The sequence below is a fragment of the Rhizobium sp. PAMB 3182 genome (assembly GCF_052908355.1).
In genome coordinates this window covers 2,792,458-2,848,948 of the sequence record NZ_CM128607.1, presented here as the reverse complement: position 1 = coordinate 2,848,948, position 56,491 = coordinate 2,792,458, and the positions used below count along the sequence as shown (strand labels likewise).

The following is a 56,491-nucleotide window of genomic DNA, read 5'->3' as shown; positions in this document are numbered from 1 at the left end:
CGCTGGTTCTGGAACCGAAGATCCTGCTGCTCGACGAACCCTTCGCCAGTCTCGACCAGCATCTGCGCGAACGCCTGCGCGAGGAAGTTCGCGACATCCAGCAACGGCTCGGCATCACCACCCTGTTCGTTACTCACGGACAGGACGAGGCGCTGGCGCTGGCCGACCGCATCGTCGTCATGCGGGACGGTGTCAGCGAACAGGCCGCCGCCCCCGACGCCATCTATCGTCGACCGGAAACCGAATTCGTCGCCGGCTTCATCGGCTCGATGAACTTCATCAAGGGTCAGGTCCGCTCAGGCTATTTCGATCATCCGCTCTTCCCGGTCGCCGTTCATGCACCGGACGGCCCCGCGACACTCGCCGTCCGCCCGGAAGCGATCCGGCTCGACCCCGCGCGCAATGGAACGGCGGCATCGATCCATCGCGCGACCGACTTCGGCACCCACCTGATCGCCGACGTCGATCTGACCGATGGCACGCGGCTGAAGGCGATGACCGCGCCCGGCCGGCAGATGACGCAGGGCATGTTCGTCACGCCGACGATCAGCGCCTATAGCCTGTTTAGGGACAACCGGATAATCTTCCGCTCAGACGCTCCCGCCGAAACCCAAGCTCCGGAATTTCTCGCCCATGCCTGACGGTATCTTTCTTGAAAGAGACGGCCACAAGACGTGGCTGAAATGGCATCGCGGCCACAAGCAGGCCGGCGACATTTCCTTCACCTGGGAGAGGATCGCCGAGGGCATGCGCCTTGGCGCCAGCCTCGAGATCGACCTGCTCTGCCATGCCGGCGGCGGCTTTGTCGTCCTGCACGACAAGACGCTCGACCGCGCCACGACCGGAACCGGACCGGTGGCGACCGCCACACCCGAGCATCTGGCCACACTGAAGTTGCGCGACGCGGCGGGCAATCCGACAGATCACCCGGTCATGCTGTTCGACACGCTCTGCCAGCGTCTCGCCGGCCAACAATGCGGCGACGGCGCACTCCTGCAGCTCGACATGAAGGAAGGTGCTGCAGCGCTTGGCGATCAACAGGTTGCGGCCTTTGCGCAGGCGGTGGAACCGGTGAAGCACCTCGTCATCCTCTCCGGAGGCGACGCCGAAGCTGTCTCCCGCCTCTCCGCCGCCGTTCCTGGCATGCGGATCGGCTATGACCCCTGCCACTTCGGCGTTGCGGAAGAGACGGCACGAACCGGGGAATACGAACGCTTCGTCGCAACGGCCCTCGCCGATTCCCCGAATGCGGAAATGATCTATCTGGAATACGAACTGGTGCTGACCGCCGAGCGCGCCGGCTTCGATCTGGTCGCCGCCTTTCATGCCGCCGGCCGCCGCATCGACGCCTATACCATCACCGGCGCCACCGCCGACAACCATCCGGCCGTCGGCAGGCTTCTCGCCGCCAAAGTCGACCAGATCACCACCGACGACCCGGTCGGCCTCGAACTGCTGATGGCCGGCTGATCAGCCGGTGAAACCCTGGACCAGCCAGCCGTGCAGCGCCGGTGTTGCGGCGAGCACGTCGCCATTGGCCCCGACCGGACCACCCGTGAAACCGGTGACGATGCCGCCAGCCTCCCGCACGAGAAGGGCCGCAGCGCCATAGTCATGCAGCGACAGGCCATCCTCGAAGAAACCGTCGAGACGGCCCGCGGCGACATAGGCCGTCGACAGTGCCGCAGATCCGAGGCGGCGCACGCCGGCGGTGTTGTCCATCAGTCGCCTCAGAGCGGAATGATACTGGTCCACACCGACGGACTTCACCTGTCCCGGCACCGGGAGCCCGGCCCCGACGATCACGTTCTCGACGGCACTCTCCTGGCCGCAGACCAGCCGCTCGCCGTTGAGATAGGCGCCGCCGCCCTTCTCCGCGCTGAAAAGCTCGTCGAGCATCGGATCGTAGACCGCCCCGGCAATCAATTCACCGCCCTCCTCGATCAGCACCGTCATGCCGAAATGGGGAAGTCCCCAGGCGAAATTCGTCGTGCCGTCGATTGGGTCGATGTGGATGACCGGCGCGCCATCACGGCCCGTCCGATCACTCATCTGCTCCTCGCCGTGAATGGTGTAGTCCGGGAAGGCCTCGGCGAGCCGCCCGGCGATCTCCGCTTCGACGGCGCGGTCGACCTCCGTCTGATAATCGCGCGGCCCCTTGGACACCATCTGGCTGGAATACCGCCGCTTCAGCGAGCCCCGCGCCAGGACGCCGGCGTGAAGCACGGTTTCGGCAAGGGTCGCGAGGCGGGAGGAAGCCTGCGGCGAGAGGCGGGCGAGAACGGAACTGTCTGTCATGGGAAGAACTGCCAAGAGGGCTGGAGAGATGGAACAAGCAGGACCTCTATGCCGGCCCGGCGTGATCCTTTTATGAAGAAGGGCGGCGCGAATGACACCGCGCCGCCCTTCGGGGGCCTTACTTCGATGCGCCGGCCGTCAGGCCTTCGATGAACTTGCGCTGGAAGATCAGATAGACGACGACGATCGGCAAGATGACGAGCACGGCTCCGGCCGTCAGCACCGGCGTGTTGACCGTGTAGCGGCCCTGGAAGAACAGCATGCCGAGCGGCATCGTCCTGTAGACGTCATCGTTGACGAGGATCAACGGGATCAGGAACTCGTTCCAGGTCCAGATGAACAGGAACAGGCCAAGCGTCGAGACGGCAGGTTTCAGAAGCGGAATGACCACGCGGCGCAAAATCAGCGTCCGTGAGGCCCCATCCAGCATCGCCGCCTCGAGAATGTCCTTCGGCAACTGCTCCATGGCACTCGCCATGAAGATCGTCGCAAACGGCACCGACATCGCGATCTGCGGCAGGATCATCGCCCAGTAGGAGTTGATCAACCCCAGATAGCGCATCTCGTAATACAGCGGGATGATGAAGGCTTCCGTCGGCACCATCATGCCGATCGTCAGCAGGACGAAGGTGAACTTCTTGAACGGAAACGACAGGAAGGCGAAGGCAAAGCCCGTCAGCACGCCGAGCACGATGCTGACGGCCACCACCGGAATGACGACGATGATCGAGTTCCAGAAATAGATCCCGAAATGCCCGTCGACCCAGGCGCTGACATAGTTCTCGAAATGCGGATAGGCCGGCAGCACGAAGGCCCCCTTGAACAGGTCCTCCTTGCTCTTGATCGAGGTCAGCAGCAGCAGTCCAAACGGAAACACCGTAATCAGCGAGAACATCCACATGATGACGCGGAACGAAAACGTCTTGGCGGTGCTGTTTGGTGAGTAACCCGCCATCAGCGTGCCCTCCCGTCGGCAGGCCGCACAAAGCGGTGGACGATGTAGTTGACGACGAAGATCAGGATCGCGCCGATGATGGCGACCGACGCCGCATAGCCGAAACGGTTCAGGTGGAAGCCCAGTTCATACATGTAGATGTTCGGAACCAGCGTCGCATTGGCGGGTCCCCCTCGGGTCATGGTGAAGATGAGGTCGAAGCTCTTGATCGAAGCAATGATCGTCAGAAGCAGGACGACGCGGATTTCCGGCAAGAGCAGCGGCAGGGTGATGCGGTAGAAGATGTACCAGGGCTTGGCGCCGTCGACGCGGGCCGCTTCGAACAGCGACGGGTCGATGCGCTGCAGGCCGGTCAGGAAGATCACCATGCAGAAACCGAAATAATACCAGGCAGCCACCATGCCGACGGCCGGCAGCGCAAAGGTGAAATCACCGAGCCAGGGCAGCGCGATCGAGCCGAGCCCCAGCAGCTTCAGACCCTGGTTGATCGGTCCGAAGGCGGGATTGTAGAGCCAGTGCCAGATGATGCCGAGCACCGCCGACGGCATGATATAGGGCATGAACAGCAGTGTCCTGATCGCCAGCTGCTCCTTGGCGCGAATGGAGCTTACGATCGCGGCAAGCACGATTCCGATCGCGAGCGGCACGACGCAGTAGAAGATCATCAGCACGGCGTTGTTGCGCAGCGCGACGAAGAAGCGGCTGTCGCTGAAAAGCTCGACATAGTTGCCGAGGCCGACGAAATCGGGCGCGCTGATACCGTTCCATTTCGTCAGGCTGAGATAGATCGCCGCCAGGATCGGCAAGAGCACGAAGGCGGCATAGACGATCAGTCCCGGCAGGACGAAGATGAGGTTCTTGCGCACGGGAGCGTCAAGGACGGAGGCTTTCATTCTAATTCCTCGTAAGGGCGGCCGCACGAATGCGGCCGCGAGAATTTTCGACCTGTCGAAGCTTACTTCTTGCTCGCCAGGTAGGCCTGATAATCCTTGTCGAGAGCCTCGACGAACTGCTCCGGCGTCTCGGTGTCGGCGAGAAGCAGCGGGGTGTTGTCGTCATAGGTCTTCAGCATGGTCGGGCTTGCCCAGTCCGGATAATGACCGATCGCGTCCGCAGCGTTCAGCGTCTTCCACATGGAGATGCCTTCGCTGAGCAGCGGCGACATGTCGATGCTCGTGCCTTCCGGCAGCGCGGTCGACGGGAAGTAGCCGCCCTTCGCCCATTCGACGGCGGCTTCAGGCGAAACCATGTAGTCGATATAGGCACCGGCCAAGTCCTGCTCTTCCTTGGTCTTGGCAATGCTGGTGATCGCCCAGGCAAGATCGACGCCGCCGACGGTCAGCGGATGCTCGACGCCTTCCGGAGCCGGGATCGGCATGAAGTGGATGTCCGGATTGGCCTTCATGTCGCCGAAGTACCACGTACCCGACACGAGGAAGGCGGACTGGCCGGCGATGAAGAGCTGTACGGCGTCGTCACCGGAAATGCCCTGGTAACCGTCGGTGAAGTAGCCGTCCTTGGCCCAATGCTGGACGAGCTTGGCGGCTTCGACGTTGCCGGGCGTGTTGAAGCTGCCGCCCCGGCCGTAGATCAGGTCATCGAGTTCCTTGCGGTTCTTCGAGTCGATCTGTGCCTGGCTGATGGCGGCGATCAGGTGCAGGGCGAGGTGCTGCTTGGCAGTGCCCATGGTGATCGGCGTCGTGCCCTTGGCCTTCAGCTTGTCGAGAGCGGCTTCGAAATCCGCGAAGTTCTTCAGCGGCAGCTCGACGCCGGCGTCCTTCAGAAGCTTCTCGTTGTAGAACAGGCCGACCATTTCGCCGAGGCCGGAAATGCCGTAGGTCTTGCCTTCGCCGAACTGTCCGGTGTCGGACCAGCGGTCACGGGCCAGAAGGCTGTCCGACTGGCGCTTGTCCCAGCCGTATTTGGAAATGTAGTCGTCGACCGGCTGCAGAAGGCCTTCCTTGACCATCGCGCCCATGTCGCCGGCGCCCTGGTTGACCTTGGTCACCATCGGGCCGTCGCCGGCCGAAACGGCGAGCTTCAGCGTCAGCGCCAGATCGTCGAAGGTACGCTGCGTGCGGATGACCTTGACGTCCGGATGAGCTGCCTCGAAATTCTTGTTGAGCGTTTCCATGACGACGCTCTGGCCCTCATAGGTGTAGTCGTCCCACACCGGCAGGTCGGCTGCAACGGCAGCGTGCGAAGCCGAGAGGATCATGACCGCGGCAGCCGTCGTGGACACCGTGGACATGCGTGAATGAAGCTTCATGCGCATGAGGAGTTTGTCAAACATTTCCTAGCCCTTCTGGATTTGAACCCTTGTTTGTCATTGCCGTTTCACCCTGCGCAAACCTCCTGTTTACGCATGGCGTTTTCCGCCCGGATACGTGTCCGGCGAACTTTGCCCGCCTTTTGCAGCGGGATAAATTTTGCGATTCCGGCCCCTGTTATTGCGACCTGCTTTGATCTAGCTTCCCGCCAATCAGCCCGCCGCTCCGCTTCGCCTGAAGGGCGAGAGTGCCGTCCGCCAGTCACAAGAGGATGACAGACATGACCGACAAGACCGAAGCGCTTTCCATCCGCCGCGCGACGGAAGCAGACATGGATGTGCTTTACGAGATCTGCCTGAAAACCGCCGACAGCGGATCGGACGCGAGCACGCTCTACAGCAATCCGAAACTGCCGGGTTACATATGGGCGGCGCCCTACGGCAAGTTCGAACCGGACTTCACCTTCCTGCTGGACGACGGCGAAAAGGCGATCGGCTACGTCATCGGCACCCCCGACACGACCGCTTTCGGTGCGCGTCTGGAGGCTGAGTGGTGGCCGGAGGTCAGAAAGAAAATCGCCGGCATGGTCCCGTCCGCGCCGATGGACGCCGGCGCGCTGGAGCGCATCGCAAGCCCTGAGCGGCCTTTTGCCGATCTTCGCACGGTCTACCCCGCCCATCTGCACATCAACATCCTGCCCGGCGCGCAATCGTCGGGCTGGGGCCGGCGGCTGATCGAAACCCAGCTGGAAGCGCTGAAGGCACATGGCGCCGCCGGCGTCCATCTCGGCGTCAGTCCCACCAACGAAAAGGCAAAGGGCTTTTACCGCCATCTCGGCTTCGAGGACATCAGCCGCGATGGACACGTCATCTTCGGCATGAAGTTCCGCAGTTGAGGAGGCGAACCGGGAAACGAAACCGGGTCGGTCAAGCAGTCGCGGCGCCGTCGCGGAGAACGCATCATGCCTCTGGCAGATCAATCCTCGTTCGGCGCGCGCTTGGCTCATGAAGAGACGGCTTCCTGGCGGCAAACCCGCCTCTTGAGACGGGATGCCACGATCGCCGGGCGGGCGATGAGCCTGCTCCAATGCGATGCCGTATCCACAATCACCATCAGCATATGCTGCCCTTTCTCTCCAAGGATGAGTGAGCGTACAAACTCGGATCATTATTTGTCAAGGAGGTAGACAAATGAATCGAAATTTGCCAATTGATGGGCCACGGCATTGCCGAAAACCGCCGATTGGCGCAGAGAATATTGCAACTCTGGCGCACTGCGGCGGCAAGTTGGACTGCGTCCCTGACTAACTGGAGTGCCTATGGTGCCAAATGCCGCTGAACGGCCCGTCGCCCGCAAGATTTCCATCAACGCGGTGATGCGCACCATCCTTGAGCACGGCCCGCAATCCAGGACAAGTATCGCCAAACTCACCGGCCTTTCGAAGCAGACCATATCCGATGTGGTGCGCGATCTCGAAGACGATGGGTGGCTGACCCCCGTCGGCCATATCGAGGCAAAGGCCGGCCGCAATGCACTGAGCTACGAGATCAACCACCGCGCCGCATTCGCCGTCGGCATGGACATCGGCGGCACGAAGATCGCAGCCGCCATCACGGATCTCTCCGGCAACATTCTAGCCGAAACCGTTGTTCCCACCGACAAGCGTGGGGGCGAACACCTCGTCGCCCAGCTGGAAAATGTGGTCACCGACCTCATGGCAGAGGCGGATGCCCCGCGCTCGAAGCTCAGCATCGCGGTTCTCGGCACGCCCGGTTTCCAGCAGCCGGGAACCGGCCACATCGAGATAGCCCCCAATATCCCAGGCCTCGACGCCATCGACCTGCGCGGCCTCCTGTCCGCGCGTCTGGGCATTCCGGTCGAGATCGAAAACGACGTCAATCTTGCGGCCTGTGGCGAGCAGTGGCGCGGCCACGGCATGCAGGTCGACAACTTCGCCTTCGTCGCCTTCGGCACCGGCATAGGCATGGGCCTGATCGCCAATGGCAAGCTGGTGCGCGGGGCGCGCGGAGGAGCCGGAGAAATCGCCTATCTGCCCATCGGGGCGGACCCCTATGATTCACGCGGCTTCCTTCTTGGAACACTGGAAACCTCGATCGGCAGCGTCGCCATAGCCGAGCGTTACCACGGCTTTGGCGGCAAGGAAGGACACACCGTCCGTGACATCTTCTCGGCGCTGCAAGACGGCGAACAGGCCGCTATCGCCACGTTGGAAGAAACCGCGCGCATCGCCGCGTCGGCACTTGCCGCGATCGGCGCTATCCTGGATCCGCAACTGATCGTGCTTGGCGGCAGCATCGGGTCACGCCAGGAGCTTTTGGACGCAATACGTCGCCATCTTCCGCGCTGCACGCCATTGCCGCTGCGCCTGGAGCTCAGCCAGTTCGGCAGCCGCGCGGCGTTGATGGGGGCCGTCGGCGTCGCCACCAATCGCATGCACGAAACACTCTTCGGAGTGGAAATCCAGCTTCCGGGCTGACATTCTGCTATCATCGCAAATCAGCAGGACGGATAACACGCCCAAGCGGCGCACCCGGCCCTGGGACTTCGTATCCCCGGCTTGGCGCGGAAAACTATCAACATTCGTACCATAATTTTGATTTCCTCGTATATTTTGCTATTTGCCATATACTGGGATTGCCATAAATGATGGATACGAGGCGCGCTGGCCGGAAGCCACCGCCTGACGTGGTCTTGAGCGCGTGGCACAGAGAGGAAATGGACCCATGAAGACTTCCATTGCAACCGTCTCGATCAGCGGCACGCTAGGCGAAAAGCTCGATGCGATCGCCGCCGCCGGTTTCGACGGTGTCGAAATCTTCGAGAACGACTTCCTGACCTTCGATGCATCGCCGCGCGATATTGGCAACATGGTCCGGGATGCCGGACTGGAGATCACCCTCTTCCAGCCGTTCCGTGATTTCGAGGGCATGCCGGAACCACAGCGGACCCGTGCATTCGACCGCGCCGAACGCAAGTTCGACATCATGCAGGAGCTCGGCACCGACCTCATGCTGGTCTGCTCCAACATTTCCCCGATCTCGCTGGGCGGCATCGATCGCGCGGCCGACGATTTTCGCGAACTCGGCGAGCGCGCCGCAAAGCGCGGATTGCGGGTCGGTTATGAGGCACTTGCCTGGGGCCGGCACATCAATGATCACCGCGACGCCTGGGAAATCGTCCGCCGGGCCGACCATCCGAACATCGGCCTTATCCTCGATTCCTTCCACACGCTGTCGCGCAAGATCGACGTCAATTCGATCCGCTCCATCCCCGGCGACCGTATTTTCATCGTCCAGCTCGCCGATGCACCGCTGATCGACATGGATCTGCTCTACTGGAGCCGCCATTTCCGCAACATGCCCGGCGAAGGCGACCTGCCGGTCGTCGATTTCATGCGGGCCGTCGCCGCCACGGGCTACAGCGGCCCCCTGTCCCTTGAAATCTTCAACGACCAGTTCCGCGGCGGCGCTCCCAAACTGGTCTCCAATGACGGCCACCGGTCCCTGATCCATCTGATGGACCGGGTGCAGCGAGAGGAGCCGGGCATTGCCATCTCGTCGAAAGCAATGCCCGACAGGGCGGCGGTCAGCGGGGTCGAGTTTATCGAATTCGCAACCAGCCAGCGGGAAGCGCAGACGCTTTCGAAGCTGCTGCGGATGATGGGCTTCCGCGCCTTCGCCCGCCACAAGTCGAAGGCCGTCACCCTGTATCGCCAGGGTGCCATCAATCTCGTCGTCAACACCGAGCACGAGGGATTCGCGCATTCCACCTTCGCCGTCCACGGCACATCGGCTTACGCCATGGGCCTCAAGGTCGGCGACGCAACTGCTGCACTGGAGCGCGCCGAGGCGCTCGATGCCGTTCCCTTCGAGCAGGCCGTCGGGCCGGGTGAACTGAACATCCCCGCCATCCGCGGCACGGGTGAAGGGCTGATCTACTTCATCGACGACAAGAGCGAACTCGGCCAGGTCTGGGACATCGAGTTCGAACCGATGGAGGACGAAAACCCGCCGGTCGACGCCTCCCTCACCCGGATCGATCACGTGGCGCAGACGATGCGCTCGGACGAGCTGCCCTCGGCGCTGCTGTTCTACACCTCGATCTTCAACCTCTCCAAGACGCCGCAGGTCGACATCACCGATCCGAGCGGCCTCGTGCGCAGCCAGGTCGTCGAGAGCAGCGACGGCAGCCTGCGCATTACGCTCAACGGCGCGGAGAACCGCAAGACACTTGCGGGGCACTTCATGGCCGAAAGCTTCGGCTCGGCCATCCAGCATCTGGCATTTGCGACCGATGACATTTTCGCAACCGCCAAGGCGCTTGCAGCCAACGGCCTGCAGCCGCTGCAGATCCCGCGCAACTACTACGACGACGTGGAGGCCCGCTTCGGCCTGGAGCCCGCGCTTGCCGACCGCCTGCGCGCTCACAACATCCTCTATGACCAGGATGCCGGTGGCGAGTATTTCCAGCTCTACAGCCAGGTCTTCGGAGAGGGCTTCTTCTTCGAGATCGTCGAGCGGCGCGGCAACTACCACGGCTACGGCGGGCCGAACGCACCATTCCGCATCGCCGCCCAGAAGCGCCACATGAAGCCTGAAGGCATGCCGGCCCGCTGAGACCGCGGAAGGGCTTGGCAGGTCAGCGCGGCAGGACGATCGAATTCGCCACTTCCATCAGTTGCGGCGCGATTTCCTTGTGGACACGATCGAGCGACCATTTGAGGCTGGAGACCGAGCACTGCACGGTGCCTCCGACCTCACCCCCCTTGGTGAACACGGGCGCGGCGATGCCGATCTCGTTGATGATGTTCTGGTTGACCGCAATGCCGTAGCCGAGCGCTGCGGCCTCCTCGACCTCCCTGGCGATCTGCGACCTGTCGGTCACGGTCTTCGAAGTGATCTGATCGATCGGCCAGGTCTCAAGCGCTTCCTTGCGCCGGGCCTCGTCGAAATGCGCCAGCATGATGCGTCCCGAAGAGGAGCTCAGCGCCTGCACGCGCCGTCCCACCACCATCGCGGCGAAGCTGGTCAGTTGCGTTGGAATCCGAACCACATAGATGATATCCGAGCCCATCGGTCGCGCCGCATTGACGCGCTCGCCCAGGCTCCGGCTGAGTTCGATCAGTTTCGGCATGGCCAGCTGCACGAACGGATCGGACGACAGATAGCTCGCCGCAAGTTCGAGAAACTTCAACGAGGGCCGGAAACGACGGCTGTCCGGATCCTTCTCCAGATAGCCGATCTTGTGCAGCGTGTTGGCCAGCCGCTGGGCCGCGCTCTTGTCGAGCCCCGTCAGTTCCGCGAGCTCCGTCAGGCCGAGTTCGGCATGATGCAGCCCGAAGGCCGCCATGATCCGCATGCCCTTTTCAAGCGACCCGACAAACAGCGTGTCCTGCTTCTTCTTCTCCCCCTCCAGCACTTTGCTCATTCCTTGTGCGCGCCCCCAATTTAAGCAATCCGTCTTGACAATCAGCGATCGCAAAATACACTGAATGAATATACAGTTCAATGTATCATATAATAATACAAAGAAGAGTCAACAGAGGGGCGGCGCAAGCCGTTGAAAATCAGATGAAGCCATTTCTATCCGTAAGTGCATTCACTCTGGCCGCTTTGCTTTCCTGCAGCCAGGCATATGCAAACAAGGCGGACGACACCCTGCATGTCGCCTTCAGCAAGGAACTCGAGTCGCTCGACTTCTACTATCAGTCGGCTCGCGAAGGCACGATCCTCAACCGTCAGGTCTGGGATGGTCTGGTCTTTCGCGATCCCGCGACCGGCAAATATGTCGGCGACCTCGCCACATCCTGGAAGTGGATCGACGACACCACGCTGGAATTCAAGCTGCGCGAAGGCGTGAAGTTCCATAACGGCGAAGACTTCGATGCCGATGACGTCGTCTACACAGTGGCAACTGTCACCAATCCGGACAGCCACGTGGTCACGCCAAGCTATGTGAACTGGATGAAGAACGTCGAGAAGATCGACAAGTACACGATCCGCATCCACACCAACGGTCCGTTCCCGGCCGCCCTCGAATACCTTTCCGGCCTCGTGCCGATCTACCCGGACAAGTACTATGCTGAAGTCGGCGCCAAGGGCATGGGCCTGAAGCCCGTCGGCACCGGCCCCTACATGGTCGAGAGCGTCGAGCCGGGCAAGCACTACGTGCTGAAGAAATTCGACGGCTATGTCGGCGCGAAGCAAAAGGCAAAAATCGGCACCATTGATATCCGCACCATTCCCGACATCAACACCCAGCTCGCCGAACTCTTCTCCGGCGGTCTCGATCTCATCTGGGGCGTGCCCGCCGACCAGGCCGAGCAGATGGAAAGCATGGACCAGCTGACCGTCAGCAATGAAAGCACCATGCGCATCGGCTATATCGTGATGGATGCGGCCGCCCGCGGCGGCGACAGCCCGTTCACGAAGAAGGAAGTCCGCCAGGCCGTTGGCTACGCGATCGACCGCAAGGCGATCGTCGAAAACCTCCTGAAGGGCAGCTCGGAAGTCATCAATTCCGCGTGCTACCCGACCCAGTTCGGCTGCACCCAGGATGTCCCGAGCTACGACTACGATCCGGCGAAGGCCAAGGAGCTGCTGGCAAAGGCCGGCTATCCGGACGGCTTCACGACAAGCTTCTACGCCTATCGTGACCGCCCCTATGCCGAAGCGATGATGTCCTACCTGAACGCCGTCGGCATCAAGGCCGACCTGAAGTTCCTGCAATACTCCGCTCTCCGCGAAATGCAGAAGAAGGGCGATGCCGGCTTCGGCTTCCTGACCTGGGGCTCGAACTCCATCAGCGACGTCTCCGCCATCACCAGCCTGTTCTTCGAAAAGGGCGACCAGGACTTCGCGCGTGACGATCAGGTCGCCGAATGGCTGAAGGCCGGCGACACGACGGTCGATGAAGAGAAGCGGAAGGAAGACTACGCCAAGGCGCTGACGAAGATCGCGGATGAAGCCTACTGGATCCCGTTGTTCTCCTACAACACGAACTATGTCTTCACCAAGGACATCGACTTCAAGCCGACCCCGGACGAAATCGTCCGCTTCTTCGACATGGGCTGGAAATAGCAGTCTGTGCGCCTGACCGTCTCCGGACGGTCGGGTCGTTCCTCTCTCCCGGCGTAAACCTCCCATCCACCCTGCGCCGGGAGAGGTGACGCCGCCACGGCATGAACGCCGCGGCCGCCCAAAGGAGACGTCGCATGCTTGCATTCGCTTTGAAACGGCTCGGGCTCGCCATCCTGGTGACGCTCACCGTCTCGGTCATCAGTTTCTCGCTTCTGCACCTCTCGGGTGATCCGGCGGCAGCCCTTGCCGGCGAGAACGCCAGTTCCGCCGACCTCGAGGCCATCCGTCAGCTCTACGGCTTCGACCGTCCGCTGACGACGCAATACACCGAATGGCTGTGGAACGCCCTGCATGGCGACTTCGGCCAGAGCTACTATTTCAAGCTGCCCGTGGCAGATCTGATCGCCGACCGGCTGTCCGTCACCATGATGCTCGGCCTATGTGGCATCACTTTCGCGCTTGTCGTGGCGGTCCCCCTCGGCGTCGCGGCCGCTGTCCGGCCGAACTCCATCATCGACCGGCTCGCCCTCTTCCTGTCGGTTGCCGGCCAGGCCTTGCCGAGCTTCTGGTTCGGGCTTGTGCTCGTCGTGATCTTCTCGATCAAACTCAGGCTTCTGCCGCCATCCGGATCGGAGACCTGGAAGCATTTCATCATGCCGACCGTCGTGCTTGGCTACTACGCCATGCCGGCCATCATGCGCCTGACCCGCGCCGGCATGCTGGAGGTGCTGAACGCCGATTACATCCGCACCGCGCGAGCGAAGGGTGCGGGCACGATGCGCGTTCTCTTCAAGCACGCGCTGCGCAACGCCATCATTCCGGTCGTGTCGCTCTCTGCCGTGCAGATGGGCTTCATGCTCGGCGGCTCGGTGGTGGTGGAGGCGATCTTCGCCCTCCATGGCGCGGGCTACCTCGCCTGGGAGTCGATCTCCCGGCACGACCTGCCGACCGTGCAGGCGCTGATCCTGATCTTCTCCTGTTTCTACATCCTCTTCACATTCCTCTCGGATCTGACCAATGCCTGGCTCGATCCGCGCATAAGGGTGGGCTGACATGAGCCAATCGACCGCTCCCACTGCTGAAACCATCGTCGGCATGACGCCGGCCGCCATATTGCGGCGACGCATCTTCGGCCATCTCGGCCTGATGATCGGCCTCACGATCCTCGCCATTGTCGTTGCCGCTGCCGTCTTTGCGCCGATGCTGACATCGCACGATCCCTATGCGCAGGATCTCTTTGCCCGCATGAAGCCGCCATTCTGGATGGCGGGCACCAATCCCGATCATATTCTCGGCACCGACCAGCTAGGACGCGATTATCTCGCCCGGCTGCTGTACGGCGCCCGGATTTCGCTGCTGATCGGCCTCGTCACCGCCCTGATCTCCGGCACGATCGGCACGCTTCTCGGTGTCGCCGCCGGCTATTTCGGCGGCAAGGTCGACCTCTTCGTCACCTTCCTGATCAACGTCCGCCTCGCCATGCCGGTCGTCCTCGTGGCGCTTGCCATCGTCGCCCTGTTCGGCGGCTCGCTGCAGGTGGTGATCATGGTCCTCGGCCTGCTGCTCTGGGATCGCTTCGCGGTCGTCATGCGCTCCTCCGTCATGCAGATCCGCGATCTCGAATACGTCAACGCGGCGCGCGCCATCGGCTGTTCGACGACCCGCATCGTTCTCTCCGAGATCATGCCGAATATCGCCAACAACCTGATCGTCGTCATGACGCTGGAAATGGCGCACGCCATCCTGCTCGAAGCAGCCCTCTCCTTCCTGGGTCTCGGCGTACAGCCTCCGACCCCCTCCTGGGGCCTGATGATCTCGGAAGGCAAGCAGATGATGCTGTTCCAGCCCTGGCTGATCACCATTCCCGGCATTGCGCTGTTCCTGCTCGTGCTGGCGATCAACCTGATGGGCGACGGACTGCGCGACGTCACGGCGCCGGAGTCGAAATGATGACCCAAACGAACGACACCATCCTCACGGTGGAAGGCCTGACGGTCGACATACCGATCGGCGTCCACACGATCAAAGCGGTGCGCGGCATCGACTTCGAACTGAAGCGCGGCGAGACGCTCTGTATCGTCGGCGAATCCGGTTCCGGCAAGTCGCTGACATCGCTGGCAATCATGGGCCTGCTCGGCAAGAACATGAAGGTCGGCGCTGAAAAACTGGAATTCGCCGGCAAGGACCTGAGGTCCGTTTCCAAGGCAGAGATGCAGAAGCTGCGCGGTGACCGCATGGCGATGATCTTCCAGGAGCCGATGACCTCGCTGAACCCGGCCTACACGATCGGCGACCAACTGAGCGAAGCCTTGCGCCTTCACCGTCCGATCTCGAAGGCAGAAGCCATGCAGCGCGCCGCCGAGCTCTTGGGCAAGGTCGGCATCACCGCCGCCGAAAGCCGGCTGAAACAGTATCCGCATCAGCTTTCCGGCGGCCTGCGGCAGCGTGTGATGATCGCCATGGCGCTGATGTGCGAGCCGGAACTGATCATCGCCGACGAGCCGACGACAGCGCTCGACGTCACGATCCAGGCGCAGATCCTGCGCCTGCTGGCCGACCTGAAGCGTGAGCTCAACATGGCGCTGATCCTCGTCACCCACGATCTCGGCGTCGTCGCCCGCATCGCCGACAAGGTGGCGGTCATGTATGCCGGCGAGATCGTCGAGGCGGGCACCGCCACGGAGATCTTCGACCAGCCGGCCCATCCCTATACCCGCGGCCTGCTGCGCTGCATCCCCGTCCCCGGCAAGACGAAGCCCGGCGAACCGCTCGGTTCCATCCCCGGCATCGTGCCGTCGCTGATCGGCGGCATCGAGGGATGCGCCTTCCGTGACCGCTGCGAACTGGCGGAAGCGGCCTGTTCCAGGCCCGTCGCGCCGCGCGGCGCAGGCGGGCAGCACTGGTACCGCTGCATTCAGGACATTGCTGCCATGGAGGTCGCCTCGTGACTGTCTCCGACACCTCGACACCCGTCCTCGAACTGACCGGCATCACCAAGACCTATCAGGTCAAGCAGGGCATGTTTTCGAAGCCCCGGCCCCTGCAGGCGCTGAGTGGCGTCTCGCTCAGGATCCGCAAGAAGGACGTCCTCGGCCTCGTCGGCGAATCCGGCTGCGGCAAGTCCACCCTCGCCAAAGTCCTGCTCGGCCTCGAACAGCCGACGACAGGCCAGGTTCTGGTCGACGGCCAGGTGATCGGACCGGGCGATCGCCAGCTCCTCGCCCGCCGCATCCAACCGATCTTTCAGGACCCCTACTCCTCCCTCAATCCGCGAAAGTCGATCGAGGACATCGTCTCCCTGCCGCTGGTCGTCCACAAGATCGGCGACAGCGCCTTGCGGCAGAAGGCGGTTGCGAAGATGCTCGACCTCGTCGGACTTCCGCAGCGCGCCCGCAAGGGCTATCCCGGCCAGCTTTCCGGCGGCCAGCGACAGCGCGTGGCGATCGCCCGGGCCCTGATCATCAATCCGGAAATCGTCATCTGCGACGAGCCGACCTCGGCGCTCGACGTCTCGATCCAGTCGCAGATCCTGAACCTTCTCGCCGAACTGCGCGAGGAACTGGGGCTGACCTATCTCTTCATCAGCCACAACCTCGCCGTCGTCGAGCATCTGGCGACCCGGGTCGCCGTCATGTATCTGGGTAAGATCGTCGAGGAAGCGCCCGCCGCAGAACTCTTCCAGGGACCCAAGCATCCCTACACCCGCGCCCTCCTGGACTCGGTTCTCACCCCCGATCCCTCCCTCTCCGTGCCCCACATCCAGCTCGGCGCCACCTTCCCCAACCCGATCTCTCCCCCCTCCGGCTGTCATTTCCATCCGCGCTGCGCCGTGGCAAAAGACATCTGCAAGTCGCAGGCGCCGCCGCATGTGGTTGCCGGCGCCTCGCACGTCGACTGTCATCTCTTCCGCACAAGCGACGACCGAAAATCCATCCTTCCTGCCTGAACGGTGATCCATGAGCAATTTTTCGACGACCCAGACCGTCACCAAGCGCGTGACCCCGACCAGCGGCGGCATCGTCGCGGCCCAGCATCGCAAGGCAGCCGAAGTGGGCGCCGCTATCCTCGAGGCCGGTGGTGACGCCATCGACGCCGCCGTCGGCACCTCGTTCGCTATCGGCGTCGTCGAACCGTGGATGAGCGGACCGGCGGGCGGCGGTACGATGATGATCTGGCGCGAGGCCGAGCAGAAGGCCTATACGCTGTTCTTCGGCATGCGCTCGCCCAAGGCGCTCGACCCGAAGGACTATCCGCTCGACGGTTCCGGCCGCTCCTCCGACCTCTTCCCCTGGCCGACCGTCAAGGACGACCGCAATGTACAGGGCGCAACGGCCATCGCCGTTCCCGGCACGGTCGCCGGCATGGAGCTCGCTCACCAGACCTTCGGCACGCTTTCGTGGAAGGAGCTTCTCGCTCCCGCCGTCGGTCTCGCGAAGGAAGGCATGCTGGTCGACTGGTTCGCGTCGCTGATGATCTCCTCCTCTACCCGCGAACTCGCAAAGGACGCGGATTCCGCCAGCCTGTTTCTCGAAGATGGCCAGTGGCCGAAGATCGCCGGCTGGACGGCGCTGTCCGACACGCGGCTCGACCAATCGCGGCTTGCCGCAACGCTGGAAAGACTGGCGGAGGCCGGCGCGCGCGACTTCTATGAAGGCGAGATTGCCCGCGCCATGGTCGCCGACATTCAGGCGAAAGGCGGATGCCTCGGACTGGACGACCTGAAGGCTTACAAGGCGGACCTGCGGGACACGATTGCCGTCCCTTATCGCGGCGGCACCATCCATGCATCGAAGGGACTGACGGCCGGTCCCAACCTTGCCGATTGCCTGATGATGATGCAGGAGAGCTTCGAGCCCGGCACCGACCCCGACGGCAAGAGTTACGCCGCCATGGCCGCAGCGCTTGGCGCCGCCTACGAAAAGCGGCTGAAGGGCATGGGCGATCTCGACGCGCCGCACGCACCCTCCTGCACCACGCATTTCTCGGTCGTCGACCGGCACGGCAACATGGTCGCCGTCACCCAGACGCTGCTATCGATCTTCGGCTCCAAGGTCGTCTCGCCCTCGACCGGCCTTCTGATGAACAACGGCATCATGTGGTTCGACCCGGAGCCCGGCAAGCCGAACTCGCTCGGCCCCGACAAGGGCTGCCTGATGAATGTCTGCCCGGCCATCGGCGAAAAGGACGGCAAGCGTTTCGCAATCGGCGCATCCGGCGGCCGCAAGATCCTGCCGGCCGTCCTGAACCTCACCTCCTTCATGACCGACTTCGGCATGGATCTCGGCGAGGCCTTTCACCAGCCGCGCATCGACAATACCGGCGGCGGCACCATCGTCGCCGACGAAGACCTGTCGCCGGAGATCATCGCGGCGCTCAATGCCGTCCTGCCGACCGCTACCGCCAAGCGGACGGTGTTCCCCTACGCCTTCGCCTGCCCCGCTGGCGTTGCCCGCGAGAACGGCCTGAACACCGGCTGCACAGAGATCATGTCGCCCTGGGGCGATGCGATCGCCGAAAAGGAAAAGACGCACTGACATGACGGATCGCACCAACGCCCTCGACGCCATCGCCCGCTACGCGGATACCGGCGGCTTTACCGAAGAACTCGCCGGCCTCGTCGCCATCGGCTCGGAAAGCCAGGACCCCGCCGGGCGCGCCGAACTTGCCCGCTATCTCGACGACGCGATGATCCCGATGCTGGAGACGATGGGCTTTGCCTGCCGCATCCTCGCAAATCCGCTCGACGCCGACATCCCGTTTCTCTTCGCAGAACGCATCGAGAGCCCGGAGCTTGAGACCATTCTCGTCTATGGCCATGGCGACGTCATCCGCGCACAAACCGATCAGTGGCGCGACGGGCTGGCACCGTTCCGTCTGGTGATCGAAGGCGACCGCGCCTATGGCCGCGGCACCGCCGACAACAAGGGCCAGCACCTCATCAATTTTGCAGCGCTCCGCACGATCATCGCCACCCGCGGCGCGCTCGGCTTCAACTGCAAGATCATCCTGGAAATGGGCGAGGAATGCGGCTCGCCGGGCCTCGACGAACTCTTCGCCGCCAACCGCGATCTCCTGAAGGCAGACGTCCTGATCGCCTCCGACGGTCCGCGCCTGCATCCCGAGCGGCCGACGCTGTTCATGGGCTCGCGCGGCGCGGTCAACTTCGACCTTCGCGTGTCCCTGCGCGAAGGCGCGCATCACTCCGGCAACTGGGGCGGCCTTTTGAAGGACCCCGCCACCATCCTCGCCCACGCGATCACCTCGATCGTCGACCGCCGGGGGCAAATCAAGGTGCCGGAATGGCGACCCACCAGCCTGACGCCTGCCGTGCGCAAGGCGCTGGAGGATTGCCCCGTCGGCGGTTTCGACGGTCCGTCGATCGACACCGACTGGGGCGAGGAAAGCCTGACGCCGTCCGAGCGCGTGTTCGGCTGGAATTCCTTCGCCGTGCTCGCCCAGAAGAGCGGCGTTCCGGAGGCCCCGGTCAATGCGATTTCCGGCTGGGCGAACGCCCATTGCCAGCTGCGCTACGTGGTCGGCACCGACCCGGACGACATTCTGCCGGCGCTGCGCCGCCATCTCGACCGCGAAGGCTTCGACGATGTCGAGATCATCCCCGCCGAACGCGGCTTCTTCCACGCCACTCGCCTCGACCCGGACCATCCGTGGGTGAAGCGGGTTGCCGCCTCGGTCGGCGAGACGACAGGCAAGCGGCCGGCGATCCTGCCGAACCTTGCCGGCTCCATCCCCAATGAGTGCTTCTCCGAGACGCTTGGCCTGCCGACCGTCTGGCTGCCGCATTCCTATCCCGGCTGCTCGCAGCATGCGCCGAATGAACATATCCTGTTGTCGTCGAGCCGTGAGGCGCTGATGATGATGACCGGCCTGTTCTGGGATATCGGCACCCAAAATCAGCCACAGTAGGAAGGACGCGACGCATGACCACCGATCCCGCAGATCTCGGCGCCATCGAGGCGCGCCAGCTGATCTCACGACGCCAGCTATCGCCGGTCGAACTGACGGAAGCCTGCATCGCCCGGACGGAGGCAATCAATCCGGCGATCAATGCCGTCGTTGCCACCGATTTCGATCGCATGCGCGCCGAGGCCCGCAAGGCCGAAGAGGCCGTAATGGCCGGAGAACCGCTCGGCCCCGTGCATGGCCTGCCCTTTGGCGTGAAGGACATGATCGACGTCACCGGCCTGCCGACGACGCTCGGCTCTGAAATCTACCGCGACAACATCGCCACCAAGGATGACGCGATCGTCGCCGCCATGCGCCGCGCCGGCGCCGTCGTGCTCGGCAAGACCAACAATCCGGAATTTTCCGCCGGCGGCAACACGGTCAACACCGTCTACGGCCCGACCGGCAATCCGCATGACCCGACGAAGAGCGCCGCCGGTTCCTCCGGCGGTTCGGCGGCGGCGCTGGCGACCGGTATGGCGCCGCTCTGTACCGGCTCGGACACGGGCGGCAGCCTGCGCAACCCGGCCGCCTTCTGCGGCGTCGTCGGCTTCCGTCCATCGCCCGGCGTCGTTCCCGGCGACACGCGCGGCATGGCGCTGATGCACCTGCCGACCTCCGGCCCGATGGCCCGCACCGTGGCCGATACGGCGCTGATGCTCTCCGTCATCGCCCGGCCGGACCGCCTCGACCCCTTCACCGCCGTCGTCGACGACAGGACCCCGTGGAACCCGGCGGATTTCGCCCGCCTGCCGCGCCGCGATCTCTCGTCGCTGAAATTCGCTTTCACCGAGGACTACGGCTTCGCCATGACGGAGAAGGTCGTGCGCCGCGCCTTCTTGAGCCGCATCGACTGGCTCTCCTCCACCCTCGGCCGGGCGGAAGCGACCACGCCGGACTGCACCGACGCCGACCGCATCTTCGCCGTGCTGCGGGCGCTGATGTTCCTCGGCACCCATCAGGCCGGCGTGGCAAAGACGCCGGAGCGCTACGGCCCGAACATCATCGCCAATGTCGAGGAGGGCCTCTCCTATTCCGCGCTCGACGTCGCCGACGCGATGAACCGCCAGGGCGCCTTTTACCGCAGCTGGCAAAGCTTCTTCGACAGCCACGACTACCTGCTGTCGCCGGCCGTCACCATCAGCCCGCGCGACTGGCACGAACTCTACCCGAAGGAAATCGATGGCGTCGCCACGCAGAGCTACTACCAGTGGCTGGCGATGGCCTATGCCTCGACGATTGCGGGCCACCCCTCGATCACCATTCCGGTCGGCCGCGATGAACTGGGCATGCCCTTCGGCCTGCAGATCGTCGGCCGCCGCAATGATGATCTCGGCGTGCTCGCGGTCGCAGCCGAGCTGGAAGCGATCTTCGCCGGCAGCAGCGAGTTCGCCCGCCCGCTGCCCGACATCGAGGCCTTGAAGAAGGCCCGGCCGATCCTTGCCGATGGAATCGTGGCGATCACCTGAGCCCGGAAATCAATATCCTTGCGACCAGGCGCCGGGGCTCCTTGAACAGGGGCACCGGCGTTTCCATTCGACGGCCCACCGGCGGAGAAAGTGCCAATTTTCAAATGAAGTTATCTTCCGATTTTTTTCATTAATATGGAAGATATGGCGACATATTGGTATTATTGAGAATATTTACGATCGTTTTTTATCCAAATAAGAGAGCACATTTCATCCGATTTTCTCTATGTTGGCGCCATATTCAGCCCATGTCCAGCAAGGAGCCAACTGATGTCCCTCTTGGAAAAATTCGAACGTTACCCACTCACCTTCGGCCCGACACCGATCGAACATCTGCCGCGCCTTTCGGAAGCGCTCGGCGGCAAGGTCGAGATCTACGCCAAGCGTGACGACTGCAATTCCGGCCTCGCCATGGGCGGCAACAAGCTGCGCAAGCTCGAATACATTGTCCCGGACGCGATCGCATCCGGCGCCGACACGCTCGTCTCGATCGGCGGCGTGCAGTCGAACCACACCCGCATGGTCGCCGCCACCGCCGCCAAGATCGGCATGAAATGCGTGGTCATCCAGGAAAAGTGGGTGCCGCATTATGACGCCGTCTACGACCGCGTCGGCAACATCCTGATGACCCGCCTGATGGGCGCCGACAGCCGCCTCGTCGACGACGGCTTCGACATCGGCATCCGCAAGAGCTGGGAAGACGCGATCCAGTCGGTGAAGGACGCCGGCGGCACGCCGTACCCGATCCCGGCCGGCGCCTCGGTGCACAAATACGGCGCGCTCGGCTATATCGGCTTTGCCGAGGAAGTGGCCAAGCAAGAGGAAGAGCTCGGCTTCAAGTTCGACTATATCGTCGTGTGCGTCGTCACCGGCTCCACCCAGGGCGGCATGATCGTCGGCTTCGCGGCCCAGGACCGCGCCGACCGCGTCATCGGCATCGATGCTTCCGGAACGCTCGAGCAGACCCGCGCCCAGGTCCGCCAGATCGTCGACAACACCGCCGAACTCGTCGGCCTCGGCCGCACTGTCCGCGAAGACGAAATCGTCATCAACCCGGACTACGCCTACCCCGCCTACGGCGTCCCGTCGGAAGAGACCAACGAGGCGATCCGGCTTGCCGCCCGCACCGAAGCCATGATCACCGACCCGGTCTATGAAGGCAAGTCCATGCAGGGCCTGATCGACCTGACGAAGAAGGGCTTCTTCCCGGAGGGCTCCAAGGTCCTCTACGCCCACCTCGGCGGCGCCCCGGCCCTGAACGGCTACAGCTATTATTACAAGGAAGGGTGAGGGAGCGCCCCTCGCACGACTTCCCGCCAAATGATAACGCATTGCGTCATATAACGTGATGCGTTATGTTTCCTCATGATCCAGAGTTTCGCCGATCCGGAAACCGAATGCATCTGGTCGGGTCGGCGAAGCCGGAAGCTTCCGCCGGACATTCAGCCGGTTGCCCTGCGCAAGCTGCGCCTTCTCAACCAGGCGCGCACGCTGCAGGATTTGCGCGTCCCGCCCGGCAACAGGCTCGAAGCGCTGAAAGGCGACAGGACGGGCCAGCACAGCATCCGGATCAACAGCCAGTGGCGCATCTGCTTCATCTGGCAGGAAGGAGGACCGAGCCATGTCACAATCGTCGACTACCATGACTGATCTCTTGCCGAATCCGCATCCCGGCGAGATCCTGCTCGAAGAGTTTTTGAAACCCATGGGCGTCAGCCAGAACGCGCTCGCCCGCGCCGTCCACGTCCCGCCGCGCCGCATCAACGAGATCGTGCTCGGCAAACGCGCCATGACCGCCGACACCGACCTGCGCCTCGCCCGCTATTTCGGCATATCCGAAGGCTTCTTCCTCGGCCTGCAGACCGACTACGACCTGATGCAACGCCGCCGCCAGATCGAAGATGACTTGTCAAGGATCGAGCCGAGGGCGGCTTAGGTTGGCGCCATGCGCGACGAGAAGATAGCCCGGAAGTGGGTGAGTAGAGCGATACTCAGGTAGCTTTACTAACCAGCTTTTCTGCGCTGGCAATGGTAGTCCCCAGTGAACTGCGAGCCTTCTCAAAAAACTAGGTAAAAGCGTTATTTCTAGCAAATTTTGGACATCAGCCCAATCATGGCCCACTGGCCTGCTGCCGGTAAATCAAGTGCGGGTCAATTACGAGGTCACGTCCACGTTAAGGCTCCATTTAGTCGATCAAGATTAGTAGGAAACCCGACCGACGCGTTTTGCTCTAGCGATAGAACGGCAACACTATTGTCAACGCAGGCTTCAGGAGGGTGGTGATGAATGGCTGCAATTCCCTTGGCGGGCTAAGCCGGCGCTCCTTCTTCGCGTCGTTTTGTGGCGCGCTTTTGGCGAGTTGCCAGGACGGGCGCGCCAGCATTCGCTTTCGCGTAATAGCAAAGGTTTTCTATGAGGGCGCAGAATACCATGCGTCCACAGTAATGGAGTGCCACTATGCGCGTATCAAGAACAGCCTGATCGGCATGGGCGGTTCAACCACGCTGTACGGGGAGGCTCTGATTTTCGATCTACCCGATGGCCATACATTTTATGTCTTGCCCTATTGGTTAGACAAGGGTCACCTCAATCAACTCTATGAGCGCGGTCTTCTGACTACTTTCGGGATTAAGAGCAGTCTCGGTGGGCTGACCGGCAATGATCTGAGTCGTATCAAGAGCTTGACCGGCACAAAGCCATTCAATTACTTCGGCCATCTGCCTGCTATAGTGGCCTTTGAAGATGAACAGAATCCGAAATCAATTTTCGCTTTAGAACCGGACGCGTTGGGACGTGTTTTTCCTGGTGTGACCTACGCGGGCGTAGACCTGCAAATAACAACATCGCCAGTTACCGAGAAGCTCCGGGAGCGATTGACGTGGCTAAATACGCCGGCAGGAACGCAAGTATTCGAACGTGACCCGCCTGGTCAGATTCGCCGAGCTAGCGAAAGTCCAATTGGATATAACATCACCAAGGCCAAATTTTTCGGCGACGGCAGCAGGTAGCATCGGCCAATGAGAGCGACTGTGGCTGATCGGAAAATGCGAGCAGTGGTCACCGAAGCGACCAACCACGACACCGTCTGGGTTCAGCCATGGATGACAGCCACGTGCCGCTCAGGAATAAGCTCGAAAAGAGCTTGACCTTACCCCGCCGATTAGAGAAGCACCGCCGGCTGGCGGGAACTCGGTCCAACCGCCTCCGGCTCGCCATTCCGTTGACGTCGTCCAAGGATTCGCGGTGTTGTGAATCCTTTTGACTGCACCGGAAATACGGCAAGTCGGTACCGAGACGGTACAAAAGTGATTTTTTTGGAAAGCAGGCAGAAACGAAGAAAGCCGATTTTCAAATTTTTCTTTATTTTTCAGATAGTTGAATGGTAGCGGAGGAGGGATTCGAACCCCCGACACAAGGATTATGATTCCTCTGCTCTAACCTACTGAGCTACTCCGCCGGGTCTTGGGCCGTTAAAAAGGCGCCTCGCAGGTCGAAGCGCCGGGCCGTCAGGATTGGGGGCTTATAGGGCGGGCCGGGCTTGGCTGTCAAGCGCGAAAAGGGCAAAAAATCGCCTCTCCCAAGACCGGGAGGAAGAGCCCGCAAATGCGGGCTTTTCCGATGGTTGACTGCCTGCCCGTCCGATCCGGCTCAGGCGGCCACGGGGCGGGCGAGAAGGGCTTTCAGCGCCGCTTCGGCATCCTCGGAGCGTTCCGACCGGTCGATGAAGCCGCCGCCATAGACGCGCTCGTCGGCGCCGATGCCGGAATAGAGGACGCAGGCCTGGCCGGGGGCGATGCCGGCTTCGCCGATCTCGAGATCGACATAGACGCCGCTGTCGTCGGCATGCAGCACGGCGGGCGCCGGCGCGCGGGTGGAGCGCAGCTTGGCGTAACAGGCAAAGCCGTCCTTCGCTGCCTCCTCGAGCGTCCCGTCGCCGAGCCAGTTGACCTCGCGCAGATAGACCCGGCGCGTGTCGAGCGCTTCCTTCGGCCCAACGATGACGCGCCGGCCGCGGGCATCGAGATAGACGACGTAGAGCGGCTCGCCGGTGGCCACACCCAGGCCCTTCCGCTGGCCGATCGTGTAATGCAGGATGCCGTCATGCGAGCCGAGCACGCGGCCGTCGATATGGACGATGTCTCCGCCAAGTGCCGCATCCGGCTTCAGCTTGGTGATGATGTCGGAATACTTGCCCTGCGGCACGAAACAGATGTCCTGGCTGTCGGCCTTCTGGGCGACGACGAGGCCCATCTCCTGCGCCAGTTCGCGGGTCTCCGCCTTGGAGAGGTGGCCGAGCGGGAAGCGCAGGTAGTCGATCTGCTCCTGCGTGGTGGCGAAGAGGAAGTAGCTCTGGTCGCGGTCGCTGTCGACCGGGCGGTAGAGCGCACGGCGGCCGGCATCATCGGCCGTCGGATTGGGTCGCGAGCGGATATAGTGGCCGGTCGCCAGCGCATCGGCACCGAGTTCCTTGGCGGTTGCCAGCAGGTCGGCGAACTTGACCGTCTGGTTGCAGGAGACGCATGGGATCGGCGTTTCGCCGGCCACGTAGCTTTCCATGAACGGGTTGATCACCGTGTCGCGGAAGCGCGCCTCGTAGTCGAGCACGTAATGGGGAATGCCGAGCGTTTCGCAGACGCGGCGGGCATCGTCGATGTCCTGGCCGGCGCAGCACGAGCCCGCCCGGTGCACGGCGGCGCCATGGTCGTAGAGCTGCAGGGTGATGCCGAGGACGTCATAGCCCTCGCGCTTCAAAATGCCGGCAACGACGGAGGAATCCACGCCGCCGGACATGGCGACGACGACCCGGGTGTCTTCCGGCTTCTTGTCGATATCAAGTGTGTTCATCGGTTCCGATCCGCCAGTCCAGGTCAAGGTTGGATGTGAATCTGCATCATTTCGTCTTCACCGCCCTTCCCGGCATTTTCATGGCCCGGACGGCGGCGGCAGACATTGGCGGCTGATATAGAAGCGAATGCCCTGCCGCGCAAGGGCGGCGGGATTTTGCCTGCGATCGGCCACGCGTCATCCTTCACGCGCAGCGTCCTGCCGTGGTTTGAGAAGACAAGGACGAAGCGCTCGAAAGTGCCGCATCGAATTTATGTAAAGGTGGCCCTTTCGAGCGCCCCGTTCGGCGGTTTTTGTCCGCGGATCCCTCTGCGGCCATGCCTCGCGGCAGGGCCTTGCGTGCCTCCAAGGCACATCATTTCAGCGCATGTTCCCCAAGACACTTCGGTCTTCGACAGCATGCACAACCCGCCAGCACGCAACGGCTTGCGTCCTGTATGGTCCGGCATCGCATCCGGGACGTCTCGTTGGCGACGGGCTGAACCCGTCCAGACGTCACGGCCGCGGACCGCACGGGCCGAGGTGGACCGTTCGCAGACCCTTCGATGATGCAGCCTGCGTTCGCCGCAACCTCAAAGCGCCGGTTCCGATCACCGGGCACGCACTCCCGGCCTATCCATTCGGAACGCGATGAGCATAGCACGGGCGCCGGAAGCGTGAATTCACGGGGATAAGCCGGCGACCGGCGGACTTCAGGCGTCCTTCCCGACGACCGGCTCCGGAGTGGAAAGTGTGATCGGCCCGCCGATCAGTTCCTCTACGAAGAGACCGAGAAGCTGGGTGCGGTTGCCGACGCCGGCCTTGCGGTAGACGGCGGCCGTCTGTGCCTTGATCGTGCCTTCGCTCGTGCCGCGCAGCCGCGCCATTTCCGCCGTGCTCATCCCCTTGATGGTAAAGAGCGCCACCTCCGTCTCGGAGGGCGACAGCTGCCATTCGGCAAAGCGTTGCAGCATCAGCGCATGCATGGCGCCGGACGCCGCCTGAAGCTGCGTCTCGACATGAAGGTTCCGTCGCAGCAGGAAGAAGATGACGTAGACGCCGACGCCGATGCTGACCACGGCCGAGAGCGCCTCGGCGAGCTCGAACATCTCGACGACCTCCCACGGAATGTTGTCGTAGCCGCGAATGTCGTAGGCGATGAATTCGAGGATCAGGACGAACGACAGCAGTATCTGCGCCGAGACAAGCGCCAGCAGCAGGCGAAAGCGTTGCGCCCCGGCGATCGGCCGGTGCAATGGCCGCTTTCCGAAAGGGAAGAACCGCATCATGGAATAAGCCCCCCGACGTCGAAAACCACTCCCGGAAGGCGGATTTCCGGGAGTGGCCGATAGCGGCAAGTGTCCATCAACCTTTGCCGCTGTCAAACGAAATGACGTCAGTCGTCATCGCCGCCGTGGTCGTCGCCGCCACTGTCGTGATCCGAGCCGCTATCGTGGTCCGACCCGCTGTCATGGCCGGAATCGCTGCCATGATCGTCGTTGCTGTCGTGATCCGAACCGTCATCACCGTTATCGTCGTTGCCATCGTCATGGCTGTCGTCGCTGCCGCTGCTCGCCGACCGGCCGGAAGAGCCGGAGCGGCCGGCATGACGGTCCTCGCTGTCGGACTTGTCGCGCAGCACCTTGTCGAGGAAGGGATTGTAGACGACCTCGCGCTCGACCCCGCCGCTCTTCGCCTCGATCTTGTAGTTACCGAGAATGGTCCGCTTGACCTCGGTCACTTTGAATCCCTGCGACGCAAGACCGGCCAGCAGGTCGTCGACGGTTCCCGCCAGCGCCGAGCCGCACATCATGCCGAGCATGGCAAGGGACATCAGATTTCGTTTCATCCGCATCGGTTTTCCTCCCGGGTGTTCCAGGCCGCCGAATCGGGCAGCCGACGGGGAAAGCATCCGCAAGGACCGGCAGCCGGCATATTGGCCGGCGGCTTACGGGAGCCGAATAAACTTCGGTTTATGAAGAAAGTCCAAAGGCGCTACGCCGGAAGGCATTGATCGTCCTTCCGGATTTTCGCCTCTGGACAGGCGGCGCGATAACCGTGCAGAACGTCAGCACAACCGACGGAAAGAGGAGACGGACGATGAGCGAGAAGGTGGCACTGGTGACGGCGGGCGGCAGCGGCATGGGGGCTGCGGCGGCAAGACGGCTGGCGGCGGACGGTTATGTGGTCGGCATCCTCTCCTCGTCCGGCAAGGGCGAGGCGCTGGCAAAGGAACTCGGCGGCTTCGGGGTCACCGGCTCCAATCTTTCCAACGACGACATCAGCCGGCTGGTCAACGAGGCGATCGCCCGCCATGGCCGGGTCGACGTTCTGGTCAATAGCGCCGGGCATGGGCCGAAGGGACCGGTGCTGGAGATTTCCGACGAGGACTGGCACAAGGGCATGGATTTCTACCTGCTGAACGTCATCCGCCCGACCCGGCTGGTCACCCCGCTCATGCAGGCGCAGGGCGGCGGCGCGATCATCAACATCTCCACCGCCTGGGCCTTCGAGCCGGATGCCATGTTTCCGACCTCCGGCGTCTTCCGCGCCGGCCTTGCCGCCTTCACCAAGCTGTTTGCCGACAAGTATGCGCCGGACAACATCCGCATGAACAACGTGCTGCCCGGCTTCATCGACAGCCTGCCGGAAAAGCAGGAACGCCGGGACAAGATCCCGATGGGGCGCTATGGTACGTCGGAGGAAATCGCCGCGACGATCGCCTTCCTGGCGTCCGATGGCGGCGGCTATATCACCGGCCAGAACATTCGCGTGGATGGCGGTATTATGCGGAGCGTTTGAGCCACGAGTCGGGCAACGGCAAGCCTTTGCACGCAAAGTTTACCGACCGGATTGCCCAACCCCGGAAAATCACCTATATCAGCCACATCGAACATTGCTAGCGAACTTCCACGCACCGCTCCGGCGGTTGAAGATTTCCTCTCAAAATCGACCCATCGCCCGCAGGGTATCGCAGGCAACCAACAACGATTCGAATGAAAGGAAATCGTTATGAACACCGGTACGGTAAAGTGGTTCAACACGACCAAGGGCTACGGCTTCATTCAGCCTGACAACGGCGGCGCCGACGTATTCGTCCACATCTCCGCAGTTGAGCGCTCCGGCCTCGGCCAGCTCGCAGACGGTCAGAAGGTCCGTTACGAGCTCGTCACCGACAAGCGCTCGGGCAAGACCTCTGCCGGCAACCTGCAGGCCGCCTAATTGGCGCCAGCATCCGGTTTCGGATGCAAAGGTTGACGACCCTGAATACTGAAACGGCGCCCTTTCGGGCGCCGTTTTTGTTTGCACTGGCCACCGGCTCTGTTTGAGCCGGCATTGGCGATCCATCCGTCAGAACTCTTCCCAGTTGCCGCCACCAGCACCCGCTGCGGCCACCCTGGCCGGACGCTGAGCCATGGCCCCCGGGGACTGCGGGCGGGACATGGCCCTGGCCGTCTGACGCAGCGAGGAGGCCTGAACCGTTGCCATCCCGTCGAGCTGGAAACGGCTGACGAGGTCCTTGAGCCGCACGGCTTCCTGCGCAAGCGAGTTGGACGCGGCATTCGACTGCTCGACCATCGCGGCGTTCTGCTGCGTTGTCTGGTCCATGGCGTTGACCGCCTGGTTGACCTCCTGGAGGCCGGTCGACTGTTCCTTGGCGGACACCGCGATCGACTCCATGTGCTCGTTGATCGAAACGATGAAGCCGCAGATCGTGTTCAGCGCCGTACCGGCATCGCGCACCAGACGCACGCCGCTTTCCACCTCGACGGAGGAATTGCGGATCAGGTCCTTGATCTCCTTGGCCGCCTGGGCGGAGCGCTGCGCTAGCTCACGCACCTCCTGGGCGACGACGGCAAATCCCTTGCCGGCGTCACCGGCCCGGGCTGCCTCGACGCCCGCATTGAGCGCCAGCAGGTTCGTCTGGAAGGCGATTTCGTCGATGACACCGATGATGTTGGAGATCTGCTCGGAGCTTCCCTCTATCTTGCGCATCGCTTCCTCGGCGTGGGAGACGACGCCGGCGGACTGCGTCGCAGACGTATTGGCTTCGGCAGCGATAGACCGCGCTTCTTCGGTGCGCCGTGTGGAATTCTGGACGTTGGAGGTGATCTCCTCGACAGCCGCCGCAGTCTCTTCCAGCGAGGCCGCCTGCTGTTCGGTACGCCGCGACAGGTCGTTGGCGCCGGAGGCAATCTCCTGCGTGCCGACCTCGATCGCCTGGATGCTCTCCATGACGGATGTCAGCGTCGTGCCAAGCTGGCGGACGGACTGGTTGAAATCGTGCCGCAGCGGCTCGAAATCGGGGGAGAAAGGTTCGTTCAGCTGGAAGGCGAGGTCTCCGGCGGCGAGACGCTTCAACCCCGCGGCCAAACCGGACGTCGCTGCCCTAAGCCGCTCGGCGGCTTCTTCCTCGGCGCGCTGCTGCACGGCAACCCGCTCGGATTCGGCACGCTTCCGGTTCTCTTCTGCCTCCGCCTCCAGCCGCTTGTTTGCGATCGCAGCTTCGCGGAACACACCCAGGGCATGGGACATCTCGCCGATCTCATCCTGGCGCCCGGCGCCCGGAATTTCGATATCCGTATGGCCCTCGGTCAGGCGCCGCATGGCGGTCGACATGCGCGTCAGCGGTGCCGCGATCACGCGGGAGCCGAAGATGGCGGCGCCAAGACCGATGGCGAACGCGATCGCCAGCGCGATGTACGTGCCGAACTGGGCGGTGGAGGCAAGTTCTGATGCCGTCGCACCTTCGTTCTTGGTGTCTACTGCCATGTCGTCGACAGCACCCTGCAGTGCCTCGCCTGTGGCCTGGTAGGCGCTCAGCGCATCGCCGAAGAACAGCGCCCTTGCAGCCGCCTCATCGCCGGACTGGAAAAGCTTGTTGACCTCCTGCCATTTCGCCTCGGTCAAATCCCATTTGGCCCTGACGTCGGCGAAAAATGCCTTGTCGGCGTCGTCGACGAGACGCTTCTGGTATTCCTCGAAGTCCTTGGCGATGCGGGATGTTGCCTCCGCCAGAACGGTCGTGAAATGTGGACGCTGATCTGTTGGCGCGTTGATGACGCTGCTCTGTGCGATCCGGACATCGCCCAGATCCGCATTCATCTGACCCAGGAGAATAAAGGACGGAACACGGGTTTCTGAAATCAGATCGACGCTTTGGCTGATGCTGTCGAAGGAGCGTGCGGCGAAAAGGCCCTGCCCCAGAGCCACGACAATCATCAGCCCCGACATCAGCGTCAGCATCTTGGCAATCGTAAATTTCATAATACTAAAAGCCTCCGTTATTTCATGTGCCAGAACTACACACACATGATTAACGAAGGCATAAATTGGCAAACATCAAGTCTGCGAAAGCCTTGGAAAGATAAAGAAACAAACACTGCGCGAATTCACGTCGCGCCACAGGTATTGATTGCAAGATTAGGCTGACGGAATGAACTTACCGCCAGCCAAGCTCCGGCGCGACATACTTCAGCAATGCCTCAATTACGTGTGCGTTATATGCGACGCCGAGCTGGTTCGGGACAGTCAACAGCAGCGTGTCCGCTTCCGCCACGGCCTCATCCTCCTTGAGCTGCCGAACGAGCTGCTCCGGTTCCGCAGCATAGGACCGGCCAAAGATGGCGCGGGTGTTCGCGTCGATATAGCCGATCGAGTCCTGATCCTTGCTATGCCCGAAATAGGCCCGGTCCATGTCCGAGACGATGGCGAAGATGGAACGGCTGACGGAGACGCGCGGGGTCCGCGTGTGGCCGGCCTCTTTCCAGGCCTCGCGGTAGGCGCGGATCTGCTTGGCCTGCTGAATGTGGAAAGCCTCGCCCGTCTCGTCGTCCTTCAGCGTCGATGACTGCAGGTTCATGCCGAGCTTCGCCGCCCATTGTGCGGTGGCGTTGGATCCGGCGCCCCACCAGATGCGGTCACGCAGGCCATCCGAGTGCGGCTCGAGCCTCAGCAGGCCCGGCGGGTTCGGAAACATCGGCCGCGGATTGGGCTCGGCAAAACCTTCACCCTTCAGTACGTCCAGAAAGACTTCCGCATGCCCACGCCCCATGTCGGCGTCGGACGAACCTTCTGCCGGCACGTAGCCGAAATAGCGATAACCCTCGATCACCTGCTCGGGAGAGCCGCGGCTGATGCCGAGCTGCAGCCGACCACCGGAAATCAGGTCGGCGGCGCCGGCATCCTCGGCCATGTAGAGCGGGTTCTCGTAGCGCATGTCGATGACGCCCGTACCGATCTCGATGCGGCTGGTCTTCGCCCCGACGGCTGCCAGCAGCGGAAACGGCGATGCAAGCTGGCGTGCGAAATGGTGGACGCGAAAATACGCACCGTCAGCGCCGAGCTCTTCCGCCGCCACCGCCAGATCGATCGACTGAAGAAGGGCATCACCAGCCGAGCGCGTTCCGGACTGAGGCGAAGGTGACCAGTGGCCGAAGGACAGGAAGCCGATCTTTTTCATGGGGCAGAGTTCCGCGTGTAAATTTGACGTGTGCCCTTCTTGCATGAATTTGCGTAGCGATACAGGCGTAAGGCTGTGAACGCTGCGTCTTCGCCTGCAGCGCCTCGCACATTTCCGTGCCTCATGGAACGGGAAAACCCGGCACAGTTGCCTGCACCGGGTTCGCCCTTTGCCTTGGGAGGCTCTTGTTGATCAGTCGACGTTGAAGACGAGCTGCTTGACCTGACGGATCGCCTGGTTGGCGCGAAGCTTGTCCAGGACCGCTTCGTCGACTTCACCATCCACGTAGAGCAGAGCGATTGCATCGCCGCCCTGCGTATCGCGGCCAAGCTGGAAGTTGGCGATGTTGACACCAGCCGAGCCGAGCGTCGTGCCGATGAAGCCGATCATGCCCGGCACGTCGGTGTTGGTCAGGTAGATCATGTGCGGACCGACATCCGCATCCATGTTGATGCCCTTGATCTGGATGAAGCGCGGCTTGCCGTCGGAGAAGACGGTGCCGGCGATCGAGCGCGTCTGGTTGTCGGTCTTGACGGTGAGCTTGATGTAGCCGTCATAAACGCCGGACTTGTCGCGCTTGACCTCGGAAAGGATGATGCCCTTTTCCTTGATCATGATCGGCGCCGAAACCATGTTGACGTCGGCGACCTGGCTGCGGATGAGGCCGGCCAGAAGCGCGCTCGTCAGCGCCTTGGTGTTCATGGACGCCGTGGAGCCGTCGTAGAGGATCTCGATTTCCTTGATGGCGCTCTCGGTCACCTGACCGACGAAGGCGCCCAGCACATCCGCCAGCCGGATGAACGGCTTCAGGATCGGCGCTTCCTCGGCGGTGATCGACGGCATGTTGATGGCGTTGGAGACCGCACCCTTCATCAGATAGTCGGACATCTGCTCGGCGACCTGAAGCGCGACGTTCTCCTGCGCCTCCGTGGTCGAAGCGCCGAGATGCGGCGTGCAGACGACGTTCGGCAGGCCGAAGAGCGGGCTTTCGGTGGCAGGCTCGACCTCGAAGACGTCGAAGGCGGCACCGGCGACATGGCCGGACTTGATCGCTTCGGCGAGCGCCGCCTCATCGACGAGACCGCCGCGGGCGCAGTTGATGATGCGCACGCCGGGCTTGGTCTTCGCAAGCGCGTCCTTGCCGAGGATGCCGCGGGTCTTGTCGGTCATCGGCACGTGGAGGGTGATGAAGTCGGCGCGGGCGAGCAGCTCGTCGAGCTCGACCTTCTCGACGCCCATTTCCTGCGCGCGTTCCTTCGACAGGAACGGGTCGAAGGCGATGACGTTCATCTTCAGGCCGATGGCACGGGCGCAGACGATGGAACCGATATTGCCGGCGCCGATGACGCCCAGCGTCTTGCCGGTGATTTCGACGCCCATGAACTTCGACTTCTCCCACTTGCCGGCCTGGGTCGAGGCATCGGCGGCGGGAAGCTGGCGGGCAACCGCGAACATCAGCGCGATGGCGTGCTCGGCGGTCGTGATGGAATTGCCGAACGGCGTGTTCATGACGATGATGCCGCGGCGCGAGGCGGCCGGGATATCGACATTGTCGACGCCGATGCCGGCGCGACCGATGACCTTCAGGTTGGCGGCAGCCTCGATCAGCTTCTCGGTGGCCTTCGTGGCCGACCGGATGGCCAGGCCGTCATACTGCGGGATCAGTTCGAGGAGCTTCTCCTTGTCCTTGCCGAGCTTCGGCATGAAATCGACTTCGACGCCGCGATCACGGAAAATCTGGACAGCGGTTTCCGACAGTTCGTCGGATACGAGTACGCGAGGTGCCATTGCAGGCCTCCTTGGATGATAGTCGGAAAATGGGAAAGGAGAGGTGCCGCTCTTGGCGACACCTCGAAATCGGTCAGGCGGCAGCCTTGGCGAGCGACGCCTTCTGCTTTTCGAAGGCCCAGGCGAGCCACGGCATCAGGGCCGCCATGTCGGCGGTCTCGATGGTGGCACCAGCCCAGATGCGCAGCCCGGACGGAGCATCGCGGTAAGCGCCGATATCGACGGCGACGCCTTCCTTTTCGAGCGTGGAGACCATGCCCTTGGCAAAGGCGGCCTGCGCATCAGCGTCGAGGGCCGCAACATCGGCGTCTGCAATCTTCAGGCAGACGGAGGTGTTGGAGCGGGTCTCCGGCTTGACGGCCAGGTTGGCGATCCAGGCATTGGCGTCGACGAAATCGTGGATGACCTTGGCATTGGCGTCGGCACGGGCGATCAGGGCCTTGAGGCCACCGAGCGACTTTGCCCACTTCAGTGCATCGAGATAGTCCTCGACGCAAAGCATGGACGGCGTGTTGATGGTTTCGCCGACGAAGATGCCTTCGATCAGCTTGCCGCCCTTGGTCATGCGGAAGATCTTCGGCAGCGGCCAGGCGGGAACGTAGGTTTCCAGGCGTTCGACGGCGCGCGGGCTGAGGATCAGCATGCCATGGCCGCCCTCACCACCGAGAACCTTCTGCCAGGAGAAGGTGACGACGTCGAGCTTGGCGAAATCGAGATCCTGGGCGAACGCGGCCGAGGTCGCGTCGCAGATTGTGAGGCCCTTGCGGTCGGCCGGAACGAAGTCGGCATTGGGAACGCGGACGCCGGAGGTGGTGCCGTTCCAGGTGAAGACGACATCCCGATCGAAATCGACTTCGGCGAGGTTCGGCAGCAGGCCGTAATCGGCCTCGAACTTGCGGACGTCCTTGAGCTTCAGCTGCTTTATGACATCGGTGACCCAGCCGGAGCCGAAGCTTTCCCAGGCGAGCATGTCGACGCCACGCTCACCGAGCAGCGACCAGAGCGCCATTTCGACGGCGCCGGTGTCGGATGCGGGCACGATACCGATGCGGTAATCGGCGGGCACGTTCAGAATTTCGCGGGTAAGGTCAATGGCCTCTTTCAGCTTTGCCTTGCCGACCTTCGCGCGGTGCGAACGGCCAAGAGGGGCATCAGAAAGTGCGTCGAGCGACCAACCGGGGCGCTTCGAGCAGGGGCCAGAAGAGAAATGGGTATTGTTCGGACGGGTGTCCGGCTTAGCGAGCTCAGTCATTTGGCTATCCTTCCAGATAGAAAGCTCCTCGTTGGGGAGGAGTGTCCCGCCGCCGGAAATATTGGAAGGTCGGAGGCGAGTCAAGAGGCCGGTGCCGCAGCCAGAAAACAATTTGTCGCATCAGCCCCACGATGCCGCGGACAGGCCGCCGTTACGCCCTGCCCTGATTGGTCGACTGGCAAAAGAAAAGCCGCCCGGCGGAACCGGGCGGCTTGCAATGCATGTATCGAGGTCGACGATCTTACTTGTAGACCGGCGGCTGGGCCGGGATCTCGACCGGCGGCACGTAGGCAACTTCGTTGTTGCAGGCATTGAAGGTGTAGCGCAGACCGGCGCGGACTTCGTGCTGGTCGATCGACTTGTGGTAGCCCGGGCCGCCGTTGCTGGCGTAGCCGAACATGTTGCCGCCGTTGACGTGCTTGTAGCGGTAACCGATGTCGGCCTTGAGATTGCAGGTCAGGTCGACTGCGGCACCGGCCATGAGCGCGTACGAGAAGCGCCAGCCGCCGCCGCCACGGTGGGTGACGGTGTCATCGCAGCCATTGGTTCCGCTGTCATCGCAGGCGGTGTTCTTCAGGTCGCCCCACTTCACATACGTGCCGCCGATACCGCCACCGACATAAGGCGTGACGGAATAGTAGGTACCGAGGTCAACATAGGCGTTAGCCATCAAGCTGTAGGCGGTCAGCGACGATATATCTGTAGACGTACAAGCGTTTTCGCAGGCAGTACCCGCCGTAGCGCCACCGGAACTATGCGTCGAACCGCGGAACTTGCTCTTGAACAGGTAGTCGAACGTCAGGTCCGTACGGAACATGTCGTTGACCTGGTAGCCAACGCCAACGCCGGCGGTGAAGTTGTCGTGCAGGTCATGCTTGTCGAAGCTCGCATAGTCGGAGCTGTCGCCGCCCTGGAAGAACTTCACGCCGCGCAGTTCGTTGAAGGAGTAGCCGACGTCGCCGCGCAGGTACCAGCCGCTGGCGGCGGCAACCGTGACTTCCGGGGCTGCTGCCGGCTGATAGACCGGCGCCTGTTCGGGTACGTAGAGGTCCGCAGCGGCCACAGGCGCGCTCAATGCTGAAACAGCCATCAGGCTGGCAAGTACGATCTTCATGGCGTTTACTCCAAATCCATAACGCATTGGCCAGCCCACACGCCTGCCAATCTCCTGTACTGTGGTTAAGAGTGGAGCAAAAAGGTTAAATCGTTACTAACCACGTTGATTCACCAGTTCTATTAACAAAGAACTGATCCCGCCTGTTGATTTCCTTGGAAAATAACAATGCACCAAGACAAAAGGCCGGCGAAGCGCCAGCCTTTCAACTTCAGGATGTGTGCAAAAAGCGCTTACGCCGCGCTGCTGCGGACGTCGGCTATGACGCCGGCGAGGTCGTTGACGATCCGCTCGATCTTGGCGCGGTCGTCACCTTCCGCCATGACGCGGATCAGGGGTTCGGTGCCCGACGGACGGATGACCAGCCGACCATTCTTCGCCAGTTCGCTTTCCGCATCGGCAATCGCCTGAAGAACGTTCTTGTCCTCCAGCGGCTTCATTCCGGGTGCGGTGCGGACATTCTTCAGAAGCTGCGGCACGGCGTCGAAGCGATGGCAGACCTCGCTGACCGGCTTGCCGGTGCGCTTGACGCAGGCGAGGATCTGCAGCGCCGCAACCAGTCCGTCGCCGGTCGTGCCGTGATCGGACAGAACGATGTGACCGGACTGCTCGCCGCCGACATTGAAGCCATGCTGGCGCATGTGCTCGACCACATAGCGGTCGCCGACCTTGGTGCGGGCGAGGTTGAGCTTCTTCGATTTCAGGAACCGTTCCAGGCCGAGGTTCGACATGACCGTGGCGACGATGCCGCCACCTTTCAGCATCTGGTCCGCAGCCCAGGTTTCGGCAATCGCCGCCATCAGCTGGTCGCCATCCACGATCTGACCGTTCTCGTCGACGATGATCACCCGGTCGGCGTCTCCATCGAGCGCGATGCCGATGTCGGCGCGCACCTCATGGACCTTCTTCTGCAGCGTTTCCGGATGCGTCGACCCGCAGGCGAGATTGATGTTGACGCCGTTCGGCTCGTTGCCGATCGACACGACGTCGGCGCCCAGTTCCCAGAGCGCCTGTGGGGCGACCTTGTACGCCGCGCCGTTGGCGCAATCGATTGCGACGCGAAGACCGGTCAGCGTTACCTCACGCGGCAGCGTACGCTTGACGAACTCCACGTAGCGGTCCTGGACCCCATCGACACGCTTGGCGCGGCCGATATGATCGCTGTCGGAAAGCTGGCCGCTCAAATCCTTGTCGAGCAGGTCCTCGATCCGCGCCTCGATCTCGTCGGACAGCTTGTAACCGTCCGGGCCGAAAAGCTTGATACCGTTGTCCTGGTAGGGATTGTGCGATGCGGAGATCATGACGCCGATGTCAGCGCGCAAAGACCGGGTCAGCATGGCGACGGCCGGCGTCGGGATGGGACCCAGAATGAAGGCATCCAGACCGGCAGCCGTGAAGCCCGCCACCAGCGCATTCTCCAGCATGTAGCCGGACAGGCGCGTATCCTTGCCGATGACGACGCGGTGGCGATGATTGCCGTTGCGAAAAATCGTTCCGACGGCGATGCCGACCCGCATGGCCACCTCCGGCGTCATCGGAAACACGTTCGACTGACCGCGGATACCATCCGTTCCAAAATAACGACGTGCCATGAATGCTCCTAGTATTGCAAATGATCTGCGGCTCAGCAGTAACGCTGCGAGCGAAGCGCTGTAATGCCATAAAACCCGGCAACGGACACATAAATTAGCATCAAAATTGATTATATCCCGTTACCAAAAAGTGAGGCCGCTCCCACCTTGCGGCGGACGCGGCCTCGTCATTTTCAAAAAGTGCGGTCGGGTCAGTGCGGCTGCGGCTCGAGACCGCTATCGGGCTCCTCGCCGTTGGCCTCGGGTGTTTCACCCTTCTTGGCGCCCGTCTGCGGGACGGCGGAACCACGGCTCGGCGGCGTGTCGTCACCGAGGTCGCGAGCCGGCTTTTCGCCGCGCAGGAGCGCCTTGATCTCTTCGCCCGTCAGCGTCTCGTATTCGAGCAGGCCTTCGGCAAGCGCGACGAAGCCGTCATGCTCGTCGGAGATGATGCGGTGCGCTTCCTTGTAGGCCTCGTCGACCAGGCGACGGATTTCGTCGTCGATCTTCTGGGCCGTCGCCTCGGACACGTTCTGCGATTGCGAGACGGAATGACCGAGGAACACTTCCTGCTGGTTTTCGCCGTAGGCAACCGTGCCGAGCGCGTCGGAAAAGCCCCACTGGGTGACCATGGCGCGGGCAAGCTTGGTTGCCTGCTCGATATCCGAGGCCGCACCCGAGGTGATGTTCTCCTTGCCGAAGGTCAGTTCCTCGGCGACGCGTCCACCCATCATGATGGCGAGACGCGAGACCATCCACTTGTAGCTCATCGAATAGCGGTCGCCTTCGGGAAGCTGCATGACCATGCCGAGCGCACGGCCTCGCGGAATGATCGTCGCCTTGTGCAGCGGATCCGCGATCGGCACCTTCAGCGCAACGATGGCATGTCCGGCTTCGTGATAGGCGGTCAGCTTCTTCTCGGCCTCGGTCATGGCGGACGAGCGGCGTTCCGCACCCATCATGATCTTGTCCTTGGCATCCTCGAACTCGGCCATGGTGACGACGCGCTTGTTGCGCCGCGCCGCCATCAGCGCCGCCTCGTTGACGAGGTTCATGAGATCGGCGCCAGAAAAGCCGGGCGTACCGCGGGCCAGGACGCGAAGGTCGACATTCGGCGCCAGCGGCACGTTGCGTACGTGGACCTTGAGAATACGCTCGCGGCCAACGATGTCCGGGTTCGGCACGACGACCTGGCGGTCGAAGCGGCCCGGACGCAGAAGCGCCGGATCGAGCACGTCGGGACGGTTGGTCGCGGCGATCAGGATGATGCCTTCATTGGCCTCGAAGCCGTCCATTTCGACCAGCAGCTGGTTCAGCGTCTGCTCGCGCTCGTCATTGCCGCCGCCGAGACCAGCGCCACGGTGACGACCGACAGCGTCGATTTCGTCGATGAAGATGATGCATGGCGCATTCTTCTTCGCCTGCTCGAACATGTCGCGCACGCGGGACGCGCCGACACCCACGAACATTTCGACGAAGTCCGAACCGGAAATGGTAAAGAAGGGCACGTTCGCCTCGCCTGCAACCGAGCGGGCCAGAAGCGTTTTACCCGTACCCGGAGGTCCGACGAGCAGCACGCCGCGCGGAATGCGTCCGCCGAGGCGCTGGAACTTCTGCGGGTCGCGCAGGAATTCGACGATTTCCTCGAGATCCTGCTTGGCTTCGTCAACACCGGCGACGTCGTCAAAGGTGACGCGGCCATGCGCTTCGGTCAGAAGCTTTGCCTTGGACTTGCCGAAACCCATCGCACCGCGCGAGCCACCCTGCATCTGCCGCATGAAGAACAGCCAGACGCCGAAGATCAGCAACATCGGCAGGAATGTGCCGAGCAGGCTGAGGAAGCCGGACGAGCCATCGGAAGGCGCACGGGCGTTGATGGTGACGTTCTTGTCCTCGAGCTTCGTCATCAGGTTATCGTCGATAACCGGAGCGTAGCTCTGGAACGTCGTTCCGCTCTCATTGTAGGTGCCGAGCACCTGCTGGCCGGTAATGGTCACGTCGCGGACCCGGCCGGAGTCGACATCACGCAGGAACTGCGAATACGGAATTTCGCGCGAACTGGTCTGCGCCGGTGCCGACTGGAACATGGTGAACAATGCGATCAGCAAGAGCGCAATGATCACCCAGAGAGCGACGTTTCTTACGTTAGGGTTCATAGAACTCCCCGAATTGCAACGGCCCGCATTGGCGGAACCTCAAGACTTGGCCTTAACATAGGAGTGCGCTACGCCGTTGCCAAGGCAAACGCAATCCCAAGCTCGTATTTTCCGGCACTTACCCTTTCACCGGCGATCCAGCATAAGGCCCTCGCCCGAAATGGATGGCTAAAGTATTTGCCAAAATGCAATCGAATCCTGGCAAAAAGCGGTCGAAAGGCGAAAGAATGCTTTCGATCGAGAATGACGCATCCGCCGGGCCTGCCACCTCCGGCAGCACGATGGACGCCTCCTGCGCGATCTGCCTTGGCAGGTTGGCGAAAGCGGCCGGCACTCCATGCTCCTTGCCGGCGGCCTTTACCGAAACCTCCCTGCAGCCGAGATTGGTCACACGGAAACGCCCGTCCCAGACCCTCGACGCGCCTACCGGAACGCAGATCTGCGGCAGGTCGCGCCGCTCTCGCAGCATGTAGAGCCCGTCACGCCGAAAATCGAACAGGACCCGGCCGGCACTCCATCTCCCCCGCCCTTCGGCGCGATAAGTGTCGACAATGGCATCGAGGCTCGTCGATGGCGGCATGAAAGCCCGACCGCCGAGGATGGCCGCCAGAACGCCGACAAGATAGCGAAGCGGTTCGCGGTCGGATGAACGCGCCTCCCAGGGAAGGAATGCCACGACATTTGCAAGGACCGTCAAATACTGCTCCGCGACGCCGGCGGCGGCCACTGAGACCTGTGACCTTGCAGCAGCATCGCAATTATCGGTCACGGCCGGCGGACGCTCAGCAAGGCTTCTGCGCACCCGCACCCGTTCGTATCCGTCATCATCATTTGAGGGATCGTCGCTCCAGCCGATCGACATGGCTTCGAGCATCGCGCGAATATCGGCACGCCGGCAGATGAGGAACGGCCGGAAGACCCACAGGCGCCGGTCGAACAGCATGGCATCGGCGATGCCGGCAAGTCCGGCGTTCGAGGCCGCGGGATTGCGTGCCGCGCGCATCGCTATGGTTTCGGCCTGATCGTCCGCCGTGTGGGCGGTCACCACCAGATCCGCGCCCGCCTCGTCCGCCATGTCCGCCAGGAGTTCGTAGCGGGCCTCGCGCGCCGCTTCGGAGAGTGCCGATGCGGGCTTTTCCGCCTTCCAGGCGCGCAGCAGATGGGGAATGCCGAGACGCGCGCAAAGCGCTGCGACGGCCCACGCCTCGTCAGCAGCTTCGGGACGCAGGCGATGATCGACAGTTGCAGCGGAGAGCTTGATACCGAGCCCCGGCCGCTCCCGCAAAGCCTGATGAAGGGCGACGAGGAGGCCGGTAGAATCGCTGCCGCCGGAGACGGCCACCATGATGGAGGCACCCGACGGCACGCGTGTCAGAAAATCGGAAGCGGCGGCAGTCGGCGGCGTTGCGTCGGTCAACAGCGATGGCCTCGTCAGCAGCTCAGGCGCTTTTCCTCGCTGGCAAGCTTCTGCATGACGGCGCGCGATGCCTTGGGATAGCGTTTGCTCACTTCGTGATACGTCGCGCAGGCGGTATCGACATTGTTGAGTGCAGCAAGCGACATACCAAGTTTCAAGAGCATTTCGGGAGCCTTCGGCGAGGTGCCGTAGGTCTGGTGTGCGGCGAGGAAGGTCTTGGCCGCGTCGTTATACTTGCCCTGCGAAAACTGCGCTTCGCCGAGCCAGAAGCTGGCATCAGCCGCCTTCGGCCCTTCCGGATAGGTCTCAAGGAAGGTCTTGAACTCGGATTCGGCCGAGGTGTAGTCGCCGCTCAGCATATGCTCGTAGGCAACCTGGTAGGCATCCTTCTCGCCAAGCGAAGCGGTCGCCTGGGGATCAGTCGCAGGCGGTGCGGGGGCATCGTTGCCGGCCTCGTTGACCGGCTTGCCATCCTGAAGGAGGCCGGGGTTCATGCTGTCGCCGACGGGATTGCCATTGGCGTCGAACTCGATCGAGCCAAGGGTCGTTTCGCCCGGAGCCGTGTTCGGCTGGCCGGTGCTTGCGGCAGGCGGGTTGCCGGCGGGATCCACCGGCTGCTCGATGACATTGGCGATCTCGTCCTGCTTCCTGGCAGCATCGCCGGCGGCCGGCGGCACATCCGAAGGCTCGAGGCTGGTCTTCTTCTTGCCACCGCCTTCAAGCTCCTGGAACCGGAATTCGTTGTCTTCCTGGGTCTTGCGCATCTGCTCCTGCATCTGCAGCAACTGGAAGCTCATGTCCTCGATCTTGCCGGTCAGCGTCCGCACCTGGTCTTCAAGCTGCTGGAGGCGGATTTCGGCGTCCGAGCTTTGGACACGCGTGACGTTCGGCGTGGCGGTACTTTCGTGATGGAAAAGCTTGCCGAGCGAAAACGGCTGAGCCGCGGCGCTGCCCTGGAAGGCGGTCAATGCGGCGAGGCTGACGGCCCCCGCCACGATAAATTTCTTCATTTTGATCGTCCTGTAATCCTCTGAGAGCCCGGTAACGAAATGGCACATCGCCTGCTTCGTTCCATGCGGAGAGTTTTCCAATTGGCGTCAAAAAGCAACCGGAGTGCGGCCAAACTATGGAGAAAAAAGAAAGGCGGCCCGAAGCCGCCTTTCAAAATCCGCTTTGGACCGGCAATGACGCCGATCAGTTGCTGGGGCCGCCGTTGAGTACGGTAACAGCACGGCGGTTCTGCGACCAGCAGGAGATGTCGTCGCAGACGGCGACCGGACGTTCCTTGCCGTAGGAGATGGTGTGCATGCGGTTGCGCTGAACACCGCGGGAAGCGAGGTATTCCATCACCGCCGTCGCGCGGCGGGCGCCGAGCGCAAGGTTGTATTCGCGCGTTCCGCGTTCGTCGGCATGGCCTTCGATGGTGATCGCATACTGCGAATAACGCTGCAGCCACTGGGCCTGACGGTCGAGCGTCTGGCGGCCATCGGCGCGGATTTCGGTCGAATCCGTGTCGAAGAACACGCGGTCGCCGACGGAGACGGTGAACTCCTGCTGCGAGCCCGGCGCACCGGCCGCGCCATTCGCGCCACCGAGGCCGAGGTCGGAAGCGTTGTTCGGCAGGTTCTTCTTGGAAGCACAACCGGCGAGAGCGAGAGCCATGGCAAGTGCGATGACTGCGGGGTTGCCGGCAAGACGCTGCATGCGGCTCGGGGCGACGGTATAGGTGCGGCTCATGGCCGGTCTCCTTGGCGTTTGAATTAGAGTTGCCAAACTCTAACAATCTTCAGTTAAAGGCCGATAAAGGGATATGGTTAACAGAATACTTCCAACCCGCCTCATGCCCTGAGTTTCAAGGGATTGAGGCAGAAAAGTGACGGACCCGAAATGGGCCCGTCCTGTCCCCTATTCAAGCAGCGGCGACCAAGCCGGGTCGGATGCATAGTTCGGCGTCTTGATCTCCTGCTCGTTGTAGCCGGTCAGGTCGATCGAGTAGAGCTGCGGGCCCGCAGCACCGGCGTTCTGGCGGAAGAACATGATGACGCGGCCGTTCGGCGCCCAGGTCGGACCTTCATTGTGGAAGCCGGTCGTCAGGATGCGTTCGCCGGAGCCGTCCGGCTTCATCACGCCGATCGAGAACTTGCCGCCGGACTGCTTGGTGAAGGCGATCAGGTCGCCGCGCGGCGACCAGACAGGCGTGGAATAGGAACCCTCGCCAAAGGAAATGCGGTGCTGGTTGGAGCCGTCGGCATTCATTGCGTAAAGCTGCTGGCGGCCGCCGCGATCGCTTTCGAAGACGATCTGCTGGCCATCCGGCGAATAGGACGGCGACGTGTCGATTGCCGAGGTACTGGTCAGGCGCGTCGTCGTGCGCGAGCTCAGGTCCATCGTGTAGATGTTGGCATTGCCGCCCTGCTGCAGGCTCATGATGACGCGGCGGCCATCCGGCGAGAAGCGCGGCGCAAACGTCATGCCGGGGAAATTGCCGACCACTTCACGCTGTCCTGTCTCGAGCTGGAGAAGGTAGACGCGCGGCTGGTCGCCGGCAAACGACATGTAGGTGATTTCCTGGCGGTTCGGCGAGAAACGCGGCGTCAGCACGATCGAGCTTGCATCCGTCAGCATGCGGACGTTGAAGCCGTCCTGGTCCATGATGGCGAGCTGGCGCTTGCGGTCGATCTTCGGACCGCTTTCCGACACGAAGACGATGCGGGTATCGAAGTAGCCCTTTTCACCGGTGATGCGCTCATAGATCGCGTCCGCGATGATATGGGCGACGCGGCGCCAGTTTTCCGGCTGGGTGAAAAACTGCTGGCCGGTCATCTGCTGGCCGGCAAACGTGTCCCACAGGCGGAATTCGGCGCGCAGACGCCCGTCGGCTTCGCGCGTGATCCGTCCCGAGACCATGGCCTGGGCGTTGATCACCTTCCAGTCGTCGAAGCGCGGGGCGACGTCCGGATTGGAGATCTTCTCGATAAAGGCCGACTTGTTGATCGGTGCGAACAGTCCGGAACGCTGCAGGTCGGCAGCGATGACGCCGGAAATCTGCGCGCCGAGTTCGTTGTTCGAAACGAAATCCGTCACCGCGATCGGCAGCGGCTCGACATTGCCCTTGTTGATGTTGATTTCAACCAGGGCAAAAGCCGGCGTGGCGATACCCGAAACCAGGGCGAGCATAACGCAGGCGAGGAAACGGGACAGGGAGCTTTTGAACATTTTCGTGCGGGCCTTCTTGTGGAAAGGTTACAACATACTCGACGGATCGAAGTTCACGATGACTTCAGACCAGGCGTCGTACTTGTCGCGGGGCAGGTTCTTGAAAGGCGAAGATTTGAGGATGGCGCGGCGCGCGCCGCTGGCAAGCACCCGGCGGGCATTGTCGCTGCCGCCGCTGGCGTCGACCACAGGCTCGCCGACGACATTGCCGTCTTCATCCAGGTTCATGTGGACGCGGATGGTGACGCCTTCGGCGCCTTCCAGGCCGGGAATGATCGACCAGTTGTTCTGGATCTGGCCACGCAGCGCGTCCATTTCGCTCTGCGAGAGGGTCGATCCGGCCGTCGTCTTCTTGCCGCCGAGCGCCGCCTGATCGGTCGAGCGCTTGGCGCCGCCGCCGGCCGGGTCCTGCTTGTTGAGGAGAGCAGCCACCTCGTCAGCGTTGAAATCGCTCTGCTTGGTCGACTTGGCCTTTGCCTTCTCCTGGGTCTTCTCGGCGACCTTGGCGTCGGGCTTCTTTTCGGCGGGCTTCTTCGCGGTCTCGGTCGGCTTCTTTTCCGGTTCTGCCGGCTTTTCAGGCTTCGGCGGCTGCGGGCGCGAGGCCGGCAGCGGCACGCTGTCGGGCAGCACGGCGAGATCGGATTCCTGCGGCGTGGTCTCGGCAGGCTGCGGGGTCGGCTGCGGCTCAGGCTTCGCGACCGGCTCCGGCTTGGGCTCCGGGATGGAAGCCACTTCCTTCGGTGCCGCGACCGTGTCTTCCTTGATGATGTCCTTGATGTCGTTCTGCTCGTTGTCCTTGGTCGGCAGAACCTTGTCGACCTTCTCCGGCGCGGCGGCGGAATCCTTGTTCTGCGGGCGCTTGTCGGGGGTCGGAATGGATTTCAGATCGACGGAGTTGTCGCCGATGTTCTGGGCGTTTTCCACCGGGTCCGGACGGCTGGTCGGGGTCGGCGCGGCGCGCTGTGCCTTAGGCGCCTTCTCGTCACCCTGCTGAATCTGGGTGATCGATTCAACCGGGATGATGTCGACGGGCAAAGCTTCGACGTCCGCCACTTCGAATGACTTCGGCGCGCTCAACGTAAACAGCGCCGCAGCCAGAAGAAGGCAGTGCAATACCGCAGATGTGACGAGACTGCCCTTCATGTAACCCTGTTACTTGTCCTGTTCCTGAAGCGTGACGAGGCCGATATTCTTGAACCCCGCCGACGAAATGCGCGCCATGACCTTCATGACCGTGCCGTATGCCGCAGCGGTGTCGCCGCGCATGTAGATGCGTTCGTCATAGCCGGTGGTGGCGATCGCCTCGAGCTTCGGCACGACCTCGTCGATCGAGATCGGTGTTTCCTGGAGGAAGATTTCACCCTTGGCGTCGACCGAAATGGTGATCGGCTGCGTGTCGGAGTTGAGCGCCTTCGCCTGCGTTTCCGGCAGGTCGATCGGCACGCCGACGGTCATCAGCGGCGCGGCGACCATGAAGATGATCAAAAGCACGAGCATTACGTCGACGAGCGGCGTGACGTTGATTTCGCTGACCGGCGCGTGACCACGCCCGCCGCGGCGGCGTCTTCCGCCCTTCCCGCCCTTGGCGCCTACGGACATTCCCATATCGTTACTCTCCCGGTTCCCTTATTCGGCCGGCTGGCGGGGCTGCAGCTTCTCGTCGATCTGCCGAGACAGGATAGACGAGAATTCATCCGAAAAGCCTTCCATGCGCGCCGTCAGCTTGTTGGCGTCGGAGGAGAACTTGTTGTAGGCGATAACGGCGGGGATAGCGGCGACAAGGCCGATCGCCGTCGCCAGCAGCGCTTCGGCGATACCGGGCGCAACAACCGCAAGGTTGGTCGATTTCGAGCCGGCGATGGCCTGGAACGAGGTCATGATACCAACGACGGTGCCGAACAGGCCGATAAAGGGTGCGGCCGAACCGATGGTCGCGAGAAAGCCGAGACGACCTTCCAGATGCTCCGCCTCGCGGGCGAGCGTCACGTCCATCGCGCGGTCGATACGCATCTGCAGTCCGATCGGCGAACGGGCGCCGCGTTCGAACGACTTCTTCCATTCGCGCATCGCGGCGACGAAAATCGCGGCAAGGCCGGTATTGTTGCGTTCCGCGAGCGTCCGGTAAAGTTCTTCAAGCGACTGGCCGGACCAGAAGACCTGCTCGAACTTGTCGTACTGACGCCGGGCCTTGCCGAAGGTGACATACTTGTCCATGACGATCGCCCAGGTCCAAACCGAAGCGCCGACAAGACCAAGCATGACGAGCTTGACCACGATGCCTGCCTGCAAAAACAGATGCAGCAGGCTGACTTCGCCACCTGATGCTGCTGCCAGACCGACCTGTTCCATATATTCAACCCCTTGAATCCAAACGCCCGGCGGGACACCGGGCGGCTCAAAAAGAAATCCTGCGAGAATGACTGACTATGCCGCCGCCTAAGAGCCTTCGCTGCTCATAGCCCTTTTTGCCAGTAATTTTGGTCAAACGAAGGCGCAAATCGCTAGAATCCTAACGTTTCTACTTAGACACAATTATGGTTAACAAAGCGTGGACGCGCAAATTTTGCAGCCCAGCGAGGCCGACGGATTAAACCGTAACGTTCATTTGTGTCGCAAGTTCGTTCGGCAGCCGCCGCGGCCGGCCTTTCGCGTTGATGACCGCAATGATGACCTTCGCGGCAACCAGGACCGTCTCGCCGCGCCTGACCTCCTGGGCAAGCACCATCTTCGCGCCGCCTGCCTTTTCCGTGCGGGTGACGACCGTCAGGATGTCGTCCATGACCGCCGGTCCCTTGAAATCGATCTCCATGCGATGGACGACGAAGGCGAGCCCCTCCTCATCCGCCGTCATCAACGCCGACTGCTCGACGCCGAGACAACGCAGGTAATCGGTCCGGCCGCGCTCCATGAAATGCAGGTAGCGCGCGTGATAGACCCGGCCGGAAAAATCCGTGTCCTCATAGTAGACGCGCTGGGTCAGATGATGCACGCCATCGATGATGGCGCCGGAAATGGGAACGTGGTGGTCGGTCATGCGATCGTCCGTGGCGAAGAGCGCAGGCCTTGTCAAGTCGGGTCGTGGCGGATCACGTGCAAGGAGCTCTCCGGCAAGCGATCAATGTGCCCAGCCAGGAAATCGGGCACGACATTGGCCTCCGTCATCGCATTCTTCTTTGCCGCAACCCATCGAAACTCCACATCGACCCCATCATGAATACGATGAACCACCTCCGAAGGATGAAACGGAAACGGTACGGTCAATGCGATCAAGTAGATCAGCGAAAGCTCATGCGCCGACTTGCCGCGCCAATCAAAGAAGCTTTCGACCGAAAACAGCAGGCGGGAAATGCTGATGTCGCGATCGAGCTCCTCCTGCATTTCGCGTATCAGCGTCTGTTCCGACGTCTCGCCGATTTCAGCCCGCCCGCCCGGCAATGCCCAGAAATCGTCTCCCACGGCGCGCTGAACCAGAATGTGGTCGTCCTGGATCAGTAGCCCTGCGACACGGAAGGAAAAGAGGCGCGTATCCTCAGCGATCCGGATCATCCGCCGCTCGGGCGGCACTCCGTCACTCATCTTCCGAAAACAGCCGGAACTGGCTGGCTTCCATGTCCTTCGGCGGGTTGAGGCCGAGGTGGCGCCAGGCGTTCGCCGTCAACACACGGCCGCGCGGGGTGCGCTGGATGAAGCCCTGCTGGATCATGTAGGGCTCGATGATGTCCTCGATCGCATCGCGGGGCTCGGAAAGGCCGGCGGCGATCGTCTCGATGCCGACCGGGCCGCCGCCAAAGTTCCGGGCGATCATGGAAAGATAGCGACGGTCGAGCTGGTCGAGGCCGAGATTGTCGACATGCAGGCGATTGAGCGCCTCGTCGGCCACCTTGGCGTTGACGGCCTCGGCGCGGGCGACTTCGGCGAAATCGCGCACCCGACGCAGGAGACGACCGGCGATGCGTGGCGTGCCACGGGCGCGACGCGCAACTTCACGCGCACCGTCATCCGTCATCGGCAGGCCCATCAACCGGGCGCCGCGCCGGACGATCAGTTCCAGCTCTTCGACCGTATAGAAATTGAGCCGCACCGGAATGCCGAAGCGATCCCTCAGCGGCGTCGTCAGAAGGCCAAGACGGGTGGTGGCGGCGACCAGCGTGAACTTCGACAGGTCGATCTTGACCGACCGCGCCGCCGGCCCCTCGCCGATGATGAGGTCGAGCTGGAAATCCTCCATCGCCGGATAGAGAATTTCCTCGACCGCCGGATTGAGCCGGTGGATTTCGTCAATGAAGAGAACGTCCCGCTCTTCGAGATTGGTCAAAAGCGCGGCGAGGTCGCCGGCCTTGGCGATGACGGGACCGGACGTCGATCGGAAATTGACACCGAGTTCCTTCGCCATGATCTGCGCGAGCGTCGTCTTGCCGAGGCCCGGCGGCCCGACGAACAGCACATGGTCCAGCGCCTCGCCCCGGTTCTTCGCCGCCTCGATGAAGATCTTCAGGTTGGCGCGGGCTTCCGCCTGGCCGGTGAATTCATCGAGCGACTGCGGTCGCAGCGTGGCATCGATGTCCTCGCCGCGCTTGTCCGGGGAAATCAGTCGGGCGCTGTCGTTCATGTCAAAAGTTCCATTCCGGGGACATTCTTCGCAGCCTTGCGGTCGAAAGTCACTGTCGAACTGCATCCGGCCTTTTCCGCCAGATGCGCGATGATGTGATCGGAAAAATCGGCCGTTATGGTCCGCTTTTCATCGAATAATAAATCGAGGAAATCCTCGTCTTCGAAGACGAGGCCATCCGCGTCCAACAAGTTCCGGAAGGCCGTCGCTATCTCGGCTTTGCCGTATCCCTTGGTTCCCAAATTCCAGATTACCTCAGCCGTCACGAGAAGCGAAACATAGGCAGGCGACGTTTCGTTGCGCTCGGCAAAAAAAGCCTGCGCGGCTGCGAACTGTCCTGCATCATCCGCCAGAACGAACCTAAGAAGAATGTTTGTGTCTATTCCAATCATCAACAATTCTCTTGTCGTCTTCCGCCAGATAGTCGCCGACGGCCTTATCCGACTCTTCCGAGGATACGGCAGCTTGCCCCGGCCGGTGCAGCATTCCAGCGAGATCGGAAAGCTTCTTGTTCTTCACCTTGAAATAGACCTTATCGCCGTCGACGAAATAGCGAATCCTGTCTCCAGGTTTCAGATTCAACTTCTGCCTGATTTCCGCGGGAATTGTCGTCTGCCCCTTCGACGTCAGCGTGCTGTCAGAAATACCCATGACACATCTCCTTACAAATTAAAGATAGTAAGGAAAATACAATTTCGCAAGGATTCACCGCGCCAGCTCCTTCAGCCCGAGGCGGATCAGCTTGGCGCTGTCGGCCCCCTCGCCGGCCGTCTTCATTGCCGCGGCAACCGCATTGGCGGCCTGGTCGCGCGAATAGCCGAGATTGGTCAACGCCGACACGGCATCGGAAACCGGCGCGGCGGCAACGCCTTCGCCAAGCTCCTGCTTGAAACCGATATTGGTCGCATCGCCGGCGAAGGCGGGTGCCTTGTTCTTCAGTTCGGTCACGATGCGCGTTGCTACCTTCGGTCCGACGCCCGGCGCCCGGGACACGGCGGTACGGTCCTGCAGCGCGATGGCATTGGCAAGCTCGGATGGCGTCAGCGTCGAAAGAATGGCAAGCGCCACACGGGCGCCGACACCCTGAACGCTTTGCAGGATGAGGAACCATTCGCGCTCCAGCGCGGTCATGAAACCGAAGAGCTTGAACTGATCCTCGCGCACATAGGTCTCGATGTAGATGACCACGGCCTCCCCGACATTCAGCTTGGCCAGCGTCCGCGACGAACAGTGGACTTCGTAGCAGACGCCGTGCACATCGACGAGCACAGTGTCCTCGCCGATCTCGTCAACCGTGCCTTTGAGCTTGCCGATCATCTTTTTGCGCCTTCATGGATGGGTTTCGGGGGTGATGAGGTCGAGGTCCGGAAAATAGCTGCGATAGCGGCCGGCATCGCGGGTCAGCAGACTATGCGATCGCTCCGCAGCATGCGCACCGATCAGGAAATCCGGCAGCGTACGCTCGCGAGCTCCGCCACGACGGCGATAGTCCGCATGCGCTCGGCCCGCTCGGTGAGCCGCCGCAAAGGAAAGGGGCTCGCGCACCAAGCCGAGGCGAGAAACAAGCATCAGAAGCTCTTCTTCTCTCGGTGCCATGGCGGCAAGCTCTGCCCAGACGACCGGGCTCAACACGAGACTCGCCTCGCGACGCGCCTTCTTCAGCATACGGATAGACCATTCGGTGAACGCATTTTCCGGCCCGAACACGTCGATGAATATGTTGGAATCAATGAGGATCGACGTCGTCACGGGGACCTCTAAGCCATTCCATGTACTCGTCAGTGGTCATGCCGCCGGTATCAAAGCTGCCGCGCACGCTCTTGAGCCACGCATCGAAACTCTCCTCGGTGTCGTCCTCACGGCCCGACACGACGACAAGTCGTGCGCCTTTTTCGTCGGCGATGAAATCGACTTCCGAGCCCGGCCCGATCTTCAGCCGGTCACGAATATCTTTCGGGATGGTCACCTGACCTTTTTCCGTAATCCGCATAGTAATACCTCTTGGGTATTACTATGCATGCGACTAAGAACAAGTCAAGAACAAATCAGCCGGTAAGAGCGATCCTCGCCATGCGCGAAGCGCCGCGATTATGCGCGTGGCAGATGGCGATGGCGAGCGCGTCGGCGGCGTCGTCGCCCTTGAAGATCGCCTTGGGCATCAGCACCTTGATCATCATGTGGATCTGCTGCTTTTCGCCGTGACCGACGCCGATCACGGCCTTTTTCACCGCATTCGGCGCGTATTCGGCGACCTGCAGCCCCGCCCGTGCCGGCACCAGCATGGCGATGCCGCGCGCCTGACCGAGTTTCAGCGTCGCCACCGCATCCTTGTTGACGAAGGTCTGCTCAACGGCAGCCTCGTCGGGCTGATAGCTGTGAACGATCTCCGCGAGCCCGTCATGCAGCTGGCAGAGACGCGAGGCGAGATCCATCGTGCCGTCGGAGGTCACCGTCCCGGATGCCACGAAGCGTAGCGAGTTGCCGAGCGTCTCGACAACCCCCCAGCCCGTGCGCCTCAAACCCGGATCGATGCCGATGATGCGAATCGCTTTTTCCATGTCCTCACCTTATCTTTGCGCAACCATAGCTGCCAGCAAAATGTGAACAAAACAAAAACATGGGTGCGCCGGTGCAGGTGGGCGGCGGCAGATACTGGCAATAAAGGAACCGGCACCTACATAGAAAATCAGCGTATTCCACTCAGGATTTTCAAAAAGATGATTCCCTTTTCCATTCTCGACCTCGCCCCCGTCGGCGAAGGCAGCAGCGTCGGCGAAGCGCTGGCCAGCACCAGGCGCATGGCAGAGCGCGCCGAGGCGCTCGGCTACCATCGTTTCTGGCTCGCCGAGCACCATGGCATGCGTGGCGTTTCGAGTGCAGCGACCGCTGTCGTCATCGCCCATGTCGGCAATGCCACGAAGACGATCCGCATCGGCTCCGGCGGCATCATGCTGCCCAATCATTCGCCGCTGGTGATCGCCGAACAGTTCGGCACGCTGGAAGCCCTCTTCCCCGGCCGCGTCGATCTCGGCCTCGGGCGCGCACCCGGCACCGACATGCGCACCGCCCGCGCGCTCCGTCGCGACCTCGAAACCACCTCGCAGAACTTTCCGAACGATATCCAGGAATTGCAGATCCTGCTTGGCGACAAGCTCGACAATCAAGCGGTGATCGCCGTGCCGGGCATGGGCTCGCACGTGCCGCTGTGGCTGCTCGGCTCCAGCATCTATTCAGCCCACCTCGCCGCCGCCCTCGGCCTGCCCTATGCCTTCGCCTCTCATTTCGCTCCCGACATGCTGCTGGATGCCATCGAACTCTACCGCGCCCGCTTCCAACCCTCGGCGCAGCTGGACAAGCCGTATGTGATGGCCGGCCTGATGGGTGTCGGCGCAGAAACGGATGAAGAGGCGGAATACCTCTTCACGTCCTCGAAGCGCCAGTTCGTCAATCTGCGCCGCGGCACGCCCGGCGCCTTTCCGCCGCCGGTCGAGGATATGACGCCCTACTGGAACGAGATGGAAAAGGCCGGCGTCGAACACACGCTCAGATATGCGGCGGTCGGCTCCGTCGAGACCGTGCGCGAGACGCTCGCCCGCTTCATCGATCAGACGAAAGCGGATGAACTGATCGTCTCCATGCCGATCCACAACCCGGAGAAGCGTCTCCGCTCGCTCGAAGTCTTCGCCGAGGCACGTCAGGAAATGGCAAAAGCCGCCTGAGGCGAGCGCATATACGGCAAGGCTCGCACAACCTGACGATGAAACGGTGCCGCATGGCACCCTCATCGTCAGGCTCCCCCGATGCCGTCACCATTGCAGTCTATCTATGCCCATTACGCCGCGCAGGATTTTCGCGCCGCGCTCGATGTTTATGACAATCTCGAAGCAGAACCGGACCCAGCCGACGAACGATTGATGGCGACGGTCGCGCAATGCCACTTCAAGACCGGCGACAAGCATCAGGCCGCCCGGTTTTTCCTGCGCGCCGCCCGGGCCGGCTCACCGCCGAAATTGCAGTTCGCCTCGCTTGCCTTTGAACTCTCGCGCATGCAGGAGGATAACTGGACGGCGCTCAAGGCCGCCGAAGTCATTCTGCAGATCGTACCGGACCACGCCACAGCCGCCCAGTTCCGGCGGCACCAAATGCTCGGCTTCCTGGAACTCGATGAACTGAAGGTCGCCAACGATGCGGCTCTTGCCGGCATACAGGCCGGGAACAAACTGGCTCTGTCCTGTGAACTGCCGCATAACCACATCATGTGGATGGGCGACGAACGGCTGAACGCAAAGATCGCCGACAGCCGCTTTCCAGTCTACTCGGAGCACGATCGTCACCAACGCCGCAACATGCCTCACATGTTCGGCGACAGGATCAGGATCGGCTATCTGTCCGGCGATGTTTCCAGCGCCCATGCGACGATGATCCTGATGCGCGGCGTTCTCGAACGGCACGACCGCGAGAAATTCGACATCACGATCTATTGCAACACGCCGGAGGAGCTTATTGGCCGCGACGACGGTTTGCGAAAGCATATCGGCACGATCGTCGACATCAGGACAATGTCGGATGCAGAAGCGACCGCCCGCATGCGGGCAGACGGAATCGATATCCTTGTCGACCTCAAGGGGCATACACGCGACGCCCGCATCGGCGTCGTCAATGCCGGACCGGCACCCATCCAGGTCGCCTGGCTTGGCTTTCCCGGCAGTGCGGTGGGCATCGACTGCGACTATGTGATCGGCGACCGCATCGTCACCCCCGACGAAAGCCGCCCCTTCTATCACGAGAAGATCTGCCGCCTGCCGGACTGTTACCAACCGAACGACGACCACCATCGGCCGCTGCCGCCGCCAGCCCTGCGCGCCGGTCTCGGCCTTCCCGAAGACAAGTTCGTTTTTGCCTCATTCAACAATATCCGGAAGATTTCCCCCGAAGTGGCCTCCGCCTGGGCGCGCATCCTGACCGCCGCCGGCGACAGCGTGCTGTGGATGATGTGCAACGACGAACATGCGCAGGCGCATTTCCTGACCTGGATGAAGCGGCGAGGCATTGAGGAGAACCGGATCATCTTCGCCAAGTCGATCGGGTGCGAGGCCCATGCTGCCCGCCTTCCCGCAGCCGACCTCTGCCTCGACACCTTCCCCTGCAACGGCCACACCACGACCTCCGACTGCCTCTGGTCCGGCCTGCCGGTACTGACCGTCAGAGGCAGCAATTTCGCCTCGCGCGTATCGGAAAGCTTGCTGCGCACCATCGGCCTGCCCGAACTCGTGGCCGCGACGGTCGACGACTATGTCGCCAAAGCCGTATCCCTTTCACGCAACCGTGGCGAACTGGATGGACTGCGGACGCGGCTCATCGGCAACCGCGCGACGACACCTCTGTTCGACACCGAACGCTTCACCCGTCATCTCGAGCGTGCCTATGAAATGATGGTGGAAAGAGCGAAAGCCGACCTGCCGCCGGACCATTTCGACGTGCCGGCGCTGGACGCGACGGCCGCCGCGGAACGCTCCTTGACGACGGCCTGAAAACAAAAAACCCGGCAGCCAAAGCTGCCGGGTCTTTGAAATGTAGACGATTCCGAAAGCTCAGGCCGAAAGCTTGGCCATCACTTCATCGGAAATCTCGAAGTTGGAATAGACGTTCTGCACGTCGTCGTCGTCTTCGAGATTGTCGATGAGCTTCATCAGCGACTGGGCCTTTTCCTCGTCCACCGGAATGGTGTTCTGCGGCTTCCAGACGGCCTTGACGGATTCCGCTTCGCCGAGAACGCTTTCCAGCGCCTTGGAGACTTCGCCGATATCTTCAAAGGCGCAGTAGATCGTGTGGCCGTCTTCGCTGGATTCAACGTCGTCGGCGCCGGCTTCGATCGCCGCTTCCATCACAGTATCCTCGTCGCCGACCTCAAGCTTGTAGACGATCTCGCCAACACGGTCGAAGGAGAAGGACACCGAGCCGGTTTCACCCAGTGCGCCGCCCGCCTTGGTAAAGGTCGAGCGGACGTTGGAGGCCGTGCGGTTGCGGTTGTCGGTCAGCGCCTCGACGATAACGGCGACGCCACCCGGGCCATAACCCTCGTAGCGGACTTCATCATAGTTTTCGCCATCGGCGCCGGATGCCTTCTTGATGGCGCGCTCGATGTTGTCCTTCGGCATGGACTGGGCCTTGGCGTTCTGGATCGCCAGGCGAAGACGCGCATTCATCGCCGGATCGGGCATGCCGGTCTTGGCCGCAACCGTGATTTCACGTGCGAGCTTGGAGAACAGCTTCGATCGCACGGCGTCCTGACGGCCCTTGCGGTGCATGATGTTTTTGAACTGTGAATGGCCAGCCATGGCACCCCTGCATTGTCTCTTTGTATTGGAATGCGGGCCTTATATGCGCGCTGGCACCGCCATTCAAGACCCCGGCCGCAATTCCGCAACGCACCATGAAGCGCCGGAGGCAGCGGAACATTTCGCCGACGCCTCCGTTTTCCAACCAGAGCAACACAAACGGAAATGGAGCCCGTCATGGTCAGCCTCAGCGCCACCCGCGAACATCCGAAATCGCAGCTTTGGGATGAAATCAACCGCATTCATGCCGGCATGCTCGGCATCCACGGCTCGCCCCACTCGATGCAGCCGATGGCCCCGCAGGTCGATGAGAAAGGCGAAACCATCTGGTTCTTCGCCAAGATGGGCACGGACATCGTCAGCGACATCCAGCCGAATGCGACTGCAACCTTTTGCGTCGTCGGCAAGGATCACGACTACCATGCCTGCCTGAGTGGACCTGTGGCCATCCGTCGCGATCCGCAGATCATTGAGCGCTACTGGAGCTCCATGGTGGAAGCCTGGTATGAAGGCGGAAAGGACGATCCGGAGCTGACCCTGATCGAGTTCCGTCCGCAAAGCGCAGAAATCTGGGCGTCTACCGGCAACGTCGTCAAGCTGGGTTGGGAAATCGCCAAGGCAAACCTCAAGGATGAGGAAACGCCCGACGTCGGCCTGCGCCAGCACGTGGACTTCGCCGCCTGACGA

54 protein-coding genes and 1 tRNA gene (1 of these 55 cut by a window edge) are annotated in these 56,491 nt (G+C 62.2%); 22 read left to right on the top strand and 33 right to left on the bottom strand.

Features of this window, described 5'->3' with window-relative positions; translation table 11 throughout:
• Positions 1-641 carry the 3' portion of an ABC transporter ATP-binding protein gene (locus ACU5AZ_RS13785; protein ID WP_446822919.1) on the top strand. The gene continues 439 nt to the left of window position 1, outside the view, so the window shows 641 of its 1,080 coding nt (coding positions 440-1,080); its start codon lies beyond the left edge, outside the window; the stop codon is at positions 639-641.
• Positions 634-1,470: a glycerophosphodiester phosphodiesterase gene (locus ACU5AZ_RS13780; protein ID WP_446822918.1), complete on the top strand. Its 837-nt coding sequence runs from the start codon at positions 634-636 to the stop codon at positions 1,468-1,470. Before ACU5AZ_RS13785 ends, ACU5AZ_RS13780 begins: the two co-directional genes overlap by 8 nt.
• Here the strand turns inward: ACU5AZ_RS13780 and ACU5AZ_RS13775 are convergent, their stop codons facing one another.
• From ACU5AZ_RS13775 to ACU5AZ_RS13760, 4 genes are all read right to left on the bottom strand, one after another.
• Complete coding sequence (locus ACU5AZ_RS13775) at positions 1,471-2,298, bottom strand: inositol monophosphatase family protein (RefSeq protein WP_446822917.1); 828 nt, start codon at positions 2,296-2,298, stop codon at positions 1,471-1,473.
• 118 nt (positions 2,299-2,416) lie between these two features.
• A complete protein-coding gene (locus tag ACU5AZ_RS13770) occupies positions 2,417-3,253 on the bottom strand; it encodes a carbohydrate ABC transporter permease (protein WP_446822916.1) in 837 nt (278 codons plus the stop codon).
• A complete protein-coding gene (locus ACU5AZ_RS13765; RefSeq protein WP_446822915.1) occupies positions 3,253-4,146 on the bottom strand; it encodes a carbohydrate ABC transporter permease in 894 nt (297 codons plus the stop codon). The genes ACU5AZ_RS13770 and ACU5AZ_RS13765 overlap by 1 nt, the downstream gene beginning before the upstream one ends.
• Before the next feature lie 62 nt (positions 4,147-4,208).
• Positions 4,209-5,504: an extracellular solute-binding protein gene (locus ACU5AZ_RS13760; protein WP_446826011.1), complete on the bottom strand. Its 1,296-nt coding sequence runs from the start codon at positions 5,502-5,504 to the stop codon at positions 4,209-4,211.
• A 299-nt stretch (positions 5,505-5,803) separates the two neighbouring features.
• Here ACU5AZ_RS13760 and ACU5AZ_RS13755 point away from each other — a divergent pair, with 299 nt between their 5' ends.
• The 3 genes from ACU5AZ_RS13755 (at position 5,804) to ACU5AZ_RS13745 (ending at position 10,160) form a co-directional block, all read left to right on the top strand.
• Positions 5,804-6,418, top strand: a complete 615-nt coding sequence (locus ACU5AZ_RS13755; protein ID WP_446822914.1) for a GNAT family N-acetyltransferase — start codon at positions 5,804-5,806, stop codon at positions 6,416-6,418.
• Positions 6,419-6,835: 417 nt separating this feature from the next.
• Positions 6,836-8,020, top strand: coding sequence for an ROK family transcriptional regulator (locus tag ACU5AZ_RS13750; RefSeq protein ID WP_446822913.1), 1,185 nt, complete (start codon positions 6,836-6,838; stop codon positions 8,018-8,020).
• 247 nt (positions 8,021-8,267) lie between these two features.
• The gene (locus ACU5AZ_RS13745; protein ID WP_446822912.1) at positions 8,268-10,160 is read left to right on the top strand and encodes a bifunctional sugar phosphate isomerase/epimerase/4-hydroxyphenylpyruvate dioxygenase family protein; all 1,893 of its coding nucleotides are present in this window, start codon (positions 8,268-8,270) and stop codon (positions 10,158-10,160) included.
• A gap of 22 nt (positions 10,161-10,182) precedes the next feature.
• Here ACU5AZ_RS13745 and ACU5AZ_RS13740 read toward each other — a convergent pair whose 3' ends face one another.
• The gene (locus tag ACU5AZ_RS13740; RefSeq protein ID WP_446822911.1) at positions 10,183-10,971 is read right to left on the bottom strand and encodes an IclR family transcriptional regulator; all 789 of its coding nucleotides are present in this window, start codon (positions 10,969-10,971) and stop codon (positions 10,183-10,185) included.
• 143 nt (positions 10,972-11,114) lie between these two features.
• Here ACU5AZ_RS13740 and ACU5AZ_RS13735 point away from each other — a divergent pair, with 143 nt between their 5' ends.
• The 12 genes from ACU5AZ_RS13735 to ACU5AZ_RS13680 all read left to right on the top strand — a co-directional run bounded on the left by ACU5AZ_RS13735 (position 11,115) and on the right by ACU5AZ_RS13680 (position 24,064).
• Positions 11,115-12,623, top strand: coding sequence for an ABC transporter substrate-binding protein (locus ACU5AZ_RS13735; protein ID WP_446822910.1), 1,509 nt, complete (start codon positions 11,115-11,117; stop codon positions 12,621-12,623).
• A gap of 134 nt (positions 12,624-12,757) precedes the next feature.
• Positions 12,758-13,675, top strand: coding sequence for an ABC transporter permease (locus ACU5AZ_RS13730; RefSeq protein ID WP_446822909.1), 918 nt, complete (start codon positions 12,758-12,760; stop codon positions 13,673-13,675).
• Between the two features lies 1 nt (position 13,676).
• The gene (locus tag ACU5AZ_RS13725) at positions 13,677-14,573 is read left to right on the top strand and encodes an ABC transporter permease (protein ID WP_446822908.1); all 897 of its coding nucleotides are present in this window, start codon (positions 13,677-13,679) and stop codon (positions 14,571-14,573) included.
• Positions 14,570-15,571 (top strand): ABC transporter ATP-binding protein, encoded by a 1,002-nt coding sequence (locus ACU5AZ_RS13720; protein ID WP_446822907.1) that lies wholly within the window; start codon positions 14,570-14,572, stop codon positions 15,569-15,571. The genes ACU5AZ_RS13725 and ACU5AZ_RS13720 overlap by 4 nt, the downstream gene beginning before the upstream one ends.
• Positions 15,568-16,569: an ABC transporter ATP-binding protein gene (locus ACU5AZ_RS13715; protein ID WP_446822906.1), complete on the top strand. Its 1,002-nt coding sequence runs from the start codon at positions 15,568-15,570 to the stop codon at positions 16,567-16,569. Before ACU5AZ_RS13720 ends, ACU5AZ_RS13715 begins: the two co-directional genes overlap by 4 nt.
• A gap of 10 nt (positions 16,570-16,579) precedes the next feature.
• Positions 16,580-18,157: a gamma-glutamyltransferase family protein gene (locus ACU5AZ_RS13710; RefSeq protein ID WP_446822905.1), complete on the top strand. Its 1,578-nt coding sequence runs from the start codon at positions 16,580-16,582 to the stop codon at positions 18,155-18,157.
• A 1-nt stretch (position 18,158) separates the two neighbouring features.
• A complete protein-coding gene (locus ACU5AZ_RS13705) occupies positions 18,159-19,547 on the top strand; it encodes a M20 family metallopeptidase (protein ID WP_446822904.1) in 1,389 nt (462 codons plus the stop codon).
• Positions 19,548-19,561: 14 nt separating this feature from the next.
• Entirely contained in the window at positions 19,562-21,055 is a 1,494-nt protein-coding gene (locus ACU5AZ_RS13700; protein ID WP_446822903.1) for an amidase, read from the top strand.
• 270 nt (positions 21,056-21,325) lie between these two features.
• Entirely contained in the window at positions 21,326-22,345 is a 1,020-nt protein-coding gene (locus tag ACU5AZ_RS13695) for a 1-aminocyclopropane-1-carboxylate deaminase (RefSeq protein ID WP_446822902.1), read from the top strand.
• Between the two features lie 75 nt (positions 22,346-22,420).
• Positions 22,421-22,705 carry a type II toxin-antitoxin system RelE/ParE family toxin gene (locus ACU5AZ_RS13690; protein WP_446822901.1) on the top strand — a complete coding sequence of 95 codons (285 nt, stop codon included), beginning with the start codon at positions 22,421-22,423 and terminating at the stop codon, positions 22,703-22,705.
• Positions 22,677-22,991, top strand: a complete 315-nt coding sequence (locus ACU5AZ_RS13685; protein WP_446822900.1) for a HigA family addiction module antitoxin — start codon at positions 22,677-22,679, stop codon at positions 22,989-22,991. Before ACU5AZ_RS13690 ends, ACU5AZ_RS13685 begins: the two co-directional genes overlap by 29 nt.
• 347 nt (positions 22,992-23,338) lie before the next feature.
• The gene (locus tag ACU5AZ_RS13680) at positions 23,339-24,064 is read left to right on the top strand and encodes a hypothetical protein (RefSeq protein ID WP_446822899.1); all 726 of its coding nucleotides are present in this window, start codon (positions 23,339-23,341) and stop codon (positions 24,062-24,064) included.
• A gap of 372 nt (positions 24,065-24,436) precedes the next feature.
• Here the strand turns inward: ACU5AZ_RS13680 and ACU5AZ_RS13675 are convergent.
• From ACU5AZ_RS13675 to ACU5AZ_RS13660, 4 genes are all read right to left on the bottom strand, one after another.
• Positions 24,437-24,513 (bottom strand) — tRNA-Met (locus tag ACU5AZ_RS13675).
• Positions 24,514-24,704: 191 nt separating this feature from the next.
• The gene (gene mnmA / locus ACU5AZ_RS13670; RefSeq protein ID WP_446822898.1) at positions 24,705-25,901 is read right to left on the bottom strand and encodes a tRNA 2-thiouridine(34) synthase MnmA; all 1,197 of its coding nucleotides are present in this window, start codon (positions 25,899-25,901) and stop codon (positions 24,705-24,707) included.
• Between the two features lie 692 nt (positions 25,902-26,593).
• Positions 26,594-27,169: a helix-turn-helix transcriptional regulator gene (locus ACU5AZ_RS13665; protein WP_446822897.1), complete on the bottom strand. Its 576-nt coding sequence runs from the start codon at positions 27,167-27,169 to the stop codon at positions 26,594-26,596.
• A 107-nt stretch (positions 27,170-27,276) separates the two neighbouring features.
• Entirely contained in the window at positions 27,277-27,729 is a 453-nt protein-coding gene (locus ACU5AZ_RS13660; protein ID WP_446822896.1) for a hypothetical protein, read from the bottom strand.
• 251 nt (positions 27,730-27,980) lie between these two features.
• Between ACU5AZ_RS13660 and ACU5AZ_RS13655 the strand changes: the two genes are divergently transcribed.
• Positions 27,981-28,682: an SDR family oxidoreductase gene (locus tag ACU5AZ_RS13655; RefSeq protein ID WP_446822895.1), complete on the top strand. Its 702-nt coding sequence runs from the start codon at positions 27,981-27,983 to the stop codon at positions 28,680-28,682.
• A gap of 210 nt (positions 28,683-28,892) precedes the next feature.
• The gene (locus tag ACU5AZ_RS13650; protein ID WP_261928843.1) at positions 28,893-29,102 is read left to right on the top strand and encodes a cold-shock protein; all 210 of its coding nucleotides are present in this window, start codon (positions 28,893-28,895) and stop codon (positions 29,100-29,102) included.
• A 129-nt stretch (positions 29,103-29,231) separates the two neighbouring features.
• Here the strand turns inward: ACU5AZ_RS13650 and ACU5AZ_RS13645 are convergent, their stop codons facing one another.
• The 23 genes from ACU5AZ_RS13645 to ruvC all read right to left on the bottom strand — a co-directional run bounded on the left by ACU5AZ_RS13645 (position 29,232) and on the right by ruvC (position 52,024).
• Positions 29,232-31,148 (bottom strand): HAMP domain-containing methyl-accepting chemotaxis protein, encoded by a 1,917-nt coding sequence (locus ACU5AZ_RS13645; RefSeq protein ID WP_446822894.1) that lies wholly within the window; start codon positions 31,146-31,148, stop codon positions 29,232-29,234.
• Between the two features lie 175 nt (positions 31,149-31,323).
• Positions 31,324-32,343 carry an LLM class flavin-dependent oxidoreductase gene (locus ACU5AZ_RS13640; protein WP_446822893.1) on the bottom strand — a complete coding sequence of 340 codons (1,020 nt, stop codon included), beginning with the start codon at positions 32,341-32,343 and terminating at the stop codon, positions 31,324-31,326.
• A gap of 192 nt (positions 32,344-32,535) precedes the next feature.
• Positions 32,536-34,131: a phosphoglycerate dehydrogenase gene (gene serA / locus ACU5AZ_RS13635; protein WP_446822892.1), complete on the bottom strand. Its 1,596-nt coding sequence runs from the start codon at positions 34,129-34,131 to the stop codon at positions 32,536-32,538.
• Between the two features lie 73 nt (positions 34,132-34,204).
• On the bottom strand, positions 34,205-35,383 hold the full coding sequence (locus ACU5AZ_RS13630) for a phosphoserine transaminase (RefSeq protein WP_446822891.1): 1,179 nt from the start codon (positions 35,381-35,383) through the stop codon (positions 34,205-34,207).
• Between the two features lie 241 nt (positions 35,384-35,624).
• Positions 35,625-36,497: an outer membrane protein gene (locus ACU5AZ_RS13625; RefSeq protein WP_446822890.1), complete on the bottom strand. Its 873-nt coding sequence runs from the start codon at positions 36,495-36,497 to the stop codon at positions 35,625-35,627.
• 233 nt (positions 36,498-36,730) lie between these two features.
• On the bottom strand, positions 36,731-38,089 hold the full coding sequence (gene glmM, locus ACU5AZ_RS13620) for a phosphoglucosamine mutase (RefSeq protein ID WP_446822889.1): 1,359 nt from the start codon (positions 38,087-38,089) through the stop codon (positions 36,731-36,733).
• 191 nt (positions 38,090-38,280) lie between these two features.
• Positions 38,281-40,224 carry an ATP-dependent zinc metalloprotease FtsH gene (gene ftsH, locus ACU5AZ_RS13615; protein WP_446822888.1) on the bottom strand — a complete coding sequence of 648 codons (1,944 nt, stop codon included), beginning with the start codon at positions 40,222-40,224 and terminating at the stop codon, positions 38,281-38,283.
• A 118-nt stretch (positions 40,225-40,342) separates the two neighbouring features.
• On the bottom strand, positions 40,343-41,641 hold the full coding sequence (gene tilS, locus ACU5AZ_RS13610; protein ID WP_446822887.1) for a tRNA lysidine(34) synthetase TilS: 1,299 nt from the start codon (positions 41,639-41,641) through the stop codon (positions 40,343-40,345).
• Positions 41,642-41,655: 14 nt separating this feature from the next.
• Positions 41,656-42,651 (bottom strand): tol-pal system protein YbgF, encoded by a 996-nt coding sequence (ybgF, locus tag ACU5AZ_RS13605; RefSeq protein ID WP_446822886.1) that lies wholly within the window; start codon positions 42,649-42,651, stop codon positions 41,656-41,658.
• A 184-nt stretch (positions 42,652-42,835) separates the two neighbouring features.
• Entirely contained in the window at positions 42,836-43,378 is a 543-nt protein-coding gene (gene pal / locus ACU5AZ_RS13600) for a peptidoglycan-associated lipoprotein Pal (RefSeq protein ID WP_446822885.1), read from the bottom strand.
• Between the two features lie 168 nt (positions 43,379-43,546).
• Positions 43,547-44,857, bottom strand: coding sequence for a Tol-Pal system beta propeller repeat protein TolB (gene tolB / locus ACU5AZ_RS13595; protein WP_446822884.1), 1,311 nt, complete (start codon positions 44,855-44,857; stop codon positions 43,547-43,549).
• Positions 44,858-44,884: 27 nt separating this feature from the next.
• Positions 44,885-46,000, bottom strand: coding sequence for a hypothetical protein (locus ACU5AZ_RS13590; protein ID WP_446822883.1), 1,116 nt, complete (start codon positions 45,998-46,000; stop codon positions 44,885-44,887).
• A gap of 9 nt (positions 46,001-46,009) precedes the next feature.
• The gene (gene tolR / locus ACU5AZ_RS13585; protein ID WP_446822882.1) at positions 46,010-46,462 is read right to left on the bottom strand and encodes a protein TolR; all 453 of its coding nucleotides are present in this window, start codon (positions 46,460-46,462) and stop codon (positions 46,010-46,012) included.
• Between the two features lie 21 nt (positions 46,463-46,483).
• Entirely contained in the window at positions 46,484-47,206 is a 723-nt protein-coding gene (tolQ, locus tag ACU5AZ_RS13580) for a protein TolQ (protein WP_446822881.1), read from the bottom strand.
• A 238-nt stretch (positions 47,207-47,444) separates the two neighbouring features.
• On the bottom strand, positions 47,445-47,891 hold the full coding sequence (gene ybgC / locus ACU5AZ_RS13575) for a tol-pal system-associated acyl-CoA thioesterase (RefSeq protein ID WP_446822880.1): 447 nt from the start codon (positions 47,889-47,891) through the stop codon (positions 47,445-47,447).
• A 32-nt stretch (positions 47,892-47,923) separates the two neighbouring features.
• Entirely contained in the window at positions 47,924-48,403 is a 480-nt protein-coding gene (locus ACU5AZ_RS13570) for an NUDIX hydrolase (RefSeq protein ID WP_446822879.1), read from the bottom strand.
• A gap of 22 nt (positions 48,404-48,425) precedes the next feature.
• Positions 48,426-49,466, bottom strand: coding sequence for a Holliday junction branch migration DNA helicase RuvB (gene ruvB, locus ACU5AZ_RS13565; RefSeq protein WP_446822878.1), 1,041 nt, complete (start codon positions 49,464-49,466; stop codon positions 48,426-48,428).
• Complete coding sequence (locus ACU5AZ_RS13560) at positions 49,463-49,858, bottom strand: PIN domain-containing protein (protein WP_446822877.1); 396 nt, start codon at positions 49,856-49,858, stop codon at positions 49,463-49,465. The genes ruvB and ACU5AZ_RS13560 overlap by 4 nt, the downstream gene beginning before the upstream one ends.
• The gene (locus ACU5AZ_RS13555; protein ID WP_446822876.1) at positions 49,827-50,117 is read right to left on the bottom strand and encodes an AbrB/MazE/SpoVT family DNA-binding domain-containing protein; all 291 of its coding nucleotides are present in this window, start codon (positions 50,115-50,117) and stop codon (positions 49,827-49,829) included. Before ACU5AZ_RS13555 ends, ACU5AZ_RS13560 begins: the two co-directional genes overlap by 32 nt.
• Positions 50,118-50,171: 54 nt before the next feature.
• Positions 50,172-50,783 (bottom strand): Holliday junction branch migration protein RuvA, encoded by a 612-nt coding sequence (gene ruvA, locus ACU5AZ_RS13550; protein ID WP_446822875.1) that lies wholly within the window; start codon positions 50,781-50,783, stop codon positions 50,172-50,174.
• A 12-nt stretch (positions 50,784-50,795) separates the two neighbouring features.
• A complete protein-coding gene (locus tag ACU5AZ_RS13545) occupies positions 50,796-51,215 on the bottom strand; it encodes a type II toxin-antitoxin system VapC family toxin (RefSeq protein WP_446822874.1) in 420 nt (139 codons plus the stop codon).
• On the bottom strand, positions 51,193-51,456 hold the full coding sequence (locus tag ACU5AZ_RS13540) for an AbrB/MazE/SpoVT family DNA-binding domain-containing protein (RefSeq protein WP_446822873.1): 264 nt from the start codon (positions 51,454-51,456) through the stop codon (positions 51,193-51,195). Before ACU5AZ_RS13540 ends, ACU5AZ_RS13545 begins: the two co-directional genes overlap by 23 nt.
• Before the next feature lie 55 nt (positions 51,457-51,511).
• Positions 51,512-52,024: a crossover junction endodeoxyribonuclease RuvC gene (gene ruvC / locus ACU5AZ_RS13535; RefSeq protein WP_446822872.1), complete on the bottom strand. Its 513-nt coding sequence runs from the start codon at positions 52,022-52,024 to the stop codon at positions 51,512-51,514.
• A 159-nt stretch (positions 52,025-52,183) separates the two neighbouring features.
• On the opposite strand from ruvC, the gene ACU5AZ_RS13530 reads away from it, so the two are divergent.
• Both ACU5AZ_RS13530 and ACU5AZ_RS13525 read left to right on the top strand, forming a co-directional pair.
• Positions 52,184-53,185 (top strand): LLM class flavin-dependent oxidoreductase, encoded by a 1,002-nt coding sequence (locus ACU5AZ_RS13530; protein ID WP_446822871.1) that lies wholly within the window; start codon positions 52,184-52,186, stop codon positions 53,183-53,185.
• An 81-nt stretch (positions 53,186-53,266) separates the two neighbouring features.
• Positions 53,267-54,997 carry an O-linked N-acetylglucosamine transferase, SPINDLY family protein gene (locus ACU5AZ_RS13525; RefSeq protein ID WP_446822870.1) on the top strand — a complete coding sequence of 577 codons (1,731 nt, stop codon included), beginning with the start codon at positions 53,267-53,269 and terminating at the stop codon, positions 54,995-54,997.
• A gap of 60 nt (positions 54,998-55,057) precedes the next feature.
• Here ACU5AZ_RS13525 and ACU5AZ_RS13520 read toward each other — a convergent pair whose 3' ends face one another.
• Positions 55,058-55,804, bottom strand: a complete 747-nt coding sequence (locus ACU5AZ_RS13520; RefSeq protein ID WP_446822869.1) for a YebC/PmpR family DNA-binding transcriptional regulator — start codon at positions 55,802-55,804, stop codon at positions 55,058-55,060.
• A gap of 177 nt (positions 55,805-55,981) precedes the next feature.
• Here ACU5AZ_RS13520 and ACU5AZ_RS13515 point away from each other — a divergent pair, with 177 nt between their 5' ends.
• Positions 55,982-56,488 (top strand): pyridoxamine 5'-phosphate oxidase family protein, encoded by a 507-nt coding sequence (locus ACU5AZ_RS13515; RefSeq protein ID WP_446822868.1) that lies wholly within the window; start codon positions 55,982-55,984, stop codon positions 56,486-56,488.
• Positions 56,489-56,491 lie beyond the last annotated feature (3 nt).

Bases quoted from the DNA above. Each gene is read 5' to 3' on its own strand.
- ACU5AZ_RS13760 (WP_446826011.1), bottom strand. From the start codon at position 5,504: ATGTCCACGGTGTCCACGACGGCTGCCGCGGTCATGATCCTCTCGGCT.
- ACU5AZ_RS13660 (WP_446822896.1), bottom strand. From the start codon at position 27,729: ATGAAACGAAATCTGATGTCCCTTGCCATGCTCGGCATGATGTGCGGC.
- pal (WP_446822885.1), bottom strand. From the start codon at position 43,378: ATGAGCCGCACCTATACCGTCGCCCCGAGCCGCATGCAGCGTCTTGCC.
- ACU5AZ_RS13735 (WP_446822910.1), top strand. From the start codon at position 11,115: ATGAAGCCATTTCTATCCGTAAGTGCATTCACTCTGGCCGCTTTGCTT.
- ruvB (WP_446822878.1), bottom strand. From the start codon at position 49,466: ATGAACGACAGCGCCCGACTGATTTCCCCGGACAAGCGCGGCGAGGAC.
- tolQ (WP_446822881.1), bottom strand. From the start codon at position 47,206: ATGGAACAGGTCGGTCTGGCAGCAGCATCAGGTGGCGAAGTCAGCCTG.
- ACU5AZ_RS13725 (WP_446822908.1), top strand. From the start codon at position 13,677: ATGAGCCAATCGACCGCTCCCACTGCTGAAACCATCGTCGGCATGACG.
- ACU5AZ_RS13745 (WP_446822912.1), top strand. From the start codon at position 8,268: ATGAAGACTTCCATTGCAACCGTCTCGATCAGCGGCACGCTAGGCGAA.
- ACU5AZ_RS13520 (WP_446822869.1), bottom strand. From the start codon at position 55,804: ATGGCTGGCCATTCACAGTTCAAAAACATCATGCACCGCAAGGGCCGT.
- ACU5AZ_RS13695 (WP_446822902.1), top strand. From the start codon at position 21,326: ATGTCCCTCTTGGAAAAATTCGAACGTTACCCACTCACCTTCGGCCCG.
- ACU5AZ_RS13530 (WP_446822871.1), top strand. From the start codon at position 52,184: ATGATTCCCTTTTCCATTCTCGACCTCGCCCCCGTCGGCGAAGGCAGC.
- ACU5AZ_RS13705 (WP_446822904.1), top strand. From the start codon at position 18,159: ATGACGGATCGCACCAACGCCCTCGACGCCATCGCCCGCTACGCGGAT.
- mnmA (WP_446822898.1), bottom strand. From the start codon at position 25,901: ATGAACACACTTGATATCGACAAGAAGCCGGAAGACACCCGGGTCGTC.
- ACU5AZ_RS13590 (WP_446822883.1), bottom strand. From the start codon at position 46,000: ATGAAGGGCAGTCTCGTCACATCTGCGGTATTGCACTGCCTTCTTCTG.
- ACU5AZ_RS13665 (WP_446822897.1), bottom strand. From the start codon at position 27,169: ATGATGCGGTTCTTCCCTTTCGGAAAGCGGCCATTGCACCGGCCGATC.
- ACU5AZ_RS13555 (WP_446822876.1), bottom strand. From the start codon at position 50,117: ATGGGTATTTCTGACAGCACGCTGACGTCGAAGGGGCAGACGACAATT.
- ACU5AZ_RS13645 (WP_446822894.1), bottom strand. From the start codon at position 31,148: ATGAAATTTACGATTGCCAAGATGCTGACGCTGATGTCGGGGCTGATG.
- glmM (WP_446822889.1), bottom strand. From the start codon at position 38,089: ATGGCACGTCGTTATTTTGGAACGGATGGTATCCGCGGTCAGTCGAAC.
- ftsH (WP_446822888.1), bottom strand. From the start codon at position 40,224: ATGAACCCTAACGTAAGAAACGTCGCTCTCTGGGTGATCATTGCGCTC.
- tolB (WP_446822884.1), bottom strand. From the start codon at position 44,857: ATGTTCAAAAGCTCCCTGTCCCGTTTCCTCGCCTGCGTTATGCTCGCC.
- serA (WP_446822892.1), bottom strand. From the start codon at position 34,131: ATGGCACCTCGCGTACTCGTATCCGACGAACTGTCGGAAACCGCTGTC.
- ACU5AZ_RS13640 (WP_446822893.1), bottom strand. From the start codon at position 32,343: ATGAAAAAGATCGGCTTCCTGTCCTTCGGCCACTGGTCACCTTCGCCT.
- ACU5AZ_RS13655 (WP_446822895.1), top strand. From the start codon at position 27,981: ATGAGCGAGAAGGTGGCACTGGTGACGGCGGGCGGCAGCGGCATGGGG.
- ACU5AZ_RS13720 (WP_446822907.1), top strand. From the start codon at position 14,570: ATGATGACCCAAACGAACGACACCATCCTCACGGTGGAAGGCCTGACG.
- ACU5AZ_RS13570 (WP_446822879.1), bottom strand. From the start codon at position 48,403: ATGATCCGGATCGCTGAGGATACGCGCCTCTTTTCCTTCCGTGTCGCA.
- ACU5AZ_RS13710 (WP_446822905.1), top strand. From the start codon at position 16,580: ATGAGCAATTTTTCGACGACCCAGACCGTCACCAAGCGCGTGACCCCG.
- ACU5AZ_RS13775 (WP_446822917.1), bottom strand. From the start codon at position 2,298: ATGACAGACAGTTCCGTTCTCGCCCGCCTCTCGCCGCAGGCTTCCTCC.
- ACU5AZ_RS13650 (WP_261928843.1), top strand. From the start codon at position 28,893: ATGAACACCGGTACGGTAAAGTGGTTCAACACGACCAAGGGCTACGGC.
- ACU5AZ_RS13685 (WP_446822900.1), top strand. From the start codon at position 22,677: ATGTCACAATCGTCGACTACCATGACTGATCTCTTGCCGAATCCGCAT.
- ACU5AZ_RS13780 (WP_446822918.1), top strand. From the start codon at position 634: ATGCCTGACGGTATCTTTCTTGAAAGAGACGGCCACAAGACGTGGCTG.
- ACU5AZ_RS13730 (WP_446822909.1), top strand. From the start codon at position 12,758: ATGCTTGCATTCGCTTTGAAACGGCTCGGGCTCGCCATCCTGGTGACG.
- ACU5AZ_RS13690 (WP_446822901.1), top strand. From the start codon at position 22,421: ATGATCCAGAGTTTCGCCGATCCGGAAACCGAATGCATCTGGTCGGGT.
- ACU5AZ_RS13540 (WP_446822873.1), bottom strand. From the start codon at position 51,456: ATGCGGATTACGGAAAAAGGTCAGGTGACCATCCCGAAAGATATTCGT.
- ACU5AZ_RS13770 (WP_446822916.1), bottom strand. From the start codon at position 3,253: ATGGCGGGTTACTCACCAAACAGCACCGCCAAGACGTTTTCGTTCCGC.
- ybgF (WP_446822886.1), bottom strand. From the start codon at position 42,651: ATGAAGAAATTTATCGTGGCGGGGGCCGTCAGCCTCGCCGCATTGACC.
- ACU5AZ_RS13700 (WP_446822903.1), top strand. From the start codon at position 19,562: ATGACCACCGATCCCGCAGATCTCGGCGCCATCGAGGCGCGCCAGCTG.
- ruvA (WP_446822875.1), bottom strand. From the start codon at position 50,783: ATGATCGGCAAGCTCAAAGGCACGGTTGACGAGATCGGCGAGGACACT.
- ACU5AZ_RS13515 (WP_446822868.1), top strand. From the start codon at position 55,982: ATGGTCAGCCTCAGCGCCACCCGCGAACATCCGAAATCGCAGCTTTGG.
- ACU5AZ_RS13630 (WP_446822891.1), bottom strand. From the start codon at position 35,383: ATGACTGAGCTCGCTAAGCCGGACACCCGTCCGAACAATACCCATTTC.
- ruvC (WP_446822872.1), bottom strand. From the start codon at position 52,024: ATGGAAAAAGCGATTCGCATCATCGGCATCGATCCGGGTTTGAGGCGC.
- ACU5AZ_RS13625 (WP_446822890.1), bottom strand. From the start codon at position 36,497: ATGAAGATCGTACTTGCCAGCCTGATGGCTGTTTCAGCATTGAGCGCG.
- ACU5AZ_RS13525 (WP_446822870.1), top strand. From the start codon at position 53,267: ATGCCGTCACCATTGCAGTCTATCTATGCCCATTACGCCGCGCAGGAT.
- ACU5AZ_RS13560 (WP_446822877.1), bottom strand. From the start codon at position 49,858: ATGATTGGAATAGACACAAACATTCTTCTTAGGTTCGTTCTGGCGGAT.
- ACU5AZ_RS13740 (WP_446822911.1), bottom strand. From the start codon at position 10,971: ATGAGCAAAGTGCTGGAGGGGGAGAAGAAGAAGCAGGACACGCTGTTT.
- ACU5AZ_RS13755 (WP_446822914.1), top strand. From the start codon at position 5,804: ATGACCGACAAGACCGAAGCGCTTTCCATCCGCCGCGCGACGGAAGCA.
- ybgC (WP_446822880.1), bottom strand. From the start codon at position 47,891: ATGACCGACCACCACGTTCCCATTTCCGGCGCCATCATCGATGGCGTG.
- ACU5AZ_RS13765 (WP_446822915.1), bottom strand. From the start codon at position 4,146: ATGAAAGCCTCCGTCCTTGACGCTCCCGTGCGCAAGAACCTCATCTTC.
- tolR (WP_446822882.1), bottom strand. From the start codon at position 46,462: ATGGGAATGTCCGTAGGCGCCAAGGGCGGGAAGGGCGGAAGACGCCGC.
- ACU5AZ_RS13680 (WP_446822899.1), top strand. From the start codon at position 23,339: ATGAATGGCTGCAATTCCCTTGGCGGGCTAAGCCGGCGCTCCTTCTTC.